Genomic DNA, 57671 nt, shown 5'->3' with positions numbered 1-57671 from the left:
TCTGATTATTATTTCTTCTTCTTTGATTATTTGGTTTTTTCTTTTGTGCTTGTGTTTTATTTTCTTCTGAACCTTTTTGAGGTTTTGGTTTATTTGACTTAGGATTATTTTTAGGCTTTTGCTTCCTGTTATCAACCCTTTTCTTGTCAGTTTTTTTATTATTTGGTTCTGCTTTAGCTTGATTTTTTTGTGGTCGTTTTTTCGGTTTTGCCTCCGTAGCATTATTTGATTCTTTCTTCGTTTTCGCTGCTGGCTTTTTTCCTATTGGTTTTCTCGACCTTCTTCTATTTCCTCTTCTTGGCTTTTTTGGAGTATCAAAACGTGTTAAACTATCTTGTCCAACTACATTTTCAAAATTAACAGCTTCTTCTTCTGTAATTTCTAACTCATACTCATCTAACGGTAAAGCCAGTTCATTATTTTTATTTAATTCAATAATTTCATGAACTTGATCTAAGGATAACTTAAACCACTTAAAACTTTCCTCTTTATAGGTATACCAAAGCATTTTTTTGAAAATATCCATTTTTACAAAAACGGCATCTCCTTTTTCTGTTTTAAGTATTTTGTCTTGCTTTGGAAAACTTTTTAATGCATCTAAATAGGTGTCTAATTCAAAATTTAAACAGCATTTTAATTTACCACATTGTCCTGCTAATTTTAAAGGGTTTAATGATAATTGTTGATAGCGTGCTGCTGCTGTATTTACCTTTCTAAAATCTGTTAACCAAGTTGAACAACACAATTCTCTACCACAAGAACCTACCCCTCCTAATCGAGCTGCTTCTTGACGCATTCCTACCTGACGCATTTCTACTCGAATAGAAAAAGTTCCTGCTAAATCTCTAATTAATTGTCTAAAATCTACACGTTCATCGGCAGTATAATAAAAAGTAGCTTTGGTACCATCTCCTTGATATTCCACATCTGAAAGCTTCATTTTTAATCCTAAACGACTAATTATTTCCCTTCCTTTTCGCTGTGTTTCAAGTTCTTTTTCTCTGGCTGCTTGCCAGATATCAATATCTTTTTGCGATGCTTTTCTGTAAATTCTCTTAACATCCTCACTATCTGTAGCAATTTTTCGTTTTTTCATTTGAACTTTTACAAGCTCACCAGCTAACGAAACAATTCCTACATCATGTCCTGACGATCCTTCAACTGCTACAATATCTCCCATTGAAACAGTTACTTTATCTGAATTTTTAAAAAAGTGCTTTCGTCCGTTTTTAAACCGAACTTCGTATATATTAAATGGAGCTTCACCTGTTGGTAAAGTCATATTTGATAACCAATCAAAAACGGCTAATTTATTTCCACTCCCACAAGTGCCTGTTGCACAATTTCCATTGCTTTTACACCCATTAGGAACCCCGCTTTTGTTAGTTGAGCAACTGCTACAACTCATAAAATAGTATATTTTTATAAATATTTTTTAAACCTGATATTTATACAGTATCAAAAAACATTTTTTTATTATTGATTTTCAGCTAGATAAAGTTTATTTTATCACAACTTCCCTTAATCAGTAAAGATACATATTCTATTGAAATCTTAAAATGGAATCTTTGCATTAAAAAACTCCCTATAGATTTTTAAAATCTATAGGGAGTTTTTATTGCTATTATAGTTCTTTAAACTACTTCTTTTTTGCCCAATTATCGCGTAATCCAACTGTTTTATTAAACACTAGATTTTCTGGTGTTGAATCATCATCAACATTGAAATATCCTAATCGTTGGAATTGGAATCTGTCTCCTATTTTTGCTGTTTGTAAACTTGGTTCTACAAATGCTTCTATTTTTTCTAAAGAATCTGGGTTTATAAACTCCATAAAGTCTTTATCTTTATGAGCATCTGGAGCCTCGTCTAAAAACAATCTATCATAAGCTCTTACCTCAGCTTTTACTGCATGTTTTACAGAAACCCAGTGTAAAGTTCCTTTTACCTTACGCTTACTTTCTTCTGTTCCACTACCCGATTTTGTTAATGGATCGTAAGTACAGTGAATTACTGTGATATTTCCATTCTCATCTTTCTCACAACTTGTTGCTGTGATAAAATATGCATTCTTTAATCGAACCTCTTTTCCTAATTTTAATCTGAAGAACTTTTTATTTGCTTCTTCTCTAAAATCTTCTCGTTCAATATAAATTTCTCTTGAAAATGGCACTTCTCTTGTTCCTGAGTTTTCATCTTCTGGATTGTTCTCTGCAATTAAGATTTCTTCTTCTCCTTCTGGGTAGTTATCAATAATTACTTTTACTGGATCTAGAACTCCCATTACTCTATTGGCTGTTTTGTTCAAATCTTCTCTGATTTTAAACTCTAACAATGCCACATCTATTACATTCTCTCTCTTTGAAACTCCAACTGTTTCAATAAAGTTTCTAATTGATGCTGGGGTATATCCTCTTCTACGTAAACCTGAAATTGTTGGCATTCTTGGATCGTCCCATCCATTTACAACACCTTCTTCAACTAATTTTAACAACTTACGCTTACTCATTATAGTGTAACTTAAGTTTAAACGTGAAAACTCTCGTTGTTTTGGTGGATTTGGATACTCTAATTTACTATACTCATATACGTTATCTCTAAACCAATTGTATAATTCTCTATGTGGTTTAAACTCTAATGAACACAATGAGTGTGATATTTGTTCTATATAGTCACTCTCTCCATGTGTCCAATCGTACATTGGGTATATTACCCAATCGTTTCCTGTTCTATGGTGAGCTTTCTTTAAAATACGATACATTAATGGATCTCTCATTAACATATTTGGAGACGCCATATCTATTTTAGCACGTAAAACATGTGTTCCTTCTTCGAACTCTCCGTCTTTCATTCTAGTGAATAAATCTAGATTTTCCTCTACACTTCTAGTTCTATAAGGACTATTTTCTCCTGCTTTTGTAGGCGTTCCTTTTTGTACTCGCATTTCTTCTGAAGTCTGGCTATCTACATATGCTTTCCCGTCTTTTATCAATTGTACTGCCCAATCGTATAATTGTTGAAAATAATCAGATGAATACAATTCGTTTTCCCATTGATACCCTAACCAAGAAACATCTCTTTTTATAGCATCTACATACTCTTGTTCCTCTTTTGCTGGGTTTGTATCGTCGAAACGTAAATTTACAGGAGCATTATACTTTTCTCCTAAACCAAAGCTAATTCCAATAGCTTTTGTATGTCCAATGTGTAAATATCCGTTTGGTTCTGGTGGAAAACGAAAACGTAAGTTTTCTTTTGGCATTCCATTTGCCAAATCTTCTTCAATAATTTGTTCTAAAAAATTCAATGATTTCTTTTCTTCTGACATTTTCTGTTGAATTTGAAGTGCAAAATTACATAATATACTTCTCTTTTTAGAAAATTAATCAAATTAAAATGTCTTCGTTTTCCACCTGTTTTTATAGTTTTCTAACTTCTATATTTTTCTTTTTTTCTAAAAACCATATTTACTTTATAGGTTCCTTCTCCTCCATCTACTATATTTAAAATATCTTCACCATCGCTGTTTCTATTACTTGGCATTATTGCATTAGCATTGTAAGCATTTACATAATCGAAACCTAACTTAGACATTGCGTTTAATAAATCGGTCTGATTTCTTACTCTTAGCTTATCTCCATCTTGTAATAATGATTCTAGCTCTTCTAATTGATCTTTATAAGTTGATCTTTTTTTATCTATTATAATATTAATTCCTCCCAACAACTTTGTGTTTTGCGATGTTATAATAACATATTCTGGTAGTTCATTAATTCCAATACTTGATGATTTTATTACCGATAACTCCTGTCCCTTTACGTTTAAAGCTGTTACTAAAAGCATTAACACCATTGTTGTTTTCACTAATTTTTTCATGTTTTTAAATTTTTGTTTAATAAAAAAACTCATATACAATATCTTTTTACAGATAAGGTATATGAGTTTCCATAGGTTAAATTTCTTGCCTTCCCTATTTCTTCCTTATGTTAGAAAGCAAGCTTGTATTTATTTGCTCTATTCGACGCATGCCTTATAGTTTTGTTACAACATTTTTTATGATTTTAGCATCTTATATTTTACAATCTCTTCTTCTGTCATCCAGTGTATATCTTTAGCTGCGGCCGCATTGATAGTAAAATAATAAAATGCTTTTGCTTCTTCGTCTGTAAAACCAATAGATTTATAATAGTTTATGTATGGTAAATGATTAGCATGTCCTACTGGAAAATCAGTAGCTTCATTTTGTCCATTGGACCAAGAATGTACTCCTATTTTTGTTCCACTTCCTCTTGTTCTCTTTTTTCCTGCCAAGAAAAAATCTACTCCTCCTGATGCTATTTCTGCGTTATCTAACAAGTGAATTTCAATATTTAAATCATAAACTCTTTTTGCTACTAATAAATTAACCTCATCGTCTGAAGAGCCATCACATTGTTTGATTTTTATTTTGGTTACTTTAGGATTCTTTTGAAATAACTTATTAAAATTGACTAACGAGCTACTATTAATAGTTCCATTCATTTCAACAGTCTTTCCGTCTTCTAAAACTTTAAATATTCCAAAAACACTTTGAGAACCGTTAACTACAACTTCATCATTTTCGGAACAGCTTACTAATAACATTAAAAATGCTATTGTAACCATTACTATTTTTCTTGCTTTCATTTTTCTTGGTTTTTATATTAAACAAAAAAGCACATACTCTAAAAATTATCTTTACGACAATTACTAAAGTATGTGCTCTTAACACAGGGTTGATAAATTATATTTCCAATTTCTTCTCTAGTGCTGAAATATAATTTTATAAAACTAAATTAATTTTTATATAAAACATTTCAAACACATCTTACCCTACTAGAAACCAAATCGATACATTAACAAACTTGAAAAAACTATTTATTCACCATACATTGCTAATCTCTCTAAAATAGCTTCTGAGGGCGCTTTCATTATTTTACTAACAGTATTTTCTACCAGTTGGTAGCCTCTTGGAAACTTCTCTTTTAACTCTTTTTTATTTCTTATAGTCCATTCTTCTTCGTTTGGCCCATACTTTTCTTGTAAATTCCAATAAGTGCTAATTAACCAATAAGCAAATTCTTGCACTATTACTCTTTGGTATATTTCTTTTTCACCCTCCATATCCTTATAACTACTTACATCATAAAAACCTTTTTTTACTGCTTCTTTCATTATTAGATATACTTCTGATTCTTTATTATTGAAAGCCCATTCCTTTGGATACTCGTAATGCAAACCTATATCGGTTATAAAATGTAACAAGTGTTCTACTACTTCCATGGTTTGTCCTGGCTGTTTATACATAATTACATCGCAAATACTACATTCTTTTTCGTAAGTATTTTCCATCTCTATCATTACTTCTTCCGACATTGAATCATGGTGACCAACAATTACCGGTATGGTTGCATTATACTGTAACAGATTGTTTAATACTTTGTGTTGTCTTGACAAATTGAGTGTACTATCTTGTGGAAACATTTCTTTCATCGTTTGCCCAACATCTTTCAAAAAATCATCTGAAACCTTCTCCATTACTATAAAACCCATACCTAAAACATTCATTTTTTTTGAAAAAACCCCTTTTGCTGATTCTATTTCAATAATTGAATTTAATGGATTTACTTTTTTGGTATTTTGAACTTCTTTAAATACACAGCCTCCTATTTTATTTGAAGCTTCTATTTTTTCGACTTTACTTTCTTTCGATTTGGTTGTTATTACACATGCTTGTAAAAAACATGCAACAACACATACTATAGGTATTATTTTCTTCATATTTTTTTATTAAAAATACTCCTTCTCTTAACGAAAAGGAATATTTAATTCACATCAATCAATTCAACTTAAAACACATTTATCTTTTATAAGTTCCATCTGGTAAAACTGTTGGTAACTTATACGTTGAATTTGTAAGCAGACTATAAATATCTTTATCTGTAGCCTGAACTTTTGCTTTCGTATTTAATTTCCATTCTTGCTGTATTTCTCCTAATCTATTTGCTTGTGCTCCTAGTATAGAAGTCATTGACCAATAAAAATATTCTACGGTTTGACAACTTGCATAATCACAAGTACTATCATCATATGTATACCAAGCTCCTGCTGGATATGGATTTGGAATTGTTTGAAAATATCCTCCTCTTGCTTTATCCATCGCATTAGCTAATTGAGTTCCTTTTTTTAAGCCAAAAACATTTGGATATGCTTTTGCATGACCAGCAAGATTAATTATGTGCCATATTTCTTCTAATGAAGCATCAAATCGTCCTGTATGACCATTTGTATGCCATGCTGGAACAGTTTCATCTGCTCCTAAATCTTGTCCTTCGTATCCACTTGGAAAACTTATATTGTTGTTTTGGTTCTTCCACATAAACAAAAATGCTTTGTTTTGTTTCATTGCATCTAATACCAATTGATTGTCTACAACTCCATCTTCATTATTATCTAAATATTGCGCCATTATATTTGCTGCATGCAATAACTTTACATCTTCTACTCCAGCTAAAGCATAAATTGGAATTCCAAAAACCATTACTTTTTTAGGAAAACTATTAAATCCTACATCCTTATTTGCTTCTATTTTAAAATTAGGATCATTTCCCGGATTAATCTCTCCTGATGGTGTTGCTACATTGGTATTATCTGAACAAGAAGCACTACTGAAAGTAATAATTAATGTTGCTAGTATTTTTAAACTTATAAACTTCATCATAATCTTATTTAACTTTTGTTCCTATCATTTTTGTATATCCTGCATTTACTTGCATTGGTACTTTTTTCTTTTTCATAAACTCTAATGCTTTCTTCTGATGTGAGTTTAACTTATTACTCTGCCCTGCAAAATTGATTGCCCAAATTTGATGTATATACTCGTTTACCGCAGTTACTTTATCATAATTACCGTTTTCTTCTGCATTTTGTACTGAAATGTCATATGTTTTTGCCGCGATATCATCCTCCATATATTTACGTAAAACTCCTCCTGTTGTAAACTTAAATTCTGGGTCTACTCTACTAAAAGCTTCTGTTACGGTATGAAATGTTTCTTCCCAAAGTGCATTAAACACTTGTGGTCTCCATGTTGAAGAATTTAACTCAGAAATTGTCCAACCTTTCCCATTATAATCTTTTACATATGGCCAATTATCTGTTTGCATACTCATTCCATACAATCCTTTTCCTTCTACTAAGTTTGCTGCTGATATTTTATCGACCATTGATAAAGGTCCAGAAATAAAAACTAACTTTTGTGCTAGCCATTTGTTTAACTCTTTCTTATCATCATCAATAACACCATCGTTATCCTGATCTAAAAAAGAACTGAACAAACGTATACTATGATCGAATATATCTTTACCTGTTGTTCCCGGTGTAGTTTCACTTGAAGTTGGTTTTGCCGCACTTCCTACAATATAAAAGCCATTAATATGATGCACATAATCGGCATTTGCTTTTAAATAGGTTTCCAATGCATTTGCATTTCCTCCTTCTTCAACTATGGTATCGTTTTTTGAGCATGAAATGCTAGTAGTTATTAAAATTGCAAAAGTTATTATACTTACTGAAAACATTTTTTTTATCATAATCTCTGAGTTTTAGTTCAACCGCTTCTTGAACATTTAACTTCAAAATTATGACCATAAGTATAACTAAACACACTCTATAAGTCCGAGTTTCGGTTACTCAGACTTTTTTAAACTCTCCTGATATTGTTTGGGCGTAAGCCCTTCTACATTTTTAAACGCTGTATAAAATGTTGATTTTGAAGAAAATCCTGCTTCTTGCGCTAAACCTAACAAGGATAATTGTGCTGCTTTAGGTGAGGCTACCAATTTTTTAAACTCTTGTACTCTAAATTGATTTACAAAATGATAGAAATTCTTTTTTGTATGTGTTTTTATCAATTTAGAAAGCTGTCTTTCTTTAATATTTACTTTTTCTGATAGTAATCGTAAGTTTAAATTTCCATCTAAATACAACTTCTCTCTTTCCATAATTTCTAATATCAATTTAAATTGATTTTCTGTATTTATGGAATCTATCTGTGTTTCTTTTTTTTCATCTATTTGAAATAATGAACTGGTAAATATTTCTTGTTGTGAAAAACCATTATAAGCAATCCAATAAATCATAAAGAAGGTTAAAATTCCTGATGAAAAAGCAAAATATTGCGTTATAATTTCGTTTTGAAACCCAATAATATCTTCTAGAATCCAAAAAACATGAAAGAATAAGAATATGTACACAATTGTTCGAATCCATAAAAGTGTTTTATTCTCTATGTCCGAATAGTAATCTGTTACTTTATTTTGATGCTCTTTAATATTTTTAAGAATTATATATAAGAGCATTAGATTAAATACGTATTCAAACCACTTCATTTCTTCTTCTGGAAAACCTATTAAATTTGATATTACAAATGGTATAAACAGTAGTAAATAAAGTTTTTTAAACTTAACATTTAAAGTAGAATACACATAAAGTAATAATAAAGGAATTGTAGCTAATGTTGTTTGAATTACCTGAATATGTATTGTTTCAAAAGTTAGTGACTCTAAAAAAGATTCCAATACTTCTATTCCCAAAGACCATAAAAACGCACCTAAAAAGATATTTGCATATTTATTTTTAGACTTTAATGTTATTAACAAAAAGCCAAGCATTAGTGCCGTAGCTATTGATAATATGTCTATTATCGACACTAAATTTAATTCAAACGTTACCTGTTCCATTTTTTAAAAGTACAACAAATAAAAAAGGCAAAAAACTAAGATAGCTTTTTGCCTTAAAGGGAAAAATAATTTGTCTTAAAGACAATTAATTTTTATTGCTGATTCATTTCAATATTTATAGTTACAGCTACGTCTTTTCCTACTGGGTTCATTCCTTTTCCTACATTAAAATCTTCTCTTTTTATAGTAGTAGTTAATTTTAACCCTGCTTTCTTTTTGTTGTTTCTTCCTTCGATAATACCATTTAACTTTCCTTTAAAAACTACTTCTTTTGTAATTCCTTTAATGGTAATATCTCCTTTTGTTTCAAACTCTTTTCCTTCTAACTTTTTAAAAGATGTACTTTTGAATACAATATTTGCATGTTTTGCTACATCGAAAAAATCTGCCGCTTTTAAATGATTATCTCTTCCTGATTGGTTTGTATTTATTGTTGCTGCATCTATGGATACTTCAAATTTTGGGTCTTCAAACTTATCATTACTAACTGCTGTAATATCAAACTTTCCAAAGTTTCCTGTTACTTCTGAAATCATAAAGTGTGATACTGAAAAAGTAATTGACGAATGTGCATTATCTACTTTCCAAGTGGTTTGTGCATTTATGGTTAACGATACAAATGCTATAAGCGAAAAGATTATTTTTTTCATTATTTTTAAGTTTTTTAAATCTGTAACGAAAGTATAGTTCGTTTTCCTTTAAAAGTTATTAAAAACAGAAAACTACTTATGAATTTATGCCTAATGATATTCCCATTCATAGCTTAACTACTGCTTATAACATAAATGTAGCTCCCATTTCTCATAATAATAGTTATGATTTTAATACTATTCATAAGCATGATTATTTTGAAATTATGTTTTTTGAAAAAGGTGGAGGTTATCAGCTTATCGACTTTACCAAAGTTCCTATTGAAGAGAATAGCTGCTATATTATAAAACCTAAACAATTACACTTAGTAAAAAGACATTTTGAAGCTGATGGTTTAATGATACAGTTTACCAAAGAAATGCTCTTTTCTGAAGCTTTTTTCTTACTTAAAAATTATTCTGACTCTTCTATTGTTTATCATAAAAACCCCAAATTAACTACTGTTTTTTTTGATTTATTAAACACTATTCTGAATGTTCAAAAGAGCAAATCTGAATTTTATAAGGAGAAATCAATTCACCTTCTTTCTACTCTTTTATATTCTTTAGAAGAAAATAGTTCGAATACCAATTTCAAACAAACTTCTAAAACTATTATTCAATTTATCGATTTGGTCGATATTCATCTTAATTCTAAAACTATTAATGAATACGCTCAAGCCCTAAACATTTCTAACAAGAAGCTTTCCTTATTGGTAAAAAACGAATTAAACACAACTCCTTTAAAATATATTCATGATGTTTTAATATTAAATATTAAACGCGATTTAGCTTTTAAAGAACTTAGTCATAAAGAAATAGCTTATAATTATAATTTTGATAGTCCATCTAACTTTAGTCTTTTTGTAAAAAAACAAACAGGGTTTAATCCTTCTGAACTTCAAAAAGAACTTATAAAAAAAGGCTGAGATAATTCTCAACCTTTTCTATTTATATGTTTTGTTTATTTACTCTTTTGTAAATGTATTGTTCGATAAATTAATATCTGCCATTAATTTTGATGGGTCAATTTCTACCGATTTTACATCTTTTGATGCTTCAAATGTATAAGTTGGATGCGCAAATGTCCAATCTTTTATAACTGTTGCATTTGTTGGTTTTTCTCCTCTCATCATGCGCAATGGTATGTTAAATGCTTCTTTTGTACCATCTGTGTAAGTTACCTCTACATCTATTGGCATTGGCATTTTACCTATTCTTTCTAAAGTAATATCTTTTCCTTCTACAGATTTTACTCCATAATCTATCGTATGTGTAGTTTGTGTCCATTCGTTTAAGAACCAATCTAACTGCATTCCCGAAACTTTTTCTGCTGTTCTTTTAATATCGTTTGGTGTTGGATGTTTGAATGCAAAATCGTTAAAGTATTTTTTTAATGTTTTTGCTACATCTTCTTTACCAATAATATACTCTAGCTGTGTTAAAAAGATATTTCCTTTTGAATAGCTTCCCATTCCGTAAGCCATGTTTGTATGATATCTATCTGCATGAGTTGATAATGGCTCTTCTGCATTATTACTCACAACATAGTTATAATATCTATATGATCCTGTATGTGGATTTTCTTCTCCTTTGTTTAAAATTTCATTCTCAGCCTTGTTTGAAATATAGGTTGTAAATCCTTCATCCATCCAAGGGTGTTTGCTTTCATTTGTTGCTAGTAAAAACTGGAACCATGTGTGTGCTAACTCGTGTGCCGTTACACCAAATAAACTTCCCCATTTGCGTTTTCCTGTAATTAAAGTACACATTGCATACTCCATACCTCCATCTCCTCCTTGGATTACTGAATATTGTTTGTATGGATACTGTCCTATATGTTTACTAAAATAATCCATTAACTCTGCAGTCTTTGGCTGTAATTTCTTCCAGTTTTCTTGAAAAAATGGCGATAAACTCTTTTTATATAAGAAGTGTAAATCTATTCCATTTTCCATTTTATATGTATCGTGTATGTAATCTGGATCTGCTGCCCAAGTAAAATCGTGTACATTTGGTGCTTTAAACTTCCATGTTAATTTATCTCCCGACGGTAAGTTTAACGCTTCGTTTTTATCTTCGTATCCGTGTCCTACTTCTTGTGCATTTTGTACATATCCTGTACCTCCTACTACATAGTTTTTATCAATATGTAAGGTTACATCAAAATTACCCCAAACTCCGTGGAATTCACGTCCTAAATAAGGTGGTGTATGCCATCCTTCGAAATCGTACTCGGCCATTTTAGGATACCATTGTGTCATTGATAACGCAACTCCTTCTTTACTATCGCGACCAGAACGTCTAATTTGTTTTGGTACTTGCGCATCAAAAACCATATCAAACGTTACGCTTTCTCCTGGTTGAATTGCTTTGTTTAAAGTTACCTCTAAAATAGTCCCAACAGTTTCGTGTTTTACCTGTTTACCATCTTGTTTTAATGTGTTTACTTTTATGTATCCTATTTCCGATGGTAATAACTTACTTATTCTATCGCCAACTCTTTTATCTGGATCTTTGATGTTTCTTGAACGTACATCCATTTGAGACCCTGGTTGAAACGCATTAAAATACAAGTGATAAAATACTTTGTTTAATACATCTGGTGAGTTGTTTGTATATACTAACTTTTGAATTCCTTTATATTGATATGTTTTTACGTCCATATCAATATCCATAGTATAATCCACATGCTGTTGCCAATAGGTACTGCTTGCCGATGTTTGTTTTTGTACTGGCGATTTCTCTACTTTTTTAGATGCTGCACAAGAAACTATTGACAATATTGAAAGTCCTAGTATTATTTTTTTCATCTTAAACTAATTTAATTCCCATGTTGGTTAATGTCTTTTTTAAGTTTTCTATTTCTTCTAAATTTCTCAAAATAGGAAAACTTCGTCTTTTTCCGTTTAATAATTTTAAAAAGATACGTTCTTTTCCATAGATCTTTTTTACCTCTACTCCTTCTATCTCTTCCAATGTATACATTGATTTCCATGATCTTTTTGTAAAAAAGAAGAATATTACAAGTATTGAAACTAATGCAAGAATTGCTAATCCAATAAAAAGCAATTCGTTTTTTTCAAAACTTATATATGATAATTGAAAGACCATATTAAAAACATTTACTGCCATTAAAATAATAATTAACCATGTGTGATTGGCAACTTCGTCTTTAATACTAATTTCTTTTTTTAATTTATTAAACTCTAACTTCATAAGTTATTTATAACAAAAAAAGAGCATCAAAATATAATGCTCTTTTCGTTTTCTTTATACTACTATTATTTTCTTCCGTTTACCATTCTGTCTGCCATTCTTACTGCATTGTATGCATTAACAACACGACCTGAAACTGATAAATCTGCGAAAGGAACTATTTCTTCTTTATTACGGTATCTTGCTCCTGTTCCTGGCTTGATAACTTCTAAATTTATTTTAGTTCCTGAGTTCATTAAGATGTGTTTTACCTGACTTGCAGATAATTCTGGATAGTAAGAACGTACTAATGCTGCTACACCTGCTGTTGCTGGAGAAGCCATTGATGTTCCACTAAACTTTTTATACTCTCCATCTGGAGTTGTTGAATGTACTTGTACTCCTGGTGCAAATACGTCTACATTAATTTTTCCGTAGTTTGAAAAAGTTGCCGGTAATTTTTTATCATAGTTAGCACTCATTGCTCCTACTGTTAAAAAGTTATCTGCTACTTCGTTTACTAAATCTGGTGCATCGTTTGGAAATGTTTTTTCAACATCAATGTTTTTACCATCGTTTCCTGCTGCATTTACAATTAACACATCTTTAGAAGCTGCATATTTAATTGCATCATAAACCCATTCTTTGTTTGGTGAAAACCCTTTACCGAAACTTGTATTAATTACTTTTGCTCCATTATCTACTGCATAACGAATACCTAAAGCTACATCTTTATCGTACTCATCTCCATCTGATACTGAACGTACTGCCATAAGTTTTACATTATTAGCAACTCCATCCATTCCTTTTCCATTATTTCTTGTAGCTCCAATAATACCTGCAACGTGAGAACCATGTGCTTCTCCTTTTTCAGAATGCCCAGTATTACCATCTCCAGAACCTGGTTTATCCTTAATATCGTAAGCATTATCACCTACAACTGTACGATAATCTGTTTTTAAGTTATCTCCGTCAATTGTTTTTTGAGCATTGGTTACTAACTTAGAGATCTCTTTTTTAGCGTTTGCTAAAGATAATCCGAATCCGTTCATTCTTTTTGCCTCTCCAATAGCTGCAATTAACTTAGGATCGTTCGTATTTATAGCCTCTACTTCTTTAATTGTATAATCTGGCTTCTTAAAATACTTAGTTAATCCTTCATCTGCTGCTGTAACTCCAGCTAACATTTTTGTAAAACGCTCTTTATTTTTCTTAGCTCCTTCAACCTTTTTAGCTTGAAATGCTTTTACTTCTTTTAACGTTTCTTCATCAGCTATTGATGGGTTCATTAAAATACGCTCGTATTCTAAGTGCTCTTTGTATGATTTCCCTAAGAAGTTCCATCCGTTGATATCATCAACATAACCATTCTTATCATCATCGATTCCATTTCCTGCTACTTCTTTAGTATTTACCCAAGCAACATCTACTAAATCTTCATGTTTTAAATCGGTACCTGAATCTATTACACCAACTACAACTGGTACACTTTTCTTTCCTTTTAAGAAATCATATGCTTTGTGCACGCTCATTCCTGGAATGGTATCGGTTGCTAAATCTAAGTGTTGCCAATTATCTTTTTCGCTATCTGTTAACTTAGCTTTTTTTGCTGGAAGGTTTACTACGGTATTAGATCCTGTTGGTACAGGTATTTTACTAACTGTTTTACAACTAGCTAGGATTGATACTGCTACTGCAGAATAAAATACTGGCTTTAAAACTCTCATATCTCTATTTTAATTAAATATATCTGTAAATTTATAACTCTCTTTTAATCGTACTCCTTTTTCAGTATGCTTTACAGTTATTACTTCATTATAGGCATCGTGCTCTAAAAACAAGTAATATTCTTTATCTGCAGCCTCATTTAAGAAGGCTTCTTTTTCTTTTAGCGTTAATAGTGGTCGAGTATCATAGCCCATAACATATGGTAATGGTATATGACCTGCGGTAGGTAATAAATCGGCCATAAACACCAAGGTTTTGTCTTGGTATTCTATTTTTGGCAGCATTTGTTTTTCTGTATGTCCATCTTTAAACAATACATCAAACCCTACATAATCTTTTGCATTTAAGTGTAAAAAATTTAGCTGACCACTTTCTTGTATTGGCAATATATTTTCTTGTAAAAATGATGCTTTTTCTCGTGCATTTGGATGAATTGCCCAGTCCCAATGACGTTGATTACTCCAAAAACGTGCATTTTTAAAGGCTGGTTCGTATCCTGTTCGGAATTTATTCCATTGAATTGCTCCTCCACAATGATCAAAATGCAAATGTGTTAAAAACACATCGGTAATATCATCTCTATGAAAACCATATTTTGCTAGTGAAGCATCTAAAGAAAAGTCTCCAAATAAGTAATAATACCCAAAAAATTTATCTGATTGTTTGTTTCCAATCCCAGTGTCTATCAGTGTAAGTCTATCGCCATCTTCTATAAGCATGCATCGCATACTCATTGATATCATATTCTTTTCGTCTGCTGGATTTGTTCTTTCCCAAAGTGATTTTGGTACTACTCCAAACATGGCTCCGCCATCTAATTTAAAATTACCTGTTTCTATCGGATAAATTCGCATAACCACAAAGATGCAGAATTTTAACGAAACTTTTTGTTAAGGAAAACAAAAACATTAACATAAGACTTCTTTTTATTCTCTCTACGCAACTTTAAACCATCTCTGCTATTATACTATTTAATACAGCTTAGCTATGTTTAAAAATAATACTGTAAGTAAAACAAATAGTTCCTCGGTAAGCAAAGTCTTTTTCTCTGCCTAGTAAAAGGCTTTTTTTAACACTAGTTAGATACACTCTATAACGGATATTATGCTTATTCTATAAGTATAGTTATAATACCCCTATAACCCTCGTTATAAAATCATTATCATTAGCCTTTTAAAATTACTTTTATTAGAAGGAAAATATTTCTTTTACTAGTAGCAAATCATTTGTTTCCTTAACGGTTAAACTTTATAATTTCTACTTATAGCATTTTACAATTTTTCATCTAAAATAAAAAAACTACCCTAATTTATATTAAGGTAGTTCTAGTAGTATATATAATAAATTATCTACTCTTGCATGCCACTAGTTACAAACTAGCAGGAGCGAGGGGATAGTATTCTTCTAAAACTAATATTTAACCTTCTTTTTTAGTTTTAATCAAAGATTGAGTAGCTATAAAGTCTAAGTCTAAAAAATAGCTAAACCTAAATTTTTCATCACCATTTTCTAATTTCGGATGATTCAAATACCTGAAAATTTCCCTGCTTAACTGTAAGTCTTTTTCATTGACTTTAATATATGGTACAACAAAACTATTTCCAAAATCATTAGTTGCTCTTAATAATTGCCATTTAGAACCATGTTTATGCTTAAAATATTCCCCTACAAAAATCAATATTGGTATCTCATATTTAGCTATTTGGCTATAATCTTTATCAATAACATTTTGCATCACGTTATTGATTTGCCTCAAGTCTTTATCAGAAATTCTGTTATAAGGTGAAACATCAACACCAAATAATAAATTAAACTTCTTTAAATACTCATTCGAAGAAGCTTCTATATTCAACAACAATGATTCATTTAAACATAAATTATGCCTAAGATAAATGGTATTAAATGGTATAAACTCATTATATTTATCTTTAAAATCTAACTCAAAATCATATGTGTTATTAAGATAGTTAGAAAAAACCAAAAAGCCTTTAAATTCTTTTATTTCTAATTTATTATTGTCAATTAAACAAATAATATCTTCTTTAAAAGAATAATATATCTCCAACTTTAAATCATTATTAAATTTTAAATTAACTAATACATATTTAGATTTTAATAATGTATTTTTTTTTAAATTCATTTCCTTAATATTTTGTGAATAAATATGATTGTTTAAAAATACAATCAAAAAAAAAGAAAAAATTAGCCTCATTTTACATTGTTTAATCAATTTTAACCGCTTCCTGACTACTTATAAAGTTTCTATCCGTATATGGTCTTCCTCCACCTTTTCTTTTGGTACTCCTGTCCAAACACGTTCTTTAAAAGTCAAATATCTACCTAAAACCCCCCATTCTGAATAAGCTACAACATGTCGAAAAGAGATTCCTTTTCCTTCTGCATACTCTCTTATTTTATTTACATTTACCACATCACTAGTAGTTACATAAATTAAAACATTTTTAGTTGTATCTTTTATATTTAACTTTGCTAAAATCTCTACATAAGCTTTTAACTGTTTGTTTTTCAGGAAATTAACACCCACGCTACCGCTAGTCTCTGACTAGTGGAGTGGTAAACACAATTAGTTTTTATTTAATTAAACTCTGCGTAACTCATAGCACCTTACAATTTTTCATCTAAAATAAAAAAACTACCCTAATTTATATTAAGGTAGTTTTAGTAATATCTATTAACGAATCACTCACTCTTGCATGCCACTAGTTGCAAACTAGCGGGAGCGGGGGAGAGACTATATATTACCAAAATTTTGGAGGAGTATAAAAAATATCATCTGACTCTTCCATCTCAATAATGTCATTTAATATTTCATTATATATTTCTTTATTTTTATTACTGACAATTTTAAAAGTATATTTATAATTTGGTTCTTTAAAATCAAACACTTCTTCATAAAGATGTATTATATACCCCGTTGAGAGCATTATATAAAACCCAACACCTTCAAAACAATATATGTTTTCTATTGAACCATAATTTATATCTAATCTTTCAAAATTATAATCACTCTTAAAGTCTTCTTCATCAAAATAATGCATCCATAAAGAGTTAAAATACAAAATTTTACCATTATCTAAAATTAGCATCATTTTAAAACCATTAACCCCTTTTCCATTATAGACAAGAATATCTTTTATATTTGATTCCTTTAGCCTTTCTATATTCATTATATTTTTTTATAATTGATTACTCATTGCTTCAAAGCCTTTTTTTAATGTTTGCCACCAACTAGACTTTTGTAATTTTTTCCCCGGCGTTTTCACACCAAACTGCTGATAATTAAATTGCTCAGAGTTACCAAGTCCTTTATAATTAGAGTCAAAAGTTGTAGCCATATCAATTTGATGATACTCTAAAAGCATCAGTGGTAATTCTACTGCTTCTAATACTCCTAAATTTATACTTAATCCTTTTTTTATTTTATTTAATGTCTTAGTTAACTTACTTGCTCCATTAGCTATATCATCTGTTACTGCATAATGCTTACCAAATTGATATGAATCGGCACCTCTTGCATCCATATATTCACCCAGTTTTTTAAATTTAAGAGAATTTACTTCTTTAGCTATTTTAGGGTTCGTTTTTATTTGTTCCGAAGTATACCCTAATTCTTTTTTTGCAGCGTTATAAAAACCTTTTATTTGTTTATTTGTGATTTTATGTGCATTTGAGACATCTATTCCCTCTAATTTTATTGTTGCATCAGCTCCTTGTACTCCTGTACCTCCAGCATTAGCCTCTGCTGAAAACCAATTGTATTTTGAATAACGACCATTTTTTGTAGCGTTAAATCCATTACTCTCAATATTATTAGCATTACTAGTGCTTGTATTATGATAAAGAACATTTGGTGGGTCTCCTGGTCCAGTTGGAGCCATCCCATCAGGATCAATAAAATAAATAGGATTATTAAAAGCATAATTATAAGGAGAATGTCTTCTCATTTGTTCAGCCAACGGATCTAAATTCATCCATCTACCTAAGGCAGCATCATAGTTTCTAGCCCCAAAGTCATGCCAATTTAAGTTATTCCCTCCAACATTATCATCTTGATACTCTTTACCATTATATCCCCATTTTTGAGCTAATGGACTTCCAATACCTGAATTATTAATTACATTATATCCTCTATGTTTTAAACCAAAAGGATAATAATTAGATTCTTCTACAATTTCAGTACTTGGAGTAATAACACCATCGTTGTTACTATCTGTATATGATAAACGAACATTACCTAAGTGGTCTTTGTATTGGTATATATATTTGAAACCAGTATTATCTTTCTTTACATAACCTTCTGGGTGGTTAAAGAATTGTAAAACATTATTCTCATATATATAGTTTCCTGCATACTCTGTAGTGGTACCATTTACTACCTTCTTTAACTTCATTCCTGCTGCATCGTAGGTATAAGTAATATTTTGACCTCCTATAGTTACCTGTGTTGGTAAATTTAAATGGTTGTAAACTATATTAGTGATGCCTTTATTGGCATCCGTTTTCATATTACCATTGGCATCGTAGGTGTACTCCGTAGTTGTATTTGCTCCGTCTTTAAATCCATAAGTATCATTACCAGCATCACGTACACCTAGTAATTTATTTCCAGCATCATAACTGTAATAAAGTTGATCCATTAAACCAAAAGAAGTAGCATTACTATTGGTATGTCCATTTCTGCTTAAATAAGTGATATTACCATTTTTATCATAATAAACAGAAGAAAGTGTATAATTATGTGTTAAACTCCCTGTAGCTACTGTGATTCTGTTTAAAGCATCATAGCTATAGGTATAAGTTCTTGAACTTGTATCTGTATTTAAAGTATTCCAACTTGTTTGACTAATGTTTCCGTTATACAAACGTTTGTTAGCATCTGTTATGTCGTTATACTTTAGGCTAAAGTTAAATAAATCGTTGTCATTATTTGCATCTTGGTTAATGTTTTTTAACCATCCTCGTACATTGTATTTGTAATCTATTGTTTGTAATTCATCATTCTTTGAATACACATAAATTGGTTAGGACTATGTAAAACAACAAAACCACAACATTACTGTTGTGGCTTTATTTATTTTTAATAATTTAATTTCTATTTACTTACTCATACTCGGCACGGAAAACATTTCCGCGCTATCGGGTCATTCATAAACATTTATTTTTTTTAAAATAGTTATCGATCCTCTCTTCTAACTAGTGGTAAACAAAATTAGTTTTTATTTAATTAAACTCTGAGAAACTTATAGCATTTTACAATTTTCGTCTAAAATAAAAAAACTACCCTAATTTATATTAAGGTAGTTCTAGTAATATATATAATAAATTATCTACTCTTGCATACCACTAGTCAGAGACTAGCGGGAGCGGGGCGAAACATTTCCGTGCAATCACGGCCTTTTTTTTATACTTATTAAGATATTATTGTTGTAAAGTTTAATCAAAACACAAATCCAATGGATTTGGAGTAAAAATATATTTATTCTCCTTTTTATCAAAAGAAACTTTATAATCATGTAATTTAAACTTAAAAGTTATACTAGCCCACTCAGCACTAGCAAAAAAAAGTCCTTCTAATTGAAAATCTGTAAAATTATATTTCACTTCTGAAAATTTTATTACTACAGGATAATTAATTAAATCTCTTACCCATTTTATTCCATTAATTAAAATATTTTTTTGAATTTCCGGTAAATGATTTATCTTTGAAATATCAATAAAAATTCCTTTTTCTTTATGAATACTTATATAGTTTAATTCAGTGTTTTCTTCTTTAAATTCTAAACAACTACCATCTATATCAATAGCTATTCCCCAATTAGACTCTTTTAACAATCTATATTTATGATTTAATTCCTTCATTATTTAAATTTTATTTTTGAAAAAATCTCCTTTGCAAAATAATATTCATTATTTCCCATTCCTGTTCCTCTTATAATATGTTGAAAAGAATGACTTGCTCCATCACCAAAAAGTGAACTATGTTTACTTAACCAAGCATTTGCTGCTTCATCACTAAATTTCGTTAAATTTAATGTTTTTAATCTACTATATCCACTAACTCTAAACCTCATAACCTGTAATCCTTCTATCCCAAAAGAACCTAATCTAGATTTATATAGCTCCGCAGCCGATTTACTTCCCCATGAATATAATCCCTCTCCAAAATGAGCACTTGTTGGTGAATTTGGCCAAGGTAATCCATCTCCCAATAATCTCACTGCATCATCAGCTCCTTGAACTGTATAAAAATACCTACCTCTTGAAAATCTATACATCCAAGCAATCCCTTGTATGGCTTTAGCAGTTGCCCACTCACCTGTTATAAACAATGCCAAATCTCCGACAGCTTCAGCCTTTTCTCTTTCATTTTGGGCTATATCCATATCTGTTGGATTATATGGATCATTACCATTTAAAAATGCTGTTCTAGCATATCCGTTATATGCCATACCATAGAATTCACCAGCACTCATATTCTTTACCGCTTTCTTCTTACTTTTTTTCTTCTTTTTCCCTCCGCAACAATCATCATTATCACTTTCGGAACTATAAATTGTAATTAAGTTATCCTGAGTAATTCCATTAGCTTTCATCCATTCTTCTGTTGAAGAAAAACCTCCACTTTCTGAATCTGCACCACTAGGGTCAGCCCAAAATACTGGGTTATTATCAAAAGCTGTATAAGTACTCATAGAATGATGGACAACTGGGTCTATAGAAGTCCATCTAGCTATAGCAGGATCATATTGTCGTAGATCCATTTCGTATAAATTCAACCCTAATGATTCTTCATACTCTATACCATTATATTTCCACTTCTGAGCCACAGAATTCCCTAAAGAAGAAACATTCCCATTATACCCTTTATGTTTTAAACCAAAAGGATAGTAATTAGATTCTTCTACAATTTCTGTACTAGCAGTAATAACACCATCGTTGTTACTATCAGTATACGATAACCTGACATTTCCTAAGTGGTCTTTGTATTGGTATATATATTTGAAACCTGTATTGTCTTTCTTTACATAACCCTCTGGATGGTTAAAGAACTGTAAAACATTATTCTCATAGATGTAGTTTCCTGCATACTCAGTAGTGGTAGCATTTACTACTTTCTTTAACTTCATTCCTGCTGCATCGTAGGTGTAAGTAATATTTTGACCTCCTATGGTTACCTGTGTTGGTAAATTTAAATGATTATAAACTATATTAGTAATGCCTTTATTGGCATCCGTTTTCATATTACCATTGGCATCGTAGCTATACTCTATAGTTGTATTGGCTCCATCTTTAAATCCATAAATGTCATTACCGTTGTCTAATACTTTGGTTAGCTTGTTTCCATTATCGTAACTATACACTAAGTTATCCATTACTCCAAAGCTAGTTGCTCCTACATTGGTATGCCCATTTCTAATCAAACTTAAAATGTTTCCATTCTTATCGTAAGTAATTCCCGAAACATTATAGTTAGATCCGTTAACTCCTGTTGCTCCTAAAATTCTATTAAGCGCATCGTAGTTATAGGTATATGTTTTTGAACTTGTATCTGTATTTAAAGTATTCCAACTTGTTTGGCTAATGTTTCCGTTATACAAACGTTTGTTGGTATCAGTTATGTCGTTATACTTTAGGCTAAAGTTAAATAAATCGTTGTCATTATTTGCATCTTGGTTAATGTTTTTTAACCATCCGCGTACATTATACTTGTAATCAACTGTTTGTAGTCCTTTGTTATTGTCTACAATTTTTAAGTCTTTGATTTGTGCTCCTTCAGAATACATTGAAATATCTCCTAATAAACTTCCTGAAGACTGTATTTGAGAGGTATAAAATGTTATATTATTCTTTTTATAATAAATAGTATTTCCTATACGCTCTATCTTGAATACATCATTTAATTCTGAATTTCCAAAAACTCCTTTTAACTCCCCTTTTTCAAATACTTGTATAGCAGTTCCTGCATTGTATATTGCATATGATATTGATCCAAAGTAAGCGTCTGTATTTTGTTCAGATAAACCAACCATAAAGTGCATATACTTCTTTGGTAATTTATATTCTACAAAACCACTTGTTTGAATACTTCCCATAGTGGCTAATCCTGCATCCCAACCATTACTTCCAGTTTTTGTAATTACATCACCACTAATAGAAATTCCTGAAGTTACATCTTTGTATCCTTTTACTACTCCATTCCCTACTACTTTAGAGGTTAACTGTCCTAACTCGTCATAATTGTTTTTTACAATTCTATTCGATACTTGATTGTTTATCTTTTGTGTTTGACTTATCAATCTATCTAAATGATCATATTCAAAGCTATCCACCGTTACAACATCTGCATGCCCTGTCTTTTTATGTGTTGCCTTTGTTTCTAGTACTCTTCCTGTAAAGTCATCTAACTTACTCTCTACAATATCGGTAGTTTGTAAATAACCATTTTTACTGTATACATAAATCGGACGTGCCTTCTCATCGTAATAAGTAATCGTTGCTGGGATTTCATTGGGTGTCACGTCTACTACACGTGTATACGTTCCCACCAATAACCCTTTCACATTACTTGTTGATGTCTTTCCATAACTTACAACACTCTCTGGAGCTCCTCGTCTATCAAAGTTTTGATAACTATCATAGAAATTTGCCGTCAAAATATATACATTCTGTGTATTTGGAAATGCTCTATGGGTATAATACATCGCAATTCCATTCATATTGTTATATCCTGAACGAACTTCATATAAGTTATCTCCCGTAAAAGTATTTACTGTATTCTGAATAGTTATTCTGTCTGACGCATTTATATAACGTCCTGTATATACTACTCTTCCTAATACATCATACTTAGTAAATAACCATTTATTCTCTGCTCTTAAATTCGCATCTTGAGTAAGTACTGGTCTATCTAACTTATCATATACAATATACTCCCAGTCCTTTCCTGGTATTCTCTTTTCTACCAAACGGTTTCTATGATCATATTTATATTGATATCCTAAATCGTTTAATTTACTTGTAATACTAGCTAATGTAGCTGTGCTACCTTCCATTTTTGGTGGTAATACATAAGTTAAGTTTCCATACTTATCATATACATAATAAGTATCGTGCTTTTCACTATTGTTATAGGTACGCTTTAAAACTACTTGTCCTTGTTTGTTCTTAAACTCTTCCGTTGTATGGTTTACTCCATCTGCTGGTTCCCAATTCTCATCCTTGGTTACTGTTTTGTATAAAGTACCTGCTAGATAAGATGAGTTTACCGTTAAACTCGGTGTATAGGTATTGTCAGCCAATACTACATCTACTCCAAATGCTCTTACCTCATTTGTTGCGTTTGCTTGGTATTCAAACTTTATACTATGACTATTGTTTGTATAGCCTTTTGAGGAATAACTTGTTCCCTTTGCCCAGTCCTTCCCCGGAGCTGTTTGTTCAAATACTCTGTTTAATGGGGAACTCTCTAGTATTTTTTCTGAATAAGCATTTACATTAGGTAATGATACTCCTGCAAAATCTTCACTATAATTAGTTTGATAATAACTCTTAGTAGCTGTTGCTACATCTCCTGTTCTTATCAATCCATTTTGTGTAGCTGCTGCATAGGGTAAGTACTCTTTAGTTTGACGTCCTAAAGCATCGTATTCCATATGCGTAACAATATCCTTTCCACTAGTTCCTTGACGGATTCCTACACTCTGCTTCCCTCTTCCTAATCCATCAAAATAAGCAATACTCTCTACCACATCGCTTGAACTGGTAATTTCTGATGGACTTGTCATTGCTTTTCTATACACTCTATTAAATACATAGTTCTCATTACTAAATACTACTGGTGTATAGCTACATCCATTATTTGCTCCTGCTTCATTTGGACAAGCATCTGTATTATTAGTTACATAACCTGATGGTTTTACACTATAATAAACACTATTGTTTGGATCTCCAAATCCGTCATTATCCGCATCTAAATAAAAGGTTTGTGGTGCTATGTTAGTTATATTCGCTGTACTATCGTTATAATCGCTTGAATTCGATACATAGCCTGATGGTTTAGAACAAGCATTAGTTGTACTTGATGGATTCCCATAACTATCTCCATCTGTATCTGCATACCATACTGATGATTGTTGGATGGTATAACTTACTGTTCTTGCTGAACTCCAACATCCTGTACTGTTATTCCTTGCTCTTAAGTAATATACCGAACCACTAGTTCTGGTTAAACTTGTTGATGAGTTACTTGTTGATGTTCCACTTGCACTTGATTGCCAGTAAAATGTAACGCCACTTGGTTGACTTCCCTTCGTTAACACAGAACTTCCACAGTTATTTACTACTGATACTGTTGGTGGTGTTGATGGAACTGTATTAACACTTATATGAATAGATGATGAATTTGTACTCCAAACCCCACTACTACTGCGTGCACGTAAATAATAAGTCCCTGAGCTAGATACTGTATAGGTACTACTTGAATTAGAAGTACTTGTTCCATTACTAGAGGTTCCTTGCCAATACCAAGTTATGCCACTTGGTGGTGTTCCTCTTGATAACACTGTATTCCCACAATTGTTTTGACTTACTACTGGACCACTTGGTGTTGCTGGTAAAGCTTGTTGTACTGTTACGTAACTTGTTCCTGTATAAGTTAATGATCCTGAACTTCCATTATACTGGATTTCTTTACTCCCTGAACTTGTCCATTTTATCGTTGCTGTGGTAGCTGATTGACTTAATATCGTTGCCCCAGCTACTGTCCATGTCCCTGTATTGGGTTGATTCCCTCCTATAGCACTTACTGTATAGGTATGTGTACTATTTAAGGTTACATTGGTATTTCCACTTATTGGTATTAAGGTGCCAAAACCTGGACCTCCTGGGCCTAAACCTCCCTGCCCATAAACTACCATTCCTAATAACAATAAGAATAGTAATAATTGTTTCTCTAGTCTTTTCATAGCTTACTAGTTTTTATACTTGTATTGTGTTTCTTTTAATAGCTTTCCTTCGTTGTCCTTTACAAAGGACAAACGATTAAATTCATCGTACTCATAATACATCGTTTGTCCTCTTGGATCTGTGATACTCGTTACTCCTACCAAAGGATCGTAAGTAAATGTGGTAATCTGAGCTTTTGATAATGACGATATTCCTCTTAAGCCATTTAATGCCGTACGTAAAGTATTCTCAGTTGCTGCATTGGTATCTAAATTAGAAGCTGTTTGTATGCTTGTAATTGTAGCACTTGGAATATCTGATAATTTCGCATTCTCTATCTTAGCTATAGGCTGTGTTTTCTGATACCCCCAGATATAAACAATATGAGTACCATCCTTTTTACTCACCTCTAACGGATTTCCTTTATCATCATATGAATGATATACAACTCGGTCTTCTAATACTCCTGTACCTTTTGATACTTGCACCTTTTCTGGCAAATACAATCCGTTATAATCTTTATAAACAGTTTCCTGTTCGTTTAACTTAATCGTTCCATTAAAAGTTTTGTTTTTAATAGGCTCTGCTATTCGATGTTCGTTTATTAATCTTTGATTATTTACATCTTTTGCATACTGTATCTCTGTCTTTAAAACCTCTCCTTTACTATTAGCAACTCTCATTTCTGAATACAATAAAGGATTGTTATTGTACGTATAATCTGTAATACTAGTTACTTGTGTATTTCCTAAATGACTAATGCTTTTTTGTTGTTTCAACCTATGATATTCTGTTGTATATCCATAATATGTAATATAACGATTATCAAATATATTCTCTCCAACACCTACATAAGGCATTCGATATACTTGAACTGCAAATTCACTTCCTCTTCTGTGAAATGTATCAAATCTTTCATAAGTAAACGAATCATGCTTTAACAAAACATCTTCTCCATCAAAGTATTTAGTCTCTAACAAATTACCATTACGCCAATCTGGGATATATGTTCTCTTATGAACACTAGAAAAAGGACTTGAAAAGTAAACATCATCAAAAACATAATCCGTCCATAAATCTAATTCTTGATACTTATACTCTTTATAACCGTTTGATAACCCTTGATTGGTATATGATTCTTTTACATTTCTATAACCTACTAATGCACCTTGTTTTACAGGTTTAATAGCTCCATTTGCACTTATCTTAACAGTCTTTGCTACTCCGTTAGCTGTTGTATTGTTTGCATTAACAATTGAGTTATTAATTGGTAATTGATAAACCATTCCACTAGTAAGATTTGGATTCGGTGCTGAAGCATCAAAAGTATAATCAAATTGTCTTGAACTTACTGGAACTGTAGCTAAGGCGTCTGTATATACTTTGATTGCCCCTATTCTAAGTCCTCCAAATAAATATTCTCCTGGTGTAGGATCTATTTGATAGTTTGCTACAACATTTAAAATAGGTGATGGATTCGTACAAGTAGGATCGGTTATAGGATCACAATAGCTTTGGTTACTTCTCGATTTAGCTACAATTTTATACGTTTTTCCAGGTGTTAATTGTATTGCAAAATCACTAAGTGAAATTGTTTGTGTAAATGAAACATCTACTCCTTCTAAACTAATAATATAAGAACAATTTGTATTATTTATATCTGGTCCTGAACAACCAAACATGTCTATATTTAAATCTACCCAACCATCACTATTGGAAGCTACTGTAAATGTTTTTGAATAGGCTGTTACTGGATAACCGGTATCTAAAAATAAACTTGTATTTTGAAATCCTATAGTTTCTTTTAAGGTATAATCTTTATAAAGATGTGAACTACCATCGTTAAAAGAACTAATCTTGTGGTTTTCCCATATAAACTCTTCTACACCTCCTGTAGGAAGTGTAAGCTTTGTAAGTATTTCTGCTTGTGTATAATTTGGATGAATTGCTCTATTTGCATCTCCATAAATAGCATACGGATAACTCGGAGTATATCCTCTTGAACGCGGTATCTTATTTGCGTTAATCTGTCCATTAAAGTACCCAAAATAATCTACAGCATTGGAATACCTTCCTGGCAACTTTTGCGCATTGTATTCAAAACTATACACCCCATTTGTATTTTGGCTTTCTGATATTTCTGAAATGGAATTTAAGCGTAAGCGACTCTTTCCTTCTGTATCATGAACATCAAAAAAAGGTGCTTGATAGTTTGCCATTAATACTGCTGCTGACTGGACAGTATTTAATTGAAAGCTCTTTACAAAATTATTATTTGTATCATAAAGTGTAATTTTATCCAAAGCATAAGAGTTCTTTAAATCCAAACGTTCTGTACTACTTTTACTAAAAACTACTTTCCCTGATGGAAATTGAATCTCTGATATCTTTGGTTGTGTAAACTTCTTCTCTACATAATTAATACTATGTTTATAAGGATCTATTCCTGCTGGTAGAATTACATCTTCCCCACTTATAACCATTGCCTTAACATCATCTTCTAATACGTAATTAAAAGTAATTTGATTATTAGAAGTAGGAAAACTAATACTTTTTAACATCCAACTTTGATAATATGGGTCTGATGTATCTCCATAACTACCTACATTATTAGATGTAAAACTTCCTGTTAATGTTTGTGTATAGCTTTTAACTCCTTTTATTTTTTCTAAATAATTATCTGTTCCTCCAAAATTATAGACCACTCCATTTGGGGTTGTTATAGTAAATCCCGTTATTTTACCTAAACTTGTCTTGATGGCACTTATCTTTACATTTGAACGAGGAAACTCCACAAAATCATTTACATTTTGATCATAATAAAAGGTCCCTGAATATCCTGGTATTGTATAATTAAACTCATCTGCTTCATAATCTCTTATCTCTTGTGTAGCATCCAACAATTGATAATCTTGGGTCTCAAGAAGAGCTCCTTGAGTAAAAGCTCCATCTGGCCTTTGTGAAAAATCTTGAAGCGTATAAGTTGTATTCATATACCCAAAAGTCTTTTTATCGTCTGGTAACCAATTAATTGTTCTGGTAACCAATCCTCCTGCTTGTAAATTCCATCCTAACCCTACCCAAGAGGCAATGTCTGATACCTTATTTCCTCCTCCACTATAACTCAATCCTATAGGAATATTAACGCCCTTATAGGATATTGTATGAAATGGAATGGAGATATTTGGTAAACCCGTATATGGAGAAATATCTGTTTGTGAATACTTAATTAATGAAGCTGCCTCCGGAGATGGAGGTAATACTTCCGGTAAGTCCTGTGAAAACAAGACAACAGAATAAAGCATTGTAAAAATGCTTAACATCGTTTTTTTCATAAAGTCTGTTATTGAATATTAGCAATTTATTTTTTTATAGCACTACAAATGTATAACCTTTATTCTTACCATACAAAAACCTTTAGGTTTAAAATATTCTTAAAAGTTTTAAAAACAATAAAGTAGTACACCTATAACGCAAAAAAACCTCCCTTTATTTTGAGAGGTTTTTACTTTCTGAGGTGTCGAGCGGATTCGAACCGCTGTACATGGTGTTGCAGACCACTGCCTAGCCACTCGGCCACGACACCTTATATTGATAAGGACTGCAAATTTACAGTTTTTATCCTTTTCTGCAAGCTTTTTTTAATTTTTACGCACATCTTTTACAATAATTACAACTTCTCCTACATTTCCTCCTATTGGTGGATTAATTTTTGAAACGCTAACCTCCGCTTCTTCAACAAGTTGTATCTCTCTAAAGATTCTATCTATAATTCTTTGTGCTACATGCTCCAATAATTTAGAACGAATAGCCATTTCTTCCTTTACAATATGATTTAAATGAACATAGTCTACTGTATCAACTAATTCATCCGTTTTTGCCGATTTCTGTAAATCTGCTTTTACTTCAACATCTACTCTATATTCTGAGCCTATCTTTCCTTCTTCGTCTAAACATCCATGATTGGTAAATAAACGAATATCATTTACTCTTATAATTCCCATATAGGCAAAGATACTATTGTTTCTTAATTTGTAAAGAAATCAAAAACATTACTTAATGCGCTTGTACTTGCTTTATAAAACTCTGTATAACTGCATCTTTGACAAGTTACACTAGTAAATTTTTTATTCTGTACATCAAAAATTTTAGACAATGTTCCTCCTGTAGCTCTCATTTCACTTACTTCGTAAGTATGATTATTACATTTTGGACAAGTATAGTTTAACGATTTTTTCATTTTCTTTTATTTTTTATACTTATTAGAATACTTAAATAAAAAAATGTTACAACTTACTTAATTTCTAATGTCTGCTTTTTGTCTTCAAGCTTTATAGTATATTTTCCCTTTGGTAAATAATAAACTCCGTTTTTTGCTTTTTTTACAATTGCATCCTTATGTTTTTTCAGATATTCTTTTCTTCCTTTTTCAGAAAAAGAAGCATCGTATGTTACTTCATTAAATCCTTTCTCTACATCTTTTTTAATTGTATTTACTAGAATATCTCCTGCATAAATTTTTATACTAACCTTTTTATTTTCTTTCACATAAAATGGAATCGAAATTTTAGGGGTGTTTGGCTTTAACCATTTACTCCATGAACTTCCCCAAAAATTACTTTTTCTAATTTTCTTTACAGCAAATAATGTTTCTTCATTTTTGAAATCTTGCAACGGTGCTATGTTCGCTTTATACAAACTACGACCATGCGTTCCTACAATTAAATGCTTAGCCTTTGGCTGAATTACTAAATCGTGAACCGCTACATTAGGTAATCCTTTTTGGAATAATTGCCATTCTGCACCTTTATTAAAAGATACATACAAACCATTATCGGTTCCTACATACAAAATATTTTCTTTTTTAGGGTCTTCTTTAATTACATTTACTGGTGAAACTGGAATATTACCACTTATGTTTTTCCATGTTTTTCCATAATCATCAGACATATATACATAAACATTAAAATCGTCCCAACGGTATCCATTCAACGTAACATAGACTCTTTCTTTTTTATGTTTTGAAGCAATTACTCTACTTACCCATAAATTTTGAGGTAATGTATTTGAGACGTTCACCCAACTTCCGCCTCCATTTTTAGTAACTTGTACAAGTCCATCATCTGTTCCTATATAAATTAAACCAAATTGGAACGGGCTTTCCGAAATGGTAGTTAACGTACCATAAGCTACATTACCTTTTCTTCCTCCTTTGGTTAAATCTTCTGAAATAGTTTCCCAAGTATCTCCTTTATCTAATGAACGGTGTAATTTATTTCCTCCTAAATATAATATATCCTGATTGTGTTTTGATAACTGGATAGGTGTTTGCCAATTAAAGCGATATGGATTCTCTCCTAACTTATGCTTTGGTTGAATATATTTTTGCTGTCCAGTTTTTCTATTTATACGGAAATAATTTCCAAATTGATATCCTGTATATACAATATTAGGGTCTCTATCATCTACAGCCACTTGCATTCCGTCTCCTCCCATAATACTCTCGTATGGATTTTTTCCTGTTTGCTTCCAACGCTTATCCATTTTAGCATTATGATTCGCTACCCAAACACCATTGTCTTGTAAACCTCCATACACTTTATAGTTTTTCTGATTATCGGCATAAACCGTATAAAACTGACCTACTGCTGGTTGATTCAGTTTTGTCCAACTTTCACCATCATCATATGAAATATTTAAACCTCCATCATTCCCATCAATTAAATGTCCTTGTTTCTTTGCATTTACCCATAATGCTTGATGATCGGCATGTACATTTTCTTTACTAATTGATGTAAATGTTTTTCCTCCATCTTTCGATTTTAAAATAGGAACCCCTAATACATAAATTCCTTTTTCATCCTGTGGATCTACTCGTATTTCTCCAAAATAATATCCATATGAATAATATAAATCATCTAAATAGCCTTCGTGTGTTTTCTTCCATGTTTTTCCACCATTGGTAGTCTTAAACACTTCTGCTCCAATTACCGGAGTATCAAATAACAATGTATTTGCGTTTTCTAAATACTTAGCTAAATCGTTTGGTTTTACAGAACCTGAACGCACCATTTGTTTTACATTTTCAGCTCTATATTTTTCTTGAAAACCATTCATTTTTAAATAGGTATTCAGCTTTTTATCTTTCAATTTTAAAAAGTCTTCTACAGACATTGTTTTAAAATCGTCTTTTGTTAACGCATTTGAGTCTTCTTCTTTTTTCTTTTTCTTTTTTCTTCTAAACTGACTATCGTGAAAAGCATATACTACATCTTCATTAAAAACTGCTAAACCAATTCTTCCTACATTTTCTCCATTTGGGAAACCATTATTGTCGGATATTTTTGTCCAAGTAGTTCCTGCGTCTGTTGATTTATAAATTGCTGAATTCTTTCCATCTCCATCAAAATTCCATGCCTTTCTATTACGTTCCCAAGCTGCTGCATATAATACATTAAAATTATTGGGCGCTTGCTGTACATCTATAATTCCAGTATTTTCATTAATAAACAACGTTTTTTTCCAAGTTTTACCACCATCGGTAGTTTTAAAAATACCACGCTCGTTATTTGAAGAATATAAATGCCCTATAGCTCCAACAACAACCTCATCTGGATTATTTGGGTTAATTAAAATTCTTCCAATATGATGACTATCCTGTAATCCAACATTTTCCCACGTTTTTCCTTTATCGGTAGATTTTAAAATTCCAATTCCTGCATATGAAGAACGTGATGAATTATTTTCTCCTGTACCTACCCAAAGAGTTCCACTTTTCCAATCAACTGCAATATCTCCTACATTTTGCGTTGGTGAACTATCTAATACTGGTGTAAAAGTTGTTCCATTATTATTAGTATACCACAAACCTCCTGATGCATAACCTACATAAAACTCAGTTGTATTTTCTGGATTTACATCAATATCTACTACTCGACCACTCATTACTGTTGGCCCAATGTTTTCAAAAGAAACATTTTTTACTATTGATGTTTTTGCTAGTGCTTCTTTTTGTACTAGCGATTCTTTTACTGTTTTAGAAGAAGTAGCTTGCTGTGCTACCAACGCATAAGGAACTAATGCTATAAAAACTTTACTAATTGTTTTCATCTTGTTTGGTTTAGAGCTTATGAAAGTACTTCATGTAAACATTATATCAAAAAAAATTAACAGAACATTATCTTATCCACTATAAAAACAATTCTCTCTATGCAAAAAAATGTTAGATTTGTGTAATTTGAACAGCATAGCTATGAATATTTTTATTCTTTCTGTTAGTGACCAAATATATTCTACTCAAAGAATATATAAAGAAGCACATCGTAGAGGACATAATGTTAGAATTATAAATCATTTAAGATGTTCTATAAAACTTACAAACGGTAAGCCTGAAATTATTTATGAAGGTGAAAATATTATTGATATTCCCGATGTAATTATTCCTAGAATTGGTGCTTCTGCAACTCGTCATGGAGCAGCTGTTGTTAAGGAATTTGAAATGAATGGTGTATATAGTGCTGCCACTTCTTTAGGAATTCTCCGTGCTCAAAATAAGGTTCGTACTTTACAAATAATGAACCGTAAAAACATCCCTATTCCAGATACTTTATTTTCTGTTAATCCAGAAAACATTAACGAACAAATAGATTTGTTAGGTGGGGCTCCAATTATAATTAAATTACAAGAAGGTACGCATGGTTCTGGAGTTATTTTAGCTGAAAGTAAAAAATCTGCTAAATCTATTATCGATACTATGTATGGTACAAATACCAATATTTTATTGCAAGAGTTTATTCAAGAGAGTAACAGTGAAGATATTCGTGCTTTTGTTGTTGGAGATAAAGTAGTTTCTTCTATGAAAAGAAAAGGATTAGAAGATGATTTTCGTTCAAATATTCATAGAGGTGGTAATGGTTTTAAAGTAAGCTTAACTCCTGAGGAAGAAGAAATAGCTATAAAAGCTGCCCAATACTTAAGGTTACCTGTTACTGGTGTTGATTTGATACGCTCAAAAAGAGGGCCTTTGTTAATTGAAGTAAATTCTACTCCTGGACTCCAAGGTATTGAAGCTTACACAAAAGACAATATAGCCAAAGCTATTATTAAATTCTTAGAAGAAAAATGTTTAAACAAGAGTTTAAAAACGAAATTGTAGAAATACGTGGAAATAAAATTGGTTTAGGTGAATCTAAATTAATTAAAATCCCTATTGATAGGTTACCTACTGGTACTCTTATCGAAATTCCTGTATATGTTTTTAACGGTGATAAATTAGGACCTACCATTTTATTACAAGGAGGTTTACATGGTGATGAAGTAAACAGTATTGAACTTGTACGTAGAATGCTTATTGATAAATCTTATAAAATACATAGAGGTTGTGTTATTGTTGTTCCTTTATTAAACATCTTTGGTTTTTTAAGTTTATCTAGATATATGCATGGGAAAGATGTTAATAGAAGTTTCCCTGGTTCTAAGTCTGGTTCTTTGGCCAGTAGAATGGCATACTATTTAATGAAAGAGCTTACTAAAAATATCGATTTTGCCATTGACTTTCACACTGGTGGGGCTCAAAGAAATAACTTTCCTCAAATAAGATATACACCTGAAGATGAAAGAGGTTATGAACTAGCTAAACTTTTTAACGCTCCTTTTTTGTTTGGCTCTAAACTAATTCCTAAATCTTTTAGAAATCAATGTTATAAAAATAATATCCCTGTAATTGTTTATGAAGGAGGTGAATCATTACGTTTAGATGAAAATGCTATTCAACAAGGAATAAATGGTACACTTAGAATTTTAAAACACTTTGAAATGATTAATAATAGTGTTGAAGTTCCTGAAAATCTTATTACTATAGCTATTCATAAGCGAAAATGGATTCGTGCAAAAGTTGCTGGTTTATTCAATGCCAAAATTGAAAACGGAGCAGCAATTAAAAAAGGACAAGTATTAGGTAATATTATGGATACTTACGGTAAAACTAACTTTGATATCAAAGCTCCTTTCGATGGATATATTATTTCTAAAAACAACTTTCCAATTGTAAATATGGGTGATGCTTTATTTCATATCGGAACCACCTAACTATCTGATATTATTTGTTTTATTAATTATTTTTCACTTTCTTTAGAATCAATTAACTAATTATAAAACAATAAATTATGGAATTAATTATTAGCTTATTAAGTGGTGCTGTTGGGGGTAACATTGCTGGTGCTTTATTAAAAAAATATTCTTTAGGTACACTTTGGAATTCTGTTGTAGGAATTCTTGGTGGTGGACTAGGAGCCCAACTATTAGGTATGCTTAATATTGATATTTCTGGTATAATTGGAAATATCATTGGTAGCGGTGTTGGTGGTGGTGTTTTAATGGTAATTATTGGACTTATTAAAGGTGCAATGAAAAAATAAGCTAGCTAAATATTACATCTAAAAGGCGCTTTTTAGGCGTCTTTTTTATTTACTATATTTCCTAATAAATAGCAGTACCTTTGCAGCTTCATAGCTATACTTATTATCGCTATTTCTGAAAAAAAACATATGACATTTAAATCTTTAGGTTTATCTGATGCTTTACTAAAAGCCATCAAAGAAAAAGGATACAATTCTCCTTCTCCAATTCAAGAAAAAGCAATTCCACATATTTTAGAAGGAAAAGATGTATTAGCTTCTGCACAAACAGGAACTGGAAAAACCGCTGGTTTTACACTACCTGTTTTACAATATTTAGCCGAAACTAAACATCCTAAATACCGTCCAATAAGAGCTTTAGTATTAACTCCTACTAGAGAGTTAGCTGCTCAAGTTTACGATAACATAAGAGAGTACAGCACTTATTTAAATATAAAATCTACAGTAATTTTTGGAGGTGTAAAAGCATCTGGTCAAATTAAAACTATACGACAAGGGGTAGACATCCTAGTTGCTACTCCTGGTAGATTATTAGACTTACACGAGCAAAAAGCCGTATCGCTCAAAAGAATTAATGTTCTTATTTTAGATGAAGCTGATAGAATGTTAGACATGGGTTTTGTTAGAGACATTAACAAAATTATCAGTTTCATGCCAGAAAAACGTCAAAATTTGTTGTTCTCTGCTACTTTTTCTAAAGAAATAAGAAAACTTGCTGAAGGCATTTTAAAAAATCCTGTTTCTGTCGAAGCTGCTCCGCAAAATTCTACTGCTGATAAAGTTGCTCAAAAAGTTTATTCAATTGACAAGAAAAAGAAAACAGAGGTAGTTATCAAACTCATCAAAGAAGGTAATTGGAGTCAGGTTTTAATTTTTACTAGAACCAAACACGGAGCCAACAAACTAACCGAAAAGCTTATTAAAGCAGGTGTTACTGCTGCTGCTATTCATGGAAATAAAAGTCAAGGGGCCAGAACCAAAGCACTTGCTAATTTTAAAAACAATACTAATAGAGTTTTAGTTGCTACTGATATTGCTGCACGTGGTATTGACATTCCTTTATTACCACATGTTATAAACTTTGAACTACCAAATGTTCCTGAAGATTATGTTCATAGAATTGGTAGAACTGGTAGAGCTGGTGCTAAAGGTGAGGCTATTTCTTTGGTTTGTAGCGAAGAAACTGAATATCAAAAAGAAATAGAGAAAATACTAAACCAAAAACTGAAGACTGAAATTATTGAAGGTTTCGAGCCAACTGACACAGCAAAACCTAAAAGAGCTTCTACTCAAAAAAAGAAGCCTTTTAAAAAGAAAAAAGGTGTTGGCACCACTGATAAAAAAACTAAATCTAATACCCCTAATGAATCTTCTAACAAAAAAGAAAGAAGGTCTAGAAATAATAAAAAGAATCAATCTTCTACTAATTCTAATAACAAACCACGAAAAAGAAACAACAGAAGAAGAAATAATAAAAAAAGCTGAGAATTAATCCTCAGCTTTTTTATTTTGATTATTATTTATAATGTACTTCTTGTACTTTCCATCTTTATATCGGTAGTAAATAAATAAAGGCATTAAAATAAACGACATAAATAGAACTCCTAACCCCATTACTACTTGTGCTTTTGGATGTTCGGTATTTAAAAGATAAACTCCAGCAATCATCCATAACAAAAAGATAACGAATAGTATTTTTAATAAAGTCTTCATTGTTTTCTATTTAATAGCGCAAAAATAAAAAATCCTACCATTTTTAGAATGATAGGATTTCAAGTTTTATATAAATATCAATTACATTTTTTGTAACCAATTTTTAACATCTACTTCTTCTTTAATAATATCTCTTAATTCTGAAATAGCTACACGCTTTTGCTCCATAGTATCTCTATGACGAATTGTTACCGTGTTATCATTTAAAGTATCGTGATCTACAGTAATACAGAATGGTGTTCCATTTGCATCTTGACGACGGTAACGACGTCCTACAGCATCTTTTTCATCATAAGACACATTGAAATCCCATTTTAAATCATCAACAATTTGACGTGCTATTTCTGGCAATCCATCTTTTTTAACCAATGGTAAAATAGCCGCTTTTGTTGGTGCTAAAACTGCTGGTAATTTTAAAACTGTTCTTGTTGTTCCATTTTCTAATTCTTCTTCTTGTAAAGATTTTGAGAAAACTGCTAAGAACATCCTATCTAAACCAATTGATGTTTCTACTACGTATGGTACATAGTTCTTATTCTCTTCATGATCGAAATACTGTAATTTCTTTCCTGAATGCTCTTCATGTGCTTTTAAATCGAAATCAGTACGAGAATGAATTCCTTCTAATTCTTTAAATCCAAATGGGAATTTAAACTCAATATCTGCGGCTGCATCAGCATAGTGTGCTAATTTTTCATGATCGTGGAAACGATAATTATCAGCTCCCATACCTAAACTTAAATGCCACTTTAAACGAGTTTCTTTCCAAGTGTCATACCATTCTTTTTGAGTTCCTGGTTTAACAAAAAATTGCATTTCCATTTGCTCAAATTCACGCATTCTAAAAATAAACTGACGCGCTACTATTTCGTTACGAAAAGCCTTACCTGTTTGGGCAATTCCAAAAGGAATTTTCATACGACCCGTTTTTTGCACATTTAAGAAGTTTACAAAAATTCCTTGTGCAGTTTCAGGTCTTAAATATAAGTCCATTGCAGTATCTGCTGAAGCTCCTAATTTTGTTCCAAACATTAAGTTAAATTGCTTAACGTCTGTCCAGTTTTTAGAACCTGTTAAAGGATCGGCAATTTCCAATTCTTCAATTAAAACTTTTACATCTGCTAAATCCTCATTTTCTAAAGATTTTCCAAGTCGACCTAAAATAGTGTTTATCTTTTCTTGGTATCCTAAAACACGGCCATTTGTAGCAAGAAATTCTTCTTTATTAAAAGCATCGCCGAAACGTTTTGCTGCTTTTTTTACTTCTTTCTCTATTTTACCTTCTATTTTAGCACAATAATCTTCTACTAAAACATCTGCTCTATACCTTTTTTTAGAATCTTTATTATCAATTAACGGATCATTAAATGCATCTACGTGGCCTGATGCTTTCCATGTAGTAGGATGCATTAAAATTGACGCATCTATTCCTACAATATTTTCGTGCATTTGCACCATTGCTTTCCACCAGTAATCTCTAATATTTTTCTTTAATTCTACTCCATTTTGAGCATAATCATATACCGCACTTAAACCATCATAAATTTCAGATGATTGAAATACATAACCATACTCCTTAGCATGCGATAATACCTTTTTAAATTGATCTTCTTGTTTTGCCATGGTGCAAAAATAAAATAAGGATTTAAACTAACGCTATTCTAAAAGAAAAAAGTGAAGAATTCATTTAATTCTTCACTTTCTATTATTTTTTTAATGATTGTTTATCTGAGCTTTAAAGTTGTAGCTCCTGAGTAAACACCATCAACAAAAGCACTCACGGTATATTCTCCTTTGTTTATATCGTCTCTATTTACTAGAACTAACGATACTAAGCTTAATCTATCATTATTATAATTTACTTCGATAGAATCTGAATACTGAATTTTACCTCCGTCTTTTAAGTTTGTAACTCCTTTTGGTGCTACCACTTTTTTATTCTCATCTATAATTTGAATATAAACAGATTTTTCCCCAGCTTCAGTAATTACATTTTTTAATAAATCGAAATTTATTTTAAAGGCATCTGTTCTACTTGATCTCGACGTAGAGGTTAATTTTCCACTACTACGCTCCTTCATTGCAATTGCTTTTACTGGGCTTGTTTTTATAACTCCTCCAATAGCTATTTTTTCTTCAAGTGATTTTTGCTTTTCTGTTAACTCCTTATTTTTCTCTGTTAAAGATACATTGATTGTTTCTTTTTGTTTCAAGATTTCATTAGTAATAACATTCTCTTGAGCTAAAGCATTGTTAACTGTACTTAATGAATCTACTCGAATAAATAAGTTTCTGTTTTCTCTTTCTAACGTAACAATTTTTCTCCTATATTTTCTAATTAAATTATAATTATCTGTTCGTAAACTTTTGATAGAATCGCGAAGTTCTTTCATTTTTACCAACTCTACTTTTAATCTTTTAGAAAGACGCTTTTTTCTTACAACAACATCAGTATAATCTTTTATCATCTCGTCTAACTCTTTTTCTAAATCAGTCTTTTCTTGTTGAAAGATTTTTTTCAGGTCTTCGTATTGACTAGATTTCTGAAACGAGTACAACGTTAAAAAAAGTGTAAGCATTAAAAGCACAACAATTAATATGCTTTTTCTTTTGTGGGGAGTCATAGTTAAGGGGGTTTATTTGGGGTTAATTAATAGTTTTCTACTTCATTTCTTTATCTTAATTTCACAATTGATTTACCAGCAAAAACGCCATTTACAAATATCTTAACTAGATAAGATCCTTTGTGTATATTTTCTCTATTTACATAAATAAAAGAAATTACGGGTATTTGCTTATTATGATATTCTGCCATTAGAATATCACTACTCATTATTTTCTCTTTATTTTTTAATCTTACTTCCTTTGCTGGAGCTATTACCTTTTTATTTTCATCTAATACCTGAATATAAATAGGTTTTACTCCTTCTGAAATAATTTTATTTTCTAATAAATTAAACTCTACTTTAAATGCATCGGTTCTACTCGATCTAGATGTAGAGGTATATTTATCTTTTCTTCTTTTTTTCATTGCCTCTACTTTCACTGAAGAAATCTCAATAATTTCTGCTACGGCAATTTTTTCCTTTAAGACTTTTTTCTCTTGTCCTAAGAAATAATTTTTATGCTTTAATTTTGTGTTTAGATTTTCTTTTTCTAATAACGCTTCTTTTACACTATCGTTTTTAGTTTCCAGTTCATTATTAAGAAGGTTTAATGAATCTATCTGGGTAAAAAGAATTTTATTTTGTGTAGCTAGATTGGCAATTCTTTTTCTATAAAAACGAATTAATCCATAATCTATAGCCTTTAAGTTTTGAATAGTATCTCTAAGTTTTATTATTTTATGAAGCTCTTCTCTAAGTTTTAATGAAACTTCATTTTTATCAAAGCTTACATCTTCATAATCCTTAATAACAATATTAAGCTCAGATTCTAGCTCTTTCTTCTCTAACTCAAAAACATTTTTTAATTCTGCGTAGTCACTCGCATTCTGATATGACAAATATCCAATGGTAATTATTAAAACCATCAAAAAGGCAACAATGCCGTTATTTTTCAATCTTGGTATAGTAATCATCATCTGGGGAATTATGATGAACAACTTGATGTGTTCTGCGCTAATATACTATTTTTTAACACACTTGTACACAAATGCCGGAGGAAAGTTAAGAGGCTCAAAACTTAAAGCTATATTTTTCCCAAAAACTTCTTTAAGTTTCTTATAGTAAGTTAAACTATATTGATATTGAATAAACATCCCATTAGTCTTTAAAAAACGATAACTTTCTAATAGAATATTTGACGATATTTTTTTAGGTATAATTGTTAATGGTAAACTAGAAATTATATGATCTGCTTTATCGTAACCTAACTTCTCTATTTCTTCTTTTATTTTTTCAGCAGAAGACTTTAGAACAATTAACTGCGGATGGTCTATTTCTTTTAATTCTTCATAAAAAGCATCATTGATTTCAAAACATATAACAACTGCACTAGGGTGAACTTTCTTTAAAATACTATGCGTAATTGCACCATTTCCAGGCCCCAACTCTACAATAACCCTAGCTTTTGAAAAATCGATTTCCTTTAGCATTTTATCTGCCAAAAATCTAGAGCTAGGAACAACTGTTCCAGATGTTTTATAGTTTTTTACTGCTTCTTTAAAAAAATTAAGTTTCTTATTCAAAATTCGTTTTTGTTAGGTTTTTGTATCTTTCTCTTAAAAAATGGCTTGTAAAGATGCGACTTTTAAAAGAAATATTCTATTTATTTTATCCTAATCTATGTGTTAATTGTACGTTAACGTTACTGCAAAACGAAAATTACCTATGTACAACTTGTAACCATGATTTACCTATTATCGACGACAACCCTCATACAAATGTTACAATGTTGTCTACTTTTTATGGAAAAGTACCTATAAAAAACGTTCGTTCATTTTTATATTATCAAAAACACGGAATAACTCAAAAAATTATTCATGAGTTAAAATACAAAAACCAACAACAAATTGGGATTTTCCTTGCCAATAGGTTTGGTAATAAACTAAAAGAGTCTGGTGTTTTCAATAATATCGATTATATCATTCCTGTCCCTCTTCATTCTAAAAAGCTAAAAACTCGAGGATACAATCAACTGACTAAATTTGGACAAACTTTAAGTGAAATTTTAAAAGTCAAATATATTCCTGACATTCTTATTAAAGTTTCTGTTTCAAAAACACAAACTTTCAAAAAACGTTTTGAACGTTTTTCAAATAATAAAACTAAATTTAAACTAACCAATTATACCTTTTTAGAAAAAAAACACGTTTTACTTATTGACGATGTTATTACTACTGGAGCAACTCTTGAAAACTGCTGTAAAGAATTATTAAAAACAAAAGATATTACCATTAGTATTGCTACCATGGCTTATACAAAAAATGTATAAATTTCATTCGTCTTATTTTACTACTTTTGATCTTATATTTTAAATATTAATTTGTGAAAAACAAACACACTCTTTTAGTTATATTATTTACTCTTATAATAGCTAGTTGCGCAAGAAAAGGGAGACCTGACGGTGGTCCAAAAGATGAAGATGCTCCTATTATGGTTACCGCTAAACCTCCTTATGAAACTATCCATTTTGACAAAGAAAATATACGAATTGAGTTTGATGAATATGTAGTTTTAAAAGATCTTACGAAACAACTCGTTGTTTCTCCCCCTTTAAAAAACCCACCATTAATTACCCCTCAAGGTTCTCCTAGTAAATATATTAATATTAAAATATTAGATACTCTAAGACCTAATACCACCTATACTTTTAATTTTGGTAACTCAATTCAAGATAACAATGAAAATAATAAGTTAGAAAGTTTTAAATATGTTTTTTCTACTGGAGATTATATAGATTCTCTAACCCTAAAAGGTTCTGTTTCTTCTGCTTTTAAAAAAGATAAACTTAAAGAAGTTAGTGTTTTACTATATAAATATGATAGTATCTACAATGATTCTATTATTTACAAACAAAAACCCAACTACGTTACTAGCACTTTAGATTCTACTGATTTTAATTTTACTAATTTACGTGAAGGTAAATATCTTTTATTAGCATTAAAACAATCTTCAAATGATTACCGTTTTAATAGTAAAACTGATAAGATTGGTTTTTTTACTGATACCATTTCTTTACCCCAAGATACTTTGATACCAAATCCAATTCGTATTTTTAAGGAACTTCAACCTTATAAATTTAAGCGAGGAAGACAAGAATCCAAAGGAAAGATTCTATTTGGCTTCGAAGGAGAGAAAGAAAATATGAAAGTTGATTTATTATCTTCTGTTCCTGTTGATTTTAAATCTTTTTCTGAATTTGAAAAAGGTAAAGACACTCTTAATTATTGGTATACACCCATAGTAAAACAAGATTCTTTAAACTTTATAGTTAGTAACACCAATTTTAAAGATACAGTTACCGTACGTTTACGTAAGAAAAAAATAGATTCTATAACTATTTCTTCAAACATTGGTAGAACCTTACACCTTAATGATACCTTGATTTTAAATAGTAACAATCCTATTGTAAATATTGATAAAACAAAGTTTTCTTTAATTGATAAAGATACTATTGATGTTCCTTTCCAAATAAAAAAACAAGGAATTAATAAACTCGCTATTTTATTTTCGAAAAAACCAAAAATGAAATACAACTTTAAGGTTTTACCAAAAGGAATTATTGATTTATACAAAACTTCAAACGATTCGTTAAATTATAAATTTAACACTTTAACTAATGAAGACTACGGAAGTATTATTTTGGATGTTAAAAAAGAAACGAAGCATCCAGTTATTCTACAACTATTAAATAAAGATTTCGTATTAAAAACTAGATATTTAAATGCTTCTGAAAAAATAGAATTTAACTTGCTTGAACCTAAAGAATACACCATTAGAGCCATTATTGATGTAAATAACAATCGTAAATGGGATACAGGTAATTTCTTATCAAGAGAACAACCTGAACAAGTAATTTATTATGAAAAGCTCTTTAAATTAAGAGCAAACTGGATTCAAAATGAAATCTTTGTTATTAAATAACATTTTACCAACTTGCTGTTGGAGAAAATAAAAAATCCGTGGGGTTATCAATATCATATAAATATTGATAACTCCTCGTTTCTTTTTTACAAAAAGGTTCCATAAGATTCAACATTTTTATAAAACTTCTTAATGTGAGAACACAATAAAAAGTTTTATAATCTTCCGTGAGTATCCCTTCGTCAGACTTAAACAACCCTAAGATTAAGTTACAGTTTCTAGGTTTTATAAAATTTACAGTAGATAAATCTAATCGTTGTTTTTTATTAATAATTACATCTTCAATTAGCTCACTAAGCTTCTGTGCTTCTTCCTTATTAAAGTTGTACAGTCTAACAACATTCTCATTAAGACCATTTACATTCTCCAAATAATCTAACTCCATTCTTAAGCTTTTAATGTGCCTCTAGCCAATTTTCTCCTAAACCAACCTCAACATCTAATGGAACTGACATTTTAAATGCATTTTCCATTTCTTCTTTTATAATTGGCTGAATAATATCTAATTCATCTTTATGAGCATCAAACACCAATTCATCATGTACTTGTAACAACATCTTTGATTTGAAATTTTCTTTTTCAAATCTGTTGTGAATATTAATCATTGCAAGCTTTATAACATCTGCAGCACTACCTTGTATTGGTGCATTTACTGCATTTCGTTCGGCAGCACTACGTACAATACCATTACGAGAATTAATATCTTTCAAATATCTACGGCGCCCTAAAATTGTTTCCACATAACCATTTTCACGAGCAAAATCTACTTGCTTTGAGATATAGCTTTTCAACTTTGGGTATGTTTCGTAATATGTATCAATTAAAGCCTTTGCTTCTTTTCTTGATAAATCTGTTTGATTACTTAATCCAAATGCCGAAACTCCATAAATAATTCCAAAGTTTACTGTTTTAGCATTACTACGTTGCTCTCTCGTTACCTCATCGATAGCTACATTGAAAACTTTTGCTGCTGTTGAAGCATGAATATCTTCTCCATCCTGAAATGCTTTAATCATCGTTTCCTCTTCACTTAAAGCAGCTATAATTCGTAATTCAATTTGAGAATAATCGGCAGCTAATAATACGTGATTTTCATCTCTAGGAATAAAAGCTTTTCTAACTTCTTGCCCTCTTTTTGTTCTTATTGGAATGTTCTGTAAATTCGGATTATTAGAACTCAATCTACCTGTTGCAGCTACAGCTTGTGCATATACTGTATGTACGCGTCCTGTTTTAGGATTCACCTCATTTGGTAAAGCATCTACATAAGTGCTTTGTAGTTTTTTGTATTGACGATATTCTAAAATATTAGCAATTATCTCATGATCTTTTGCTAATGCTGAAAGTACATCTTCAGCGGTTGAATACTGTCCTGTTTTTGTTTTTTTAGGTTTATCAACCAACTTCATGTTTTCAAACAAAACAACTCCTAACTGTTTAGGTGATGCTATATTGAACTCCTCTCCTGCTTCTTTATAAATATTTTGCTCTAACTGTTCAATATCTTTTGCTAAATCTACCGATAAAGACTTTAAGAAATCAGTATTTAAGTTAACCCCTTCTATCTCCATTGCTGTTAACACCGATACTAAAGGTGCTTCAACATCTTTAAATAACCCTGTTAAGTTTCCACTTTCTAACTCCTCTGAAAAATGTTCTTTTAATTGGTAAGTTATATCTGCATCTTCTACTGCATATTCGCTTTGCTTTGGAAGCTCTACCTGACGCATTGATAGCTGATTCTTTCCTTTTTTCCCTATTAATTCGGTAATTGATACTGGCTGATAATTCAAATAAGTTTCTGAAAGAACATCCATATTATGACGCATATCTGGATTTATCAAATAATGCGCAATCATAGTATCAAACAATTTTCCTTTTACAGGCATATTATAATTTGACAATACTTTAATATCGTATTTTAAATTATGTCCTACTTTTTCTATGTTATCATTTTCAAAAAACGGTCTGAATTCTTCAAGTATCGTTTGTGTTTCTTCTTGGTCTTCTGGAAATGTAACATAATACCCTTTCTTTTCCTCCCAAGAAAAAGCGATACCTATTAACTCTACTTCTAAAGCTTTTAATCCAGTAGTTTCTGTATCAAAACACACCGATTCCTGTTGCATTAATTTACTCAACAACAGTTTCCTAGACACTGGTGTATTTATTAATTGGTAAAAGTGATTTGTATTATCAATAGTTCTAAAACCATTAATGTTATTTTCTTCACTAACTTTTCCAGTTCCTGGTGCTGCAAATAAATCGAACTGACCTATATTGTTAGCTCCATCTGCTACTGCTTTCTTAGTTGTTTTACTTGAACTTTCTTCAGCTACAGGTTTTGCTCCAAATGTTTTTAAAAAGTTATCACTTAAGCGTCTAAACTCTAACTCATTAAATATTTCTGTTGTTTTTTGAATATCTGGTTGTTCAAAAATCAACTTATCCTGTTCTAATTCAACAGGCACATCTAACATTATGGTTGCTAATTTTTTAGAAAGTAATCCTAGTTCGGCATTTGCCTCTACTTTCTCCTTCATCTTTCCTTTTAGCTCGTGGGTATTTGCTAGCAAGCCTTCCATAGTTCCATAGGCAGCAAGGAATTTTTTAGCTGTTTTTTCTCCAACACCTGGTAACCCTGGGATGTTATCTGCTGAATCTCCCATCATCCCCAAGTAATCTATAACTTGTTCTGGGGTTTCTACACCAAATTTTGTTTTTACTTCCTCAATTCCCCATTTCTCATAACCATTCCCCATTCTTGGTGGACGGTACATAAAAATGTTATCTGAAACCAATTGAGCAAAATCCTTATCAGGTGTAACCATATAAGTTTGTAAACCTTCTTTCTCTGCTTTTTTTGCTAAGGTTCCTATAATATCATCCGCTTCGTACCCTTCTTTTACAATTGCAGGAATATTCATTGCTTCCAATATCTTTTCAATATATGGAACAGCTATTTTAATAGCTTCTGGTGTTTCTTGTCTATTCGCTTTATACTCAGGAAAAGCTTCTACTCTATCTACGCTTCCACCTCTATCAAAACAAACAGCTAAATAATCTGGTTTCTCACGCTTTATTACATCAATTAAAGAATTTGTAAATCCTAAAATTGCCGATGTATCCATTCCTTTTGAATTAATACGTGGATTTTTTATAAAAGCATAATATCCTCTGAATATTAGTGCAAATGCATCAAGTAAAAAAAGTCGTTTTTGTTCTGCCATTTTATTATTTAAAGCCTAATGAAATAAATTACTGATATAGATTGAATTAAGAAAAATAACCTATAGAAATTGTTCCTACGAACTCCGTTTGTAAAGCTACAAAACTTTAACAAGATGTTAAAAATTGATTTTTTAGAATCCCCCTATCTTTGTTCGACTTAAAAAAACATAAATATGTCTCGTTGGCTTATAACAATCATTATCATTTCGTTACTTATTATTTTACTTGAAACTTATGCTTTTCAAGCCATTAAAACAGTAACTAAAAATAAGTTTATTCGTTACGGATGGTTACTCTTCGGAGTTTTAGCATACGTCAACTTTTTTTATGTAATTTTTACTTCCGATAGAAGTTCTGGTCAAACCAAGCAATTTCAATGGGCATTTGGTTTTTTACTACTAGCTTTAGTTCCTAAATTATTTATTTTATTGTTTATGCTAGGAGAAGATTTAGTAAGATGTATTCAAAAAGCTATCTCGTATTTTTCCTCAAATGACACTAAAGAATTGGCTGGAAGAAGAAGTTTTATTGCCAAATTAGCTTTAGGTATTGCTGCCATTCCTTTTGCAAGTTTACTTTATGGAATCTTTAAAGGTAAATACAATTATAAAGTACTTAAATATCAATTAAAATTTAGTGATTTACCTGATGCTTTCGATGGTTTTACTATTACTCAAATTACCGATATTCATTCTGGTAGTTTTACTAACAAAGAAGAAATTCAATATGGTGTTGATTTAATAAACGAGCAAAAATCAGATGTAATTTTATTTACTGGTGATATTGTAAACAATTTTGCTACTGAGATGGATAACTGGATTGACACTTTTAAACAATTAGAAGCTCCTTCGGGAAAATATTCTATCCTTGGAAACCATGATTATGGTGATTACTCGAAATGGGAAAGCAAAGAGGAAAAAACTGCAAATTTTGACGCCATTAAAGGAATTCACCCTAAAATTGGTTTTGATTTATTACTAAATGAGAATAGATATCTTGAAAAAGATGGTCAAAAAATAGCTTTAATTGGTGTAGAAAACTGGGGAAAAGGTTTTAATCAAGCTGGTGACTTACAAAAGGCTTCTGAAGGAATTAATAAAAACGATTTTAAAGTATTAATGAGTCACGACCCTAGTCATTGGGAATATAAAGTTAAAAAAGACGATTTTAACTACCAGTTAACCCTAAGCGGACATACACATGGTTTACAATTTGGTATAGAAATCCCAGGATTTATCAAATGGAGCCCTGCCAAGTATGTTTACAAGCAATGGGCTGGTTTATATGAGGAATTTGGGCGCTATATTAACGTAAATAGAGGTTTTGGATACCATGCTTTTCCTGGAAGAGTGGGTATTTGGCCAGAAATTACTGTAATAGAGCTAAAAAAAGCCTGATTTTTAAAGGAATTTAAACAAATGTTAATATCTATTTAAAAAAAAATCGGTAATTTTGATAAATTTTTTATATAAAACTTTATAGGAATGACAAAGTTTGGTGAAATTATAAGTATTGACAAACCTGTTTTAATTGACTTTTATACAGATTGGAGCGAGGTAGAACCTAGCTTAGACACACTTCGTGATGTTGCTGCTGCTTTAGGAGACAAAGCTAAAGTTATTAAAATAGACATTAAAAAGAATGAAGTTCTTGCTGATGCTTTGCGCGTTAAAGGAAACCCAACTTTTATGATTTATAAAGATGGTGAAATGAAATGGCGCCAGACCGGTGAGCAAGATGCTAACACTTTAATCGGCTTAGTACAACAGTACGTTTAAAGTACAGCCTTAAATTCATACCCCTTTTTTGTATATTCTTCTAAAAACCTTGGAAGAGCATAATACAGCCTGCCACTTGCTTTTATACTATCATGAAAAACGATAACACTTCCTTTTTCAGTATTATCTAACACATTTTTTAAGCATTTTTCTTTAGTTACTGAGATGTCAAAATCTGCAGAAAGGACATCCCACATTACAACCCTATACCCTTTTTTAAGTATTTCTTTTGCTTGTTTTGCTTTTATCTTACCATAAGGAGGTCTAAACAATTTTGTTTCGTTAAACTCCTTTATTTTGAAAATCTCATTGTTAATAATCTCTTCACAAAGCTCAACATTCTTTATATAGTCTTCTTGATTCGTTTTCCAACCATTTAGGTGATTAAATGTGTGATTCCCTACCGAATGTCCTTCTTTTACTATTCTCGAAAAAACTATTGGGTGTTTTCTAATATTATCCCCAATGCAAAAAAAAGTTGCTTTTGCTTTATATTTTTGCAATTCATCTAACACAAACTCTGTAACCTCTGGAATAGGCCCATCATCAAAAGTTAGATAAATTTCTTTTTTATTAGAAGAGAAACACCACGTATACTTAGAAAATATCTTTTTAAGCATACGTGGTGTCTTTATAAAATACAACCTCATTAATTTTAAGGTTTTATAGAATCTAATTGCTGCATAAATCGCTCATTTTCTTCTGTTGATGATGGATTAAACAAACCTTCATGAACTAAATAATCTTTAAGCGCTTTTTTACCATATTCTGTATCATCATAACGCATAATTTGCTGCATTACATTTTGATACATATATAAATACGTTTCTATATTCTCTTTTACTAAATCTAAGTCTTCATAATCAAACGTATGATAATACTTTAATTTTTGCTGGAAAATTTTAGCTAATGTTTCAGATGTTTCTCTAGCCTTATCAATATCTCCCATGCGGTAATATAACTCAGGATATCCTAAAGAAATACTGTAGTGATCAAAATCTTTAATTGGCATTTTGTACAATGATAAATCTAATACATCTTTTGCTTTTACCGAATCTCCTTGTTTCATAAACTCTTCTGACAATCGCATTAAGTTGTTTCTAATTGATATTGCATTACGTTTACTTTGCTCATCTAAATAGATTTTACCGTTATTAATGGTTTTCCAATCCCATTTTTTAACATTTGCATACATTTTCTCTGGGTCAATACGTCCCATATCAAACATAGACTTTCCTTTATTTGGTGTCTTTATAGGCACTAGTTTATATGCCATTCCATCTAACTGTAAATAGTCTTTTAACCAAATGTATTCTTCATCTGCATTTGCTCCTCCTGTAAAGTAAATTGGACGTTTCCAATCGAAATTATTTAAGATATCTAACATTAAAATTCTATTCTTTGTTAGTCCTTGCTCATCTACAGTTATGTCTATAAATGGTAAAATCTTATCAGCATCTTTTTGAGCTACCAATCCAGTTTTTAATACGTTTTCTTTATTTACTGGAATTCGAATTCTATTTACAGGATAAAACTTTTCTTTAGAATCTTCTCCCGTTTCTAAATACGTTCTATCACTATCACTTGAAATCCAACGCATAAATGTATCTATAGTCCAAATTGAATCCTTCAACTGAGGTATTGGGTAAAAATATGCTACATCTAAAGTTCCATACTTATATTGGTCATGTGTTAATTTTGATGGTATCGGATCAGCATCGTAGGTTTTCTTTTTCATTTGATCTATATACCAATCTGTTTGAAAAAGACTTGTATTTACAATTTTAATATCTGGTCGAACACCTTCTACCTGTTGCATATACCATAATGGGAACGTATCGTTATCTCCAATAGTAAATATAATTGCATTCGGATCGCAACTTTCTAAATAAGTTTGTGCATTTAACTGTGCAATATATCTGTCTGCTCTGTCATGATCATCCCAGTTTTGAGCTCCCATTAATACTGGTACTGCTACTAATGAAACTACTGATACTGCTATAGCTACCGTTCTTTTATTCGCATAGTTCTTAAAATATTCATACAGCGCTAACACCCCAAATCCTATCCAAATAGCAAATACATAAAACGAACCTACTACTGCATAATCTCTTTCTCTTGGTTCAAATGGTTTTGGATTAGTATAGAATATAATTGCAAACCCTGTGAATGCAAAAAACATTGCTAGTGTATATAAATTCTTTTTGTCTTTTTTGGCCTGATATAACAATCCTATTAATCCTAAGATTAATGGTAAAAAGAAATAGGTATTACGTCCTTTATTATTCTTTACATCATCTGGTAAGTTTTTTTGCGAACCTAAACGAGCTTCATCAATAAAATTAATTCCACTTAACCAGTTTCCTGACTCTATATCTAAATGCCCTTGTATATCGTTTTGACGACCTACAAAATTCCACATAAAGTAACGTCCATACATATAACCGAACTGGTAATCGAGCATAAACCTCATATTTTCTATAAAGGTTGGACGTCTTTTACTTCTTGCTGGTATTCCTGCTATTCTTTTATAATGTTGTTCCGAACCTGGATCTACCATTCTTGGTATAAACCCTTTGTGTTTACTTGAATAATTAGGTAATACATTTTTGTATTTGTTTACAATTACATATTTCCCGTCCTTCTTTTCATACTTAGGCTTATCATCTCTATATGGATTTTTTGGATCTTGTTCTCTGTCGTAAGCTACCGAATAGTATTTATCATAAAACACATTAGCATCACCATACTGCTCACGATTATAATACGCTAACAACTCTCTTGCGCTTGAAGGGTTGTTCTCATTAATTACTGTATCTGCATTTGCACGTATTGGTAACATTAACCATGATGAAAAACCAATCATGATAAATAATATAGACAACACTAAAGTATTTCCTGTTACTAAACCTTTTTTACGAGTATAGTTTAATCCAAAATAGAACAATGCAATTAATACTATTCCGGCTATAATAGTTCCTGAATTATACGGTAATCCTATTTGATTGATAAAGAAAAGTTCTGATACACTAAAAAACTTAAGTGTGAATGGAAATAAAAACTTAAATACAAATGCTAATACTAATATTGAAACTACCGTTGCTATTGCTGTAGTTTTTACATTGATATCTTTATACGTTTTAAAGAAGTATAATAATACTATTGATGGTATTACTAATAACGATAATATATGCACTCCAAACGAAAGTCCTACAACAAAACTTATTAGCACTAACCATTTATTACCTCTTGGTGTATTAATTTCACTTTCCCAACGTAATCCTAACCAAAATAACAACGCCATTAAAAATGATGACATTGCATACACTTCACCTTCTACTGCACTAAACCAAAAACTATCTGAGAATGTATATGCTAAAGCTCCAACTACTCCACTTCCTAAAACAGCTATAGCTGCACTTTTACCAAACTCACCATTTCTAGTGGCCATTTTCTTAGCCAAGTCAGTTATAGTCCAAAACATAAACAAAATAGTAAATGCACTTGCTAAGCCCGACATAAAGTTTACCATCATAGCCCACTGACTAGGGTCGCTGGTAAACATTGCAAAGAAAGCTCCTAGCATTTGAAATAAGGGTGCTCCAGGTGGATGCCCTACTTCTAATTTTACTGCTGTAGAGATATATTCACCACAATCCCATGAGCTCACGGTAGGTTCTAATGTTAAAGTATAAGTGATTAATGCCACTGCAAATGTAACCCAACCTAAAATTGTGTTCCATTTTTTGTAGTTAAATTCGTCCATAGATTTTTAATAAAGTTATTGCGAATGTACTAATAACTAGTCTGTTTTTGTTTCTAGCAAAAATATAATTTTGATTATATTTGTAGTGATGCAAACCAGATAATTTTCTGTTAAAGAAAAAAAATCAAAAAAAGTTTTGTGTAAACGAAAAAAGTATGTAAATTTGCATCCGCAATCACGCAATTGGCCTATGGTGTAATGGTAACACACCGGTTTTTGGTACCGATATTCAAGGTTCGAGTCCTTGTAGGCCAACTAAAAAGACTTAACAGATAATGTTAAGTCTTTTTTTTATACAATATATTTTGGTTTTTTTACTTCTTTTCAATTACCGCAGGCAGTATATATTCTTTTATAATCTTATCTGCATTAAGGTGAGCAATGGGGTTATTATACGCCGAAGAAGTTATAACTACCACAAATGGAATGTCTTTAAAAATAAAAATCTTGTTTCCTCCTCTCCCACTACAAAAAGAAACCTCGTAACTCTTACCTTCTACTTTGTATTCTTTATTCCAAAAAAGATAACCATAGTAACCATTTTCTATCCCTGCATTAATTTGACTAACTTGTTTTGATAAACTTTTATCTACCCATTCTTTGGTTAGAATCTGTTTACCATTCCACTTTCCTTTATTCTTATATAATTGACCATACTTTGCAAAATCAATAGCTCTTAATTGTATTCCTCCAGCTGTGTTTCCTACTTTTTGTGGAGTGTATTGCCATTTATAGTTAGTTATATTTAATGGTTTAAATAATTTTTCTTCTGCATAAAACACCAACCCTTTTGGAACCGATTTATGAATAACATCTCCCAAAACAACGACTCCTGCTGTAAAATAAGAAAAATCTTTCCCTATTCTTTTTTTCTTTTCCATAGGTAAATCAAGTGAAAATTTAACCCAATTTTTCGTTGGATACATCTTCTCTTCGTTCCCTATACTATTGTAGTCACTATCATCTCCAACAAACCCTGAACTCATTGTTAAAAGAGATTTTAAGCTTACAGAATCTTTCTTTTTACTATAATTTTCAAACGATTGTAAATCATAAAAGTCTTTCAACAATACATTTTCACTTTGTATATAGTTTTCTTTAATAGCCATTCCTAATACTGTAGAAGCAAATGATTTTCCTACTGACCTTGCATCATGCAAACTATTTCTAGTTGCTCCATTAAAATATTCTTCTATTAATAATTTGTTCTCTTTTATAACTACAATCCCATTGATATCTTCAAATCTTTTTTCTGCTATTTTTCTGTTCAAATCCTCTATCTTTTTTACATTAAAAGTGCTTTTTGATAATTCCCATCCACTATTCGGTTGTATTTTTTGAATAGGTATCAAACTTTCATCCACAGGAATTTTAGCCACCTCAACGGTAATATTTCCTTTAGCTAATACAGGGCCCACTTTTAATGTTTCTGTTTTTACATAAGGTCGAACCTCAAAAATTAAAGAATGTTTACTTCCCACCAACACATCTTGTCCTCCACTTAATTTCATGAATTTCATCCACATAAACCAACCCCAAAAATCAATTTGTTCTGGATACATTAAAGGAATAAAGTGTTTTCTTTTTTTAGTTTTAAAGTCAACTGTTCCTGCTCCTTTATTTAAATTCTCAACATGTATCTTTTTTCCATCTACTATAATTGAAAACTGAAAGTTTCCTTTATTTAGTAATTGATCATCTGTTAAATTAGGGGCTAACAATTTAAGATTTTCAATAAGCGGTTTATCTAATGCAAAGTGAATATTTAAGTATTTGTCCTTATGTAAAGTGAAGCTGTCAGTATAATTTTTTGATGTTATTTTACGTTTCTGAAAGTCAATTTTGGAGAAAAATAATTTTCCAGTTGCTACGTCTTCTGATTTCTTTTGTGCGAAGCTTATCGTATTGTTAGAAATAAGTAAACAAACAATAAGCATTAAGTAATAATTTAATCTCATGTTTTTAATTTAAATTTTCTACAAACATATCTTCACACAAGACAGCAATAGCTCCAAACTATAAAATGGTACTCATTTTAAGTTGTTCTGATGTATCTTTTATTGATTTTTTATAAACTAAAGGAGTAACTCCTTTTATATTTTTAAATACTCTATTAAAAGTTGTTTTTGAATTAAAACCACATTCAAAAGACAAACCTAACAATGTTATATGATTGTATTTTTCATTACGCATTTTTTCTATTACTGCTTGTACACGATATTCATTTACAAAATCAGAGAAATTCTTATTCAACCCATCATTAATTACTTTTGATAGAACATGCGGAGTCATATTTAAATTCTCTGCTAAAGATTTTAATGTTAAATCAGGATTTAGATAAAACTGGTTTATTATCATCTGTTCTTTTAACCAAGATGCTTTTTTGTAGATTTCTTCTGATGGTTTTTCTTTCTTTATTGTGTCCTCACTATTTTTTAGCAGTACTGTTTCCTGTCTTAAAAAGGTTTTAGCACCTAGGCGAGTCGCTATAAAAAAGATGGATGTTACAGAACTTAACTTAAAAATAAATACTACCGAATTACTTATACTATAAGGTGCCCATAAAAACGAAAAGAATGCAAATACAACAACAATCTTATACATCCATTTTAAAATATAAACATCCTTTGGTTCAAATCTTTTGTTTAGCCAAGAATGATAAATTCTATAGGTAAAAAGGTAAATAACGGAGAATAGTACAATTGCAAAAATAATTTTTTTAGCCATGGACAAGGTTTATAGTTAAGACTATAAACTCTTCCTTTTGTTACAAGTTTCCAACTCATTATCAATAGCTTGAATCTAATAAAAATCAGCTCTATAATTTTCTAAAATAATTTTTATTGTAACAAATTTTAAAGCTGATCGTCTCCCTTGTAAAACTAAAACAAACCATTATGAAACGAATTTTAACAGCATTATTTTGCTTTTTCTTAGTAAGCTTATCTGCACAAGAAGCCAAGTTCAAACAATTTTACAAGAGTCATAAAGACAAATCTGCTTTTTCTATAAACTTATCTAGTTCTTTTGCTGGTTCTTTTTTAGATGACACTGATAATAAAGAATTAAAAAATCTTTTAGAGCAATCGAGCGACTTTAAGATTATGATTTTTGATAATAACAACAATAATGTTTCAAAAGATTTTAGACGTTTTTCTAGAAAAAACAGTTTAAAAACTTTAGTAAGAGCTAAAGATAAAGGTGGTAAAGCAGAAATTTTATTCTTAGAAAAGAAGGGATATGTAAGAGAAATTATTGTAAGAGCTAGTGGCGATAGTGATAAATTAGTATTATTAGGTATTAAGACTAAAATTACAAAAGACGAATTAGCTGGTTTATTAGCATCTACTAAAAACAAAGTAGCTTCTAGATAAAAGCAAACATAAGTACTTTTATTTCTTTAAAGTACAGCAACTACTTTGAATAACTATATTTATATAAATACCATAACGGTAATTATTTAAACAAAACAACGAGGGTTATAATCTATTTATAACTCTCGTTATTCTTTTAGTATCATTAGGCTTACCAAAACACTTTGCTTATAAGCAAAATACTTCTTTCACTAGTGACAAAATATTCTTCACTCGAGGCTTTGTTTATTCTTCCACTAAGAAGAGTTTCAAAAGTTTATGGTTATAGATATTTTATTTAGTCTTTCTTCTTTTCTGACTTTTTTAATTTCCCAAACAACAAATAATATAACCACATTACAAAGCCAAAACCAGCACTTAATATATAATCTATACTCTCTACATTTTGCCCTTTTATCATTGTAAAAAGATATTTTACAATTACTGATATTAAGCAGAACACTATCAAGTACACTAAATATCTTATTATTCTATTCATTTTTCTCTCCTAAAACTAACAAAAAAACTCTTCATATCACAGTAAAACAAAAGGTAAAAACACTCTTTCAAACTGCATACAATACTTTACTATAACATTATTCTCTACTGGATAAACACAACCAAAATCAGTATTCTGTAAAGCTTCAAAATCTTTATCTAATACTATATTACTAGAAAATATAAGTGTATTATTTTGATAAAATCTAATTTGACTTTGAACCGTTGATAAATCACCACCCGAATATTTAAATAACCAGTTCTTCTTCATATTTTTTAGTAATTCAATATTTTCTGTTTTTAATATTTTACCCTTAGGGATTTTAGCAGAAATACTATCCGAATCTTCCTTATTTACTATAAGATAAACAACCCAATTACCTTCATTAAAATTACAACTATCTAAAACTGTAATTACATCTCCTTTTTCATATTCTTTTTTAGTTGAATATGATTCATTTTCCGCATTGATAAAAACAAGTATTGGATTAAAAAACAAATAAGTAATTATACTTAAAACAAAAACAATTAATAAACTTTTTAAGTTTTTCATTAAACTCATTTTATAATCAAACTAAAAAACTATCTCGTCTCATATATCTTAAAGTCCTTCTCTTGCAGGAGAGTATATATACATTGTCTTATAAAAAGAATATAAAGTTCTGCTTATATCATTATTAGCAACTGAATTAAATATTAAAGCATCTGATTTCACATTCATTTTCAAACTATTAAACACAACTCCTTTAACACCATAGTTTTTCTCCAGATTATCTTTAAATTTTTGCAAAAACTCTTTTTTTGACTTAATACTTTCTAATTTTGAATATACATTCATTTCTTTTTCAAGTATTATTATTTTATCATAATACTCATAGTAAAGCACTTGTTGTTCTTCACTTTTATTTTTAAAAAAACGCCTTATTTCATTAATCTCTTCGTTAAATATTTTAGTACTGGCATCGTTAGAGAATATTAAAGTTTTCACCTCTAATTTCTCCTTTTTACACGAAAGAAAAACGAGAAAAATCAAGATAACCCATAAAGTATTTTTCATTTTAATATTTTTTCTAAAAATAAAAAAAACCTCGTTCCCGATAGTCCCTGACTAGTCGCAAACACAATTAATTTTCATCTAAAATAAAAAACTACTTCAATTTCTTAAAGTAGTTTTTATTAATTAGAATAATATCTTTTATATACTATTTCATTTGTTATTTCCTTTTACCACACGATACAATCGTGCGGGAGCTAGGGCCATCTGATACACTATCCTTTTTATTGTTAATTATCTATATCTAATTATTCTCCTAAATAAATAAATTTTGTGTTATATAAAACATCGTTTTCATCAAAATAGATTTCACTAAATATTTCAACCTCTCTAATAACTCCATATAATCTAGACACACATTTTTGACCTTCTCTAGATGAATGATCCATTCCTGTATTTTTAATATCTTTTTTATCTAAAATATACTTCCCATATGTTTCATCATAACTTAACAACCAAGCATCATTAATGTCTGAATATATTATATAATGTGGTCTTTTTTGATTATAAAAATAAAACCCCGACACATACAATTTGTTTCCCTTCAATTCAAATTTAGTATTCTTATTCTCTAGAAAAAAAGATAACATCTCTTTTCTATTAATTACCATTTTCTTAAGCTTTTCACTAACTGTATAAACTAATTCATCATTAATTTTTTGAGGCAACTCTTTTCCATTTGCATCTATCAAACTATCATTTCTAATAGCAGAATTAGTTATTTTACAATTATTTTTATAAAATAATTCTGTAGAATTACTCCATTTAGTTAGATCAATTTTAGATATAAATTCATTGTTCATTCTATTCATACATGAATTCATTAAGAAACACACACCTGAAAGAAGTAACAACTTTAATATTAACACTCTAGTCATAATTCTATTTTTTCTTTTTACTTAAATTAAACTCTCTATTAGGTTTTGGTTTTTCAGCACTTTGTTTAACATGATTTCTTAAATAAGTTCCTCCTTTATAATAAGTTCCTCTTTTTTG

At 30.6% G+C, this 57671-nt stretch carries 49 protein-coding genes and 2 tRNA genes (2 of these 51 cut by a window edge); 11 read left to right on the top strand and 40 right to left on the bottom strand.

The annotated features are described in order from the left end of the window. The 9 genes from ACOQN8_RS06855 to ACOQN8_RS06815 form a co-directional block, all read right to left on the bottom strand. Positions 1-1408, bottom strand: partial view of a PSP1 domain-containing protein gene (locus ACOQN8_RS06855; protein ID WP_420552128.1) — the 5' portion only. The gene continues 56 nt to the left of window position 1, outside the view; 1408 of the gene's 1464 nt are visible here — the first part of the coding sequence; the start codon lies at positions 1406-1408; its stop codon lies beyond the left edge, outside the window. Between the two features lie 231 nt (positions 1409-1639). Continuing rightward, positions 1640-3328: a glutamine--tRNA ligase/YqeY domain fusion protein gene (locus tag ACOQN8_RS06850; RefSeq protein ID WP_420552127.1), complete on the bottom strand. Its 1689-nt coding sequence runs from the start codon at positions 3326-3328 to the stop codon at positions 1640-1642. 101 nt (positions 3329-3429) lie between these two features. Then, positions 3430-3876, bottom strand: coding sequence for a hypothetical protein (locus tag ACOQN8_RS06845; protein ID WP_420552126.1), 447 nt, complete (start codon positions 3874-3876; stop codon positions 3430-3432). A gap of 177 nt (positions 3877-4053) precedes the next feature. Further along, positions 4054-4665, bottom strand: coding sequence for a hypothetical protein (locus ACOQN8_RS06840; protein WP_420552125.1), 612 nt, complete (start codon positions 4663-4665; stop codon positions 4054-4056). Between the two features lie 231 nt (positions 4666-4896). Beyond that, positions 4897-5799, bottom strand: a complete 903-nt coding sequence (locus tag ACOQN8_RS06835; RefSeq protein WP_420552124.1) for a hypothetical protein — start codon at positions 5797-5799, stop codon at positions 4897-4899. A gap of 79 nt (positions 5800-5878) precedes the next feature. Then, positions 5879-6739: a hypothetical protein gene (locus ACOQN8_RS06830; protein ID WP_420552123.1), complete on the bottom strand. Its 861-nt coding sequence runs from the start codon at positions 6737-6739 to the stop codon at positions 5879-5881. Positions 6740-6743: 4 nt separating this feature from the next. After that, positions 6744-7610: a hypothetical protein gene (locus ACOQN8_RS06825; RefSeq protein ID WP_420552122.1), complete on the bottom strand. Its 867-nt coding sequence runs from the start codon at positions 7608-7610 to the stop codon at positions 6744-6746. Between the two features lie 96 nt (positions 7611-7706). Then, positions 7707-8759, bottom strand: a complete 1053-nt coding sequence (locus tag ACOQN8_RS06820) for a helix-turn-helix domain-containing protein (protein ID WP_420552121.1) — start codon at positions 8757-8759, stop codon at positions 7707-7709. A gap of 92 nt (positions 8760-8851) precedes the next feature. Then, positions 8852-9409, bottom strand: coding sequence for a YceI family protein (locus ACOQN8_RS06815; RefSeq protein ID WP_150899480.1), 558 nt, complete (start codon positions 9407-9409; stop codon positions 8852-8854). Between the two features lie 86 nt (positions 9410-9495). Here ACOQN8_RS06815 and ACOQN8_RS06810 point away from each other — a divergent pair, with 86 nt between their 5' ends. Beyond that, a complete protein-coding gene (locus ACOQN8_RS06810) occupies positions 9496-10317 on the top strand; it encodes an AraC family transcriptional regulator (RefSeq protein ID WP_420552120.1) in 822 nt (273 codons plus the stop codon). Positions 10318-10356: 39 nt separating this feature from the next. On the opposite strand, the gene ACOQN8_RS06805 is transcribed toward ACOQN8_RS06810, so the two are convergent. The 15 genes from ACOQN8_RS06805 to ACOQN8_RS06735 all read right to left on the bottom strand — a co-directional run bounded on the left by ACOQN8_RS06805 (position 10357) and on the right by ACOQN8_RS06735 (position 32389). Further along, entirely contained in the window at positions 10357-12201 is a 1845-nt protein-coding gene (locus ACOQN8_RS06805) for a M1 family metallopeptidase (protein ID WP_420552119.1), read from the bottom strand. Position 12202: 1 nt separating this feature from the next. Continuing rightward, a complete protein-coding gene (locus tag ACOQN8_RS06800) occupies positions 12203-12607 on the bottom strand; it encodes a hypothetical protein (protein WP_272150894.1) in 405 nt (134 codons plus the stop codon). A gap of 65 nt (positions 12608-12672) precedes the next feature. Further along, positions 12673-14313: a S8 family peptidase gene (locus ACOQN8_RS06795; protein ID WP_272150895.1), complete on the bottom strand. Its 1641-nt coding sequence runs from the start codon at positions 14311-14313 to the stop codon at positions 12673-12675. Positions 14314-14322: 9 nt separating this feature from the next. Beyond that, on the bottom strand, positions 14323-15168 hold the full coding sequence (locus tag ACOQN8_RS06790) for an MBL fold metallo-hydrolase (protein WP_272150897.1): 846 nt from the start codon (positions 15166-15168) through the stop codon (positions 14323-14325). Positions 15169-15731: 563 nt separating this feature from the next. Then, positions 15732-16454 (bottom strand): hypothetical protein, encoded by a 723-nt coding sequence (locus ACOQN8_RS06785; protein ID WP_420552118.1) that lies wholly within the window; start codon positions 16452-16454, stop codon positions 15732-15734. A gap of 111 nt (positions 16455-16565) precedes the next feature. Then, positions 16566-16859, bottom strand: coding sequence for a hypothetical protein (locus tag ACOQN8_RS06780; RefSeq protein WP_420552117.1), 294 nt, complete (start codon positions 16857-16859; stop codon positions 16566-16568). Between the two features lie 214 nt (positions 16860-17073). Then, positions 17074-17502 carry a hypothetical protein gene (locus tag ACOQN8_RS06775; protein WP_420552116.1) on the bottom strand — a complete coding sequence of 143 codons (429 nt, stop codon included), beginning with the start codon at positions 17500-17502 and terminating at the stop codon, positions 17074-17076. 9 nt (positions 17503-17511) lie between these two features. Beyond that, complete coding sequence (locus tag ACOQN8_RS06770) at positions 17512-19347, bottom strand: RHS repeat domain-containing protein (RefSeq protein ID WP_420552115.1); 1836 nt, start codon at positions 19345-19347, stop codon at positions 17512-17514. A gap of 421 nt (positions 19348-19768) precedes the next feature. Beyond that, complete coding sequence (locus ACOQN8_RS06765; protein WP_420552114.1) at positions 19769-20194, bottom strand: hypothetical protein; 426 nt, start codon at positions 20192-20194, stop codon at positions 19769-19771. Next, positions 20194-25299 (bottom strand): DUF6443 domain-containing protein, encoded by a 5106-nt coding sequence (locus ACOQN8_RS06760; RefSeq protein ID WP_420552113.1) that lies wholly within the window; start codon positions 25297-25299, stop codon positions 20194-20196. The genes ACOQN8_RS06765 and ACOQN8_RS06760 overlap by 1 nt, the downstream gene beginning before the upstream one ends. A gap of 6 nt (positions 25300-25305) precedes the next feature. Next, a complete protein-coding gene (locus ACOQN8_RS06755; protein WP_420552088.1) occupies positions 25306-28614 on the bottom strand; it encodes an RHS repeat domain-containing protein in 3309 nt (1102 codons plus the stop codon). A 180-nt stretch (positions 28615-28794) separates the two neighbouring features. Next, positions 28795-28865 (bottom strand) — tRNA-Cys (locus ACOQN8_RS06750). 55 nt (positions 28866-28920) lie between these two features. Then, positions 28921-29283, bottom strand: coding sequence for a dihydroneopterin aldolase (folB, locus tag ACOQN8_RS06745; RefSeq protein WP_235274603.1), 363 nt, complete (start codon positions 29281-29283; stop codon positions 28921-28923). Between the two features lie 23 nt (positions 29284-29306). Next, positions 29307-29519, bottom strand: a complete 213-nt coding sequence (locus ACOQN8_RS06740; protein WP_299119699.1) for a zinc ribbon domain-containing protein — start codon at positions 29517-29519, stop codon at positions 29307-29309. Positions 29520-29572: 53 nt separating this feature from the next. Next, entirely contained in the window at positions 29573-32389 is a 2817-nt protein-coding gene (locus ACOQN8_RS06735) for a VPS10 domain-containing protein (protein ID WP_420552112.1), read from the bottom strand. 142 nt (positions 32390-32531) lie between these two features. Between ACOQN8_RS06735 and ACOQN8_RS06730 the strand changes: the two genes are divergently transcribed. From ACOQN8_RS06730 to ACOQN8_RS06715, 4 genes are all read left to right on the top strand, one after another. Next, positions 32532-33434 carry a RimK family alpha-L-glutamate ligase gene (locus ACOQN8_RS06730; RefSeq protein ID WP_420552111.1) on the top strand — a complete coding sequence of 301 codons (903 nt, stop codon included), beginning with the start codon at positions 32532-32534 and terminating at the stop codon, positions 33432-33434. Next, complete coding sequence (locus ACOQN8_RS06725; protein WP_420552110.1) at positions 33401-34366, top strand: succinylglutamate desuccinylase/aspartoacylase family protein; 966 nt, start codon at positions 33401-33403, stop codon at positions 34364-34366. The genes ACOQN8_RS06730 and ACOQN8_RS06725 overlap by 34 nt, the downstream gene beginning before the upstream one ends. A gap of 77 nt (positions 34367-34443) precedes the next feature. Beyond that, positions 34444-34695 (top strand): hypothetical protein, encoded by a 252-nt coding sequence (locus tag ACOQN8_RS06720; RefSeq protein ID WP_150897936.1) that lies wholly within the window; start codon positions 34444-34446, stop codon positions 34693-34695. A gap of 129 nt (positions 34696-34824) precedes the next feature. Next, the gene (locus ACOQN8_RS06715; RefSeq protein WP_420552109.1) at positions 34825-36180 is read left to right on the top strand and encodes a DEAD/DEAH box helicase; all 1356 of its coding nucleotides are present in this window, start codon (positions 34825-34827) and stop codon (positions 36178-36180) included. Positions 36181-36183: 3 nt separating this feature from the next. Here ACOQN8_RS06715 and ACOQN8_RS06710 read toward each other — a convergent pair whose 3' ends face one another. The 5 genes from ACOQN8_RS06710 to ACOQN8_RS06690 all read right to left on the bottom strand — a co-directional run bounded on the left by ACOQN8_RS06710 (position 36184) and on the right by ACOQN8_RS06690 (position 40597). Beyond that, complete coding sequence (locus tag ACOQN8_RS06710) at positions 36184-36408, bottom strand: hypothetical protein (protein WP_235274596.1); 225 nt, start codon at positions 36406-36408, stop codon at positions 36184-36186. Positions 36409-36489: 81 nt separating this feature from the next. Then, complete coding sequence (locus tag ACOQN8_RS06705; RefSeq protein WP_420552108.1) at positions 36490-38031, bottom strand: glycine--tRNA ligase; 1542 nt, start codon at positions 38029-38031, stop codon at positions 36490-36492. Positions 38032-38132: 101 nt separating this feature from the next. Next, complete coding sequence (locus ACOQN8_RS06700; RefSeq protein WP_420552107.1) at positions 38133-39032, bottom strand: hypothetical protein; 900 nt, start codon at positions 39030-39032, stop codon at positions 38133-38135. A 50-nt stretch (positions 39033-39082) separates the two neighbouring features. Further along, positions 39083-39991 (bottom strand): hypothetical protein, encoded by a 909-nt coding sequence (locus tag ACOQN8_RS06695; RefSeq protein ID WP_272150909.1) that lies wholly within the window; start codon positions 39989-39991, stop codon positions 39083-39085. A gap of 45 nt (positions 39992-40036) precedes the next feature. After that, on the bottom strand, positions 40037-40597 hold the full coding sequence (locus ACOQN8_RS06690; RefSeq protein ID WP_420552106.1) for a class I SAM-dependent methyltransferase: 561 nt from the start codon (positions 40595-40597) through the stop codon (positions 40037-40039). A gap of 53 nt (positions 40598-40650) precedes the next feature. On the opposite strand from ACOQN8_RS06690, the gene ACOQN8_RS06685 reads away from it, so the two are divergent. Together ACOQN8_RS06685 and ACOQN8_RS06680 are read left to right on the top strand one after the other, a co-directional pair. Beyond that, the gene (locus tag ACOQN8_RS06685) at positions 40651-41343 is read left to right on the top strand and encodes a ComF family protein (RefSeq protein ID WP_420552105.1); all 693 of its coding nucleotides are present in this window, start codon (positions 40651-40653) and stop codon (positions 41341-41343) included. 53 nt (positions 41344-41396) lie between these two features. After that, a complete protein-coding gene (locus tag ACOQN8_RS06680) occupies positions 41397-42995 on the top strand; it encodes an Ig-like domain-containing domain (protein ID WP_420552104.1) in 1599 nt (532 codons plus the stop codon). Positions 42996-42999: 4 nt separating this feature from the next. Here ACOQN8_RS06680 and ACOQN8_RS06675 read toward each other — a convergent pair whose 3' ends face one another. Beyond that, on the bottom strand, positions 43000-43380 hold the full coding sequence (locus ACOQN8_RS06675; RefSeq protein WP_420552103.1) for a hypothetical protein: 381 nt from the start codon (positions 43378-43380) through the stop codon (positions 43000-43002). A gap of 10 nt (positions 43381-43390) precedes the next feature. Next, positions 43391-46225 (bottom strand): DNA polymerase I, encoded by a 2835-nt coding sequence (polA, locus tag ACOQN8_RS06670; protein ID WP_420552102.1) that lies wholly within the window; start codon positions 46223-46225, stop codon positions 43391-43393. A gap of 174 nt (positions 46226-46399) precedes the next feature. Between polA and ACOQN8_RS06665 the strand changes: the two genes are divergently transcribed. Together ACOQN8_RS06665 and ACOQN8_RS06660 are read left to right on the top strand one after the other, a co-directional pair. Further along, entirely contained in the window at positions 46400-47623 is a 1224-nt protein-coding gene (locus ACOQN8_RS06665) for a metallophosphoesterase (protein ID WP_420552101.1), read from the top strand. Positions 47624-47710: 87 nt separating this feature from the next. Beyond that, entirely contained in the window at positions 47711-48004 is a 294-nt protein-coding gene (locus tag ACOQN8_RS06660) for a thioredoxin family protein (protein ID WP_150897949.1), read from the top strand. Here ACOQN8_RS06660 and ACOQN8_RS06655 read toward each other — a convergent pair. Continuing rightward, positions 48001-48624 carry a polysaccharide deacetylase family protein gene (locus ACOQN8_RS06655; protein WP_420552100.1) on the bottom strand — a complete coding sequence of 208 codons (624 nt, stop codon included), beginning with the start codon at positions 48622-48624 and terminating at the stop codon, positions 48001-48003. The two genes, ACOQN8_RS06660 and ACOQN8_RS06655, sit on opposite strands and share 4 nt — an antisense overlap. Positions 48625-48659: 35 nt before the next feature. After that, positions 48660-51770 carry a protein O-mannosyl-transferase family gene (locus ACOQN8_RS06650; RefSeq protein WP_420552099.1) on the bottom strand — a complete coding sequence of 1037 codons (3111 nt, stop codon included), beginning with the start codon at positions 51768-51770 and terminating at the stop codon, positions 48660-48662. A gap of 184 nt (positions 51771-51954) precedes the next feature. On the opposite strand from ACOQN8_RS06650, the gene ACOQN8_RS06645 reads away from it, so the two are divergent. After that, positions 51955-52025: transfer RNA gene (locus tag ACOQN8_RS06645), tRNA-Gln, on the top strand. Positions 52026-52084: 59 nt separating this feature from the next. On the opposite strand, the gene ACOQN8_RS06640 is transcribed toward ACOQN8_RS06645, so the two are convergent. Next, positions 52085-53728 (bottom strand): serine hydrolase domain-containing protein, encoded by a 1644-nt coding sequence (locus ACOQN8_RS06640; RefSeq protein ID WP_420552098.1) that lies wholly within the window; start codon positions 53726-53728, stop codon positions 52085-52087. 58 nt (positions 53729-53786) lie between these two features. After that, the gene (locus ACOQN8_RS06635) at positions 53787-54497 is read right to left on the bottom strand and encodes a helix-turn-helix domain-containing protein (RefSeq protein WP_420552097.1); all 711 of its coding nucleotides are present in this window, start codon (positions 54495-54497) and stop codon (positions 53787-53789) included. Positions 54498-54667: 170 nt separating this feature from the next. Between ACOQN8_RS06635 and ACOQN8_RS06630 the strand changes: the two genes are divergently transcribed. After that, a complete protein-coding gene (locus ACOQN8_RS06630; protein WP_420552096.1) occupies positions 54668-55144 on the top strand; it encodes a DUF4252 domain-containing protein in 477 nt (158 codons plus the stop codon). 277 nt (positions 55145-55421) lie between these two features. Here the strand turns inward: ACOQN8_RS06630 and ACOQN8_RS06625 are convergent, their stop codons facing one another. From ACOQN8_RS06625 to ACOQN8_RS06605, 5 genes are all read right to left on the bottom strand, one after another. Then, positions 55422-55544 (bottom strand): hypothetical protein, encoded by a 123-nt coding sequence (locus ACOQN8_RS06625; RefSeq protein WP_420552095.1) that lies wholly within the window; start codon positions 55542-55544, stop codon positions 55422-55424. A 114-nt stretch (positions 55545-55658) separates the two neighbouring features. After that, entirely contained in the window at positions 55659-56174 is a 516-nt protein-coding gene (locus ACOQN8_RS06620; protein ID WP_420552094.1) for a hypothetical protein, read from the bottom strand. Between the two features lie 48 nt (positions 56175-56222). Continuing rightward, a complete protein-coding gene (locus ACOQN8_RS06615) occupies positions 56223-56678 on the bottom strand; it encodes a hypothetical protein (RefSeq protein WP_420552093.1) in 456 nt (151 codons plus the stop codon). 245 nt (positions 56679-56923) lie between these two features. Beyond that, positions 56924-57487 (bottom strand): hypothetical protein, encoded by a 564-nt coding sequence (locus tag ACOQN8_RS06610; RefSeq protein ID WP_420552092.1) that lies wholly within the window; start codon positions 57485-57487, stop codon positions 56924-56926. A gap of 70 nt (positions 57488-57557) precedes the next feature. Then, a protein-coding gene (locus tag ACOQN8_RS06605) for a hypothetical protein (RefSeq protein ID WP_420552091.1) crosses the window boundary here: on the bottom strand, positions 57558-57671 show its 3' end. Its footprint extends 402 nt past the window's final position; 114 of the gene's 516 nt are visible here — the last part of the coding sequence; the start codon falls outside the window, past its right edge; the stop codon is at positions 57558-57560.

Source organism: Tenacibaculum aiptasiae (assembly GCF_965221665.1).
In the GTDB taxonomy this organism is placed as follows: domain Bacteria; phylum Bacteroidota; class Bacteroidia; order Flavobacteriales; family Flavobacteriaceae; genus Polaribacter; species Polaribacter aiptasiae.
This window is presented reverse-complemented; position numbering and strand designations above follow the sequence as displayed.

Bases quoted from the DNA above. Each gene is read 5' to 3' on its own strand.
- ACOQN8_RS06655 (WP_420552100.1), bottom strand. From the start codon at position 48,624: ATGCTTAAAAAGATATTTTCTAAGTATACGTGGTGTTTCTCTTCTAAT.
- ACOQN8_RS06640 (WP_420552098.1), bottom strand. From the start codon at position 53,728: ATGAGATTAAATTATTACTTAATGCTTATTGTTTGTTTACTTATTTCT.
- ACOQN8_RS06785 (WP_420552118.1), bottom strand. From the start codon at position 16,454: ATGAATTTAAAAAAAAATACATTATTAAAATCTAAATATGTATTAGTT.
- ACOQN8_RS06775 (WP_420552116.1), bottom strand. From the start codon at position 17,502: ATGAATATAGAAAGGCTAAAGGAATCAAATATAAAAGATATTCTTGTC.
- ACOQN8_RS06730 (WP_420552111.1), top strand. From the start codon at position 32,532: ATGAATATTTTTATTCTTTCTGTTAGTGACCAAATATATTCTACTCAA.
- ACOQN8_RS06760 (WP_420552113.1), bottom strand. From the start codon at position 25,299: ATGAAAAGACTAGAGAAACAATTATTACTATTCTTATTGTTATTAGGA.
- ACOQN8_RS06660 (WP_150897949.1), top strand. From the start codon at position 47,711: ATGACAAAGTTTGGTGAAATTATAAGTATTGACAAACCTGTTTTAATT.
- ACOQN8_RS06715 (WP_420552109.1), top strand. From the start codon at position 34,825: ATGACATTTAAATCTTTAGGTTTATCTGATGCTTTACTAAAAGCCATC.
- ACOQN8_RS06695 (WP_272150909.1), bottom strand. From the start codon at position 39,991: ATGATGATTACTATACCAAGATTGAAAAATAACGGCATTGTTGCCTTT.
- ACOQN8_RS06790 (WP_272150897.1), bottom strand. From the start codon at position 15,168: ATGCGAATTTATCCGATAGAAACAGGTAATTTTAAATTAGATGGCGGA.
- ACOQN8_RS06665 (WP_420552101.1), top strand. From the start codon at position 46,400: ATGTCTCGTTGGCTTATAACAATCATTATCATTTCGTTACTTATTATT.
- ACOQN8_RS06740 (WP_299119699.1), bottom strand. From the start codon at position 29,519: ATGAAAAAATCGTTAAACTATACTTGTCCAAAATGTAATAATCATACT.
- ACOQN8_RS06610 (WP_420552092.1), bottom strand. From the start codon at position 57,487: ATGAATAGAATGAACAATGAATTTATATCTAAAATTGATCTAACTAAA.
- ACOQN8_RS06800 (WP_272150894.1), bottom strand. From the start codon at position 12,607: ATGAAGTTAGAGTTTAATAAATTAAAAAAAGAAATTAGTATTAAAGAC.
- ACOQN8_RS06675 (WP_420552103.1), bottom strand. From the start codon at position 43,380: ATGGAGTTAGATTATTTGGAGAATGTAAATGGTCTTAATGAGAATGTT.
- polA (WP_420552102.1), bottom strand. From the start codon at position 46,225: ATGGCAGAACAAAAACGACTTTTTTTACTTGATGCATTTGCACTAATA.
- ACOQN8_RS06765 (WP_420552114.1), bottom strand. From the start codon at position 20,194: ATGAAGGAATTAAATCATAAATATAGATTGTTAAAAGAGTCTAATTGG.
- ACOQN8_RS06835 (WP_420552124.1), bottom strand. From the start codon at position 5,799: ATGAAGAAAATAATACCTATAGTATGTGTTGTTGCATGTTTTTTACAA.
- ACOQN8_RS06705 (WP_420552108.1), bottom strand. From the start codon at position 38,031: ATGGCAAAACAAGAAGATCAATTTAAAAAGGTATTATCGCATGCTAAG.
- ACOQN8_RS06805 (WP_420552119.1), bottom strand. From the start codon at position 12,201: ATGAAAAAAATAATACTAGGACTTTCAATATTGTCAATAGTTTCTTGT.
- ACOQN8_RS06755 (WP_420552088.1), bottom strand. From the start codon at position 28,614: ATGAAAAAAACGATGTTAAGCATTTTTACAATGCTTTATTCTGTTGTC.
- ACOQN8_RS06810 (WP_420552120.1), top strand. From the start codon at position 9,496: ATGCCTAATGATATTCCCATTCATAGCTTAACTACTGCTTATAACATA.
- ACOQN8_RS06615 (WP_420552093.1), bottom strand. From the start codon at position 56,678: ATGAAAAATACTTTATGGGTTATCTTGATTTTTCTCGTTTTTCTTTCG.
- ACOQN8_RS06720 (WP_150897936.1), top strand. From the start codon at position 34,444: ATGGAATTAATTATTAGCTTATTAAGTGGTGCTGTTGGGGGTAACATT.
- ACOQN8_RS06650 (WP_420552099.1), bottom strand. From the start codon at position 51,770: ATGGACGAATTTAACTACAAAAAATGGAACACAATTTTAGGTTGGGTT.
- ACOQN8_RS06620 (WP_420552094.1), bottom strand. From the start codon at position 56,174: ATGAAAAACTTAAAAAGTTTATTAATTGTTTTTGTTTTAAGTATAATT.
- ACOQN8_RS06710 (WP_235274596.1), bottom strand. From the start codon at position 36,408: ATGAAGACTTTATTAAAAATACTATTCGTTATCTTTTTGTTATGGATG.
- folB (WP_235274603.1), bottom strand. From the start codon at position 29,283: ATGGGAATTATAAGAGTAAATGATATTCGTTTATTTACCAATCATGGA.
- ACOQN8_RS06700 (WP_420552107.1), bottom strand. From the start codon at position 39,032: ATGACTCCCCACAAAAGAAAAAGCATATTAATTGTTGTGCTTTTAATG.
- ACOQN8_RS06795 (WP_272150895.1), bottom strand. From the start codon at position 14,313: ATGAGAGTTTTAAAGCCAGTATTTTATTCTGCAGTAGCAGTATCAATC.
- ACOQN8_RS06820 (WP_420552121.1), bottom strand. From the start codon at position 8,759: ATGGAACAGGTAACGTTTGAATTAAATTTAGTGTCGATAATAGACATA.
- ACOQN8_RS06830 (WP_420552123.1), bottom strand. From the start codon at position 6,739: ATGATGAAGTTTATAAGTTTAAAAATACTAGCAACATTAATTATTACT.
- ACOQN8_RS06625 (WP_420552095.1), bottom strand. From the start codon at position 55,544: ATGATAAAAGGGCAAAATGTAGAGAGTATAGATTATATATTAAGTGCT.
- ACOQN8_RS06815 (WP_150899480.1), bottom strand. From the start codon at position 9,409: ATGAAAAAAATAATCTTTTCGCTTATAGCATTTGTATCGTTAACCATA.
- ACOQN8_RS06845 (WP_420552126.1), bottom strand. From the start codon at position 3,876: ATGAAAAAATTAGTGAAAACAACAATGGTGTTAATGCTTTTAGTAACA.
- ACOQN8_RS06635 (WP_420552097.1), bottom strand. From the start codon at position 54,497: ATGGCTAAAAAAATTATTTTTGCAATTGTACTATTCTCCGTTATTTAC.
- ACOQN8_RS06850 (WP_420552127.1), bottom strand. From the start codon at position 3,328: ATGTCAGAAGAAAAGAAATCATTGAATTTTTTAGAACAAATTATTGAA.
- ACOQN8_RS06735 (WP_420552112.1), bottom strand. From the start codon at position 32,389: ATGAAAACAATTAGTAAAGTTTTTATAGCATTAGTTCCTTATGCGTTG.
- ACOQN8_RS06725 (WP_420552110.1), top strand. From the start codon at position 33,401: ATGTTTAAACAAGAGTTTAAAAACGAAATTGTAGAAATACGTGGAAAT.
- ACOQN8_RS06840 (WP_420552125.1), bottom strand. From the start codon at position 4,665: ATGAAAGCAAGAAAAATAGTAATGGTTACAATAGCATTTTTAATGTTA.
- ACOQN8_RS06685 (WP_420552105.1), top strand. From the start codon at position 40,651: ATGCGACTTTTAAAAGAAATATTCTATTTATTTTATCCTAATCTATGT.
- ACOQN8_RS06630 (WP_420552096.1), top strand. From the start codon at position 54,668: ATGAAACGAATTTTAACAGCATTATTTTGCTTTTTCTTAGTAAGCTTA.
- ACOQN8_RS06825 (WP_420552122.1), bottom strand. From the start codon at position 7,610: ATGATAAAAAAAATGTTTTCAGTAAGTATAATAACTTTTGCAATTTTA.